Source organism: Shigella sp. SIG6, assembly GCF_053555815.1.
This window is the reverse complement of record NZ_JBQZXC010000001.1, coordinates 1-57,671: the sequence shown is the minus strand read 5'-3', so window position 1 is coordinate 57,671 and position 57,671 is coordinate 1. Positions and strand designations below refer to the sequence as shown.

Sequence of the window (57,671 nt, the reverse complement as noted above, 5' to 3'; positions counted from 1 at the left end):
ACGAGGTTTTACGGCGCACCGGATAAAGGACTGACGGATGCCCGTTCGCATCCGTCAGTATTGCAGGACGGATTATTCCGCGTCCGGCTCTTCAGACTTGTATTTAGCGGCAGTTTCTTTGATCAGCTGCTGCAGTTCGCCACGCTGATACATTTCGATCACGATATCACAACCGCCGACCAGCTCGCCGTCAACCCACAGTTGCGGGAAGGTCGGCCAGTTAGCATATTTCGGCAGTTCCGCACGAATGTCCGGATTCTGCAGAATATCAACATAGGCAAAACGTTCGCCACATGCGGCAAGCGCCTGGACTGCCTGGGCAGAGAAACCGCAGCTCGGCAGTTTCGGTGAACCTTTCATGTACAGCAGGATCGGGTTTTCAGCAATCTGGCGTTGGATTTTTTCGATAGTGGTGCTCATTGTCTTGCTTCCTCAAACTTCTTTACGGCAGTAATCTGACATTGTAGCGGGTCAGTGCGGCATCGGAAAATAACATTTTCATCACGCTTTTGCTATTTTATCACTTTGCTCTATTTGTTGCATTTCAAATATTCGTTTCTTCTCTGATGCGCGGCAAACTGGCGTATTTATAACCATTTTTAGCTTTCACTGCTGCATTTTTTTGCGCTCGCCAACGAAACGTATTTTTTAACAATAAAAGCTATTAACTTTCTCTTCTTCTATGCATTAGAATCATCAAGTTTTGTAAATCAGACGCAGGCATGATAGACCTGCCTTAACAGAGGGACGCTCAGTGGCGCGGATAAACCGTATTTCGATCACGCTCTGTGCTTTACTTTTTACCACCCTGCCTTTAACGCCTATGGCCCATGCTTCAAAGCAAGCCAGGGAGAGTTCTGCTACCACTCATATCACCAAAAAAGCAGATAAAAAGAAAAGCACGGCAACCACCAAAAAGACCCAGAAAGCCAGCCAGAAAACAGCGAAAAAAGCCGCCAGTAAAAGTACGACCAAAAGCAAAACCGCTTCTTCCGTTAAAAAATCTTCCATTACCGCTTCTAAAAACGCCAAAACTCGCAGCAAACACGCCGTCAATAAAACGGCCTCAGCCAGCTTTACCGAAAAGTGTACCAAACGTAAGGGCTATAAATCGCATTGTGTGAAAGTCAAAAATGCCGCGTCAGGAACCCTTGTCGACGCGCACAAAGCGAAGGTGCAAAAAGCCACGAAAGTGGCAATGAATAAACTGATGCAGCAAATTGGTAAGCCATATCGTTGGGGCGGCAGCTCACCGCGTACCGGTTTTGATTGCAGCGGCCTGGTTTATTACGCTTATAAAGATTTGGTGAAAATTCGTATTCCGCGTACGGCGAATGAAATGTATCACCTGCGTGATGCAGGACCTATCGAACGTAGTGAGCTGAAAAACGGCGACCTGGTCTTTTTCCGTACTCAGGGACGCGGTACAGCCGATCATGTCGGCGTGTATGTCGGCAACGGCAAATTTATTCAGTCACCGCGCACAGGTCAGGAAATTCAAATCACTTCTCTCAGTGAAGACTACTGGCAGCGCCACTATGTTGGCGCTCGTCGGGTAATGACCCCAAAAACACTTCGCTAAAACTTTACCCTGTTGTTACGGCAACAGGGTAAGTTCATCTTTTGTCTCACCTTTTAATTTGCTACCCTATCCATACGCACAATAAGGCTATTGTACGTATGCAAATTAATAATAAAGGAGAGTAGCAATGTCATTCGAATTACCTGCACTACCATATGCTAAAGATGCTCTGGCACCGCACATTTCTGCGGAAACTATCGAGTATCACTACGGCAAGCATCATCAGACTTATGTCACTAACCTGAACAACCTGATTAAAGGTACCGCGTTTGAAGGTAAATCACTGGAAGAGATTATTCGCAGCTCTGAAGGTGGCGTATTCAACAACGCAGCTCAGGTCTGGAACCATACTTTCTACTGGAACTGCCTGGCACCGAACGCCGGTGGCGAACCGACTGGAAAAGTCGCTGAAGCTATCGCCGCATCTTTTGGCAGCTTTGCCGATTTCAAAGCGCAGTTTACTGATGCAGCGATCAAAAACTTTGGTTCTGGCTGGACCTGGCTGGTGAAAAACAGCGATGGCAAACTGGCTATCGTTTCAACCTCTAACGCGGGTACTCCGCTGACCACCGATGCGACTCCGCTGCTGACCGTTGATGTCTGGGAACACGCTTATTACATCGACTATCGCAATGCACGTCCTGGCTATCTGGAGCACTTCTGGGCGCTGGTGAACTGGGAATTCGTAGCGAAAAATCTCGCTGCATAATAACTGATGGCAAATGCAGCATTGCCTGATGCGCTTCGCTTACCATGCCAACGCGGATGAGGCGTTAACAGCGCATGCGGCAAGATAAATCGCACGTTGTCAGCAACTGTAACGCAGAAGGTTATCCTTCTGCGTTTTTGTTTAATTAGCTGTTAGCAACGCAAACTGTTTCAGGTTGTTTTCTGGCTGACATAAACACCAGCAATAATGCCAGTCCCGCGACAATCGCCCCCGTCACCGGCACAAAGCTGTATCCCAGCCCAGCGGAAATTACCGCACCACCAGCAGCTGCTCCCAGCGCATTTCCAAGATTAAAGGCACCAATATTGACTGATGAAGACAGACCTGGCGCTTCACTGGCGACATGCATCACGCGCATCTGTAACGGAGGTACAACCGCAAAGGTTGCTGCGCCCCACACCACCATGCTAATAGCTGCGCCGAACTCATTGCGGGCCAGGAACGGGATTGCCAGCATAATCACCATCAGCAGCAACAAAAAGCCTTTCAACGTGCCGTTAACTGAACGATCTGCCAGTTTGCCGCCGAGATAGTTACCGATAGAGAATCCGACACCAATCAGCACCAGCATTGCCGTGACGAACACCGGTGTTGCGTGGGTAATACTTTGCAGTACCGGAGAGATATAGGTGTAGAGGGTAAACATTGCACCAGCTCCCAGTACCGTCGTCAGCAATGCAGACAGCACCTGCGGACGCATTAATACCGCCAGCTCTTTTTTCACTTCAGGTCGTGCCCCTGTACCACCTTTAGGTAATGAGAAGAACAGACTTACCATTGAAATCACTCTCAGCCCCGCCGTTGCCAGAAATGACATCCGCCAGCCGATGGTTTCACCCAACCAGGTCGCCGCCGGCACGCCACCGATATTTGCCAGGGTTAACCCCATAAACATAGTGGCAACTGCGCTGGCCTGTTTATGTTTTGGCACCACGCTTGCGGCCACGACTGAACCCAAACCAAAAAATGCTCCGTGATTCAGGCTGGTCAAAATACGTGAAAGCATCAGGGTCATATAATCCGGCGCGATGGCGGAAAGAACGTTGCCTAGCGTGAAAATTGCCATCAGGAAAATCAACGCACTGCGGCGGGCACGATGAGAAAGTAGAAGCGTCATCAGCGGCGCGCCCACCATTACGCCAACTGCATAGGCACTGATTAACATTCCGGCAGCGGGAATCGAGACATCCACACCGCGCGCAATGACGGGCAACAAGCCCATTGGCGAGAACTCCGTTGTCCCGATACCAAACGCGCCAATCGCCAGCGCCAGCGCCAGCAACGGATAGTTAATTTTCATGCCTTATCTCCACCTCTTCGCGTCATTACGCGATATTAATTAAAGTGGCGAAAGCATGACAGCAATCACAAAAAAATGAAAATAACAAAAAGAGAAAACACTTTTGCCATTTTGCTAACAAACAGGAAGGAGATGCGAGGGAGAACGCGCTCCCTCGAGAGGAAATCAGTGCAGCGCGGCAGTCAAACCCACGGCTACGATCAAACCGAGGACGATAATCGTTGTTACCAGTGAAAATTTAAGGTCGGTGCTCATCAAGTTTTCTCCTTTTTTATTACCACACAAAAAGTGATATTACGCATTTTTACACACTGTGATGAAAAAATCTCCCGTCATTTATAATGATAAGTGTTTTTACCACTTCCCCTTTTCGTCAAGATCGGCCAAAATTCCACGCTTACACTATTTGCGTACTGGCCATTGACCCCTTCCTGACGCTCCGTGTCGTTTTTCCGGCGTACCGCAACACTTTTGTTGTGCGTAAGGTGTGTAAAGGCAAACGTTTACCTTGCGATTTTGCAGGAGCTGAAGTTAGGGTCTGGAGTGAAATGGAATGGCAACAATAAAAGATGTAGCGAAACGAGCAAACGTTTCCACTACAACTGTGTCACACGTGATCAACAAAACACGTTTCGTCGCTGAAGAAACGCGCAACGCCGTGTGGGCAGCGATTAAAGAATTACACTACTCCCCTAGCGCGGTGGCGCGTAGCCTGAAGGTTAACCACACCAAGTCTATCGGTTTGCTGGCGACCAGCAGCGAAGCGGCCTATTTTGCCGAGATCATTGAAGCAGTTGAAAAAAATTGCTTCCAGAAAGGTTACACCCTGATTCTGGGTAATGCGTGGAACAATCTTGAGAAACAGCGGGCTTATCTGTCGATGATGGCGCAAAAACGCGTCGATGGTCTGCTGGTGATGTGTTCTGAGTACCCAGAGCCGTTGCTGGCGATGCTGGAAGAGTATCGCCATATCCCAATGGTGGTGATGGACTGGGGTGAAGCAAAAGCTGACTTCACCGATGCGGTCATTGATAACGCGTTCGAAGGCGGCTACATGGCCGGGCGTTATCTGATTGAACGCGGTCACCGCGAAATCGGCGTCATCCCCGGCCCGCTGGAACGTAACACCGGCGCAGGCCGCCTTGCCGGTTTTATGAAGGCGATGGAAGAAGCGATGATCAAGGTGCCGGAAAGCTGGATTGTGCAGGGTGACTTTGAACCTGAATCCGGTTATCGCGCCATGCAGCAAATCCTGTCGCAGCCGCATCGCCCTACTGCCGTCTTCTGTGGTGGCGATATCATGGCAATGGGCGCACTTTGTGCTGCTGATGAAATGGGCCTGCGCGTCCCGCAGGATGTTTCGCTGATCGGTTATGATAACGTGCGCAACGCGCGCTATTTTACGCCGGCGCTGACCACGATCCATCAGCCAAAAGATTCGCTGGGTGAAACAGCGTTCAACATGCTGTTGGATCGTATCGTCAACAAACGTGAAGAACCGCAGTCCATTGAAGTGCATCCGCGTTTGATTGAACGCCGCTCCGTGGCTGACGGCCCGTTCCGCGACTATCGTCGTTAATCACCCGTTGCGGGAGTCTCTTCCGGCTCCCGCAGCCACTCCTTATTCAGCGTCTCACTATCGCCGAGATACTCAAGCAGCCAGGTTAACGCAGGCGACATATCATTTTGCTGCCATGTCAGACAACATGCCGAATCCGGGAAGGGGTTTTCCAGTTCAAGTGCTACCCACTTCCCCTCATTAAGCCACGGTTTGGCGAAATGTGTTGGCACCATCCCTATGCATAATCCTGCCGAGATACAGGTTGCCGATGATTCCCAGTCAGGTACGACAAGTCTTTTTTGGTTATCCAGCAACCAGGTAATACGTTTAGGTAGCGTTCGCGAGGTGTCTTCGCGCACCAACGACGGCCAGTTGCGCAACGTATCATCACTGAACGGGCCATCCATCAACGCCAGCGGGTGGTGACTGGCAACAACGCAACTCCAGCTTAGCATCCCCATATCCCGGAAGGCATAACGACCGCCTACCGGAATCGCGCGTGTTGCGCCAATTGCCAGTTCCACGCGCCCGTCGGAAAGCGCATCCCAGACACCGTTGAACACTTCCTGAAAGACAAGAAGTTCGACATCATCAAAATGGCGATAAAAATCAACGATCATCTGCCGTGTACGTTCTGGCCTGACAATATTATCCACTGCGATAGCTAACTGACCGCGCCAGCCGTTCGCTATCTGCTGACATTGCTGGCGGGTGATCTGCATTTTTTTGACAACAGAGCGCCCTTCTTTGAGAAACCACGCTCCAGCAGCGGTCAGCTCCACATCACGGTGCCGTCGCTCAAAGAGCGGTACCGCCAGCCACTCTTCCAGCTGACGCACGGTATAGCTGACCGCAGAAGGAACGCGATGCAGCTCCTGTGCCGCAGCGCTAAAACTACCATTACGCGCTACCGCATCAACAACTTCGAGTGAATATTCTGACCACATAGTCTGCCTGCAAAATTTTTGAAACCAGTCATCAAATATTACCGTTTCACAACACTAATTTCACTCCCTACACTTTGCGGCGGTGTTTAATTGAGAGATTTAGAGAATATACATGCAACCTAGGAAAAGATTTTTAGTCTGGCTGGCGGGTTTGAGCGTACTCGGTTTTCTGGCAACCGATATGTATCTGCCTGCTTTCGCCGCCATACAGGCCGACCTGCAAACGCCTGCGTCTGCTGTCAGTGCCAGCCTTAGTCTGTTCCTTGCCGGTTTTGCCGCAGCCCAGCTTCTGTGGGGGCCACTCTCCGACCGTTATGGTCGTAAACCGGTGTTATTAATCGGCCTGACAATTTTTGCGTTAGGTAGTCTGGGGATGCTGTGGGTAGAAAACGCCGCCACGCTGCTGGTATTGCGTTTTGTACAGGCTGTGGGGGTCTGCGCCGCGGCGGTTATCTGGCAAGCATTAGTGACAGATTATTATCCTTCACAGAAAGTCAACCGTATTTTTGCGACCATCATGCCGCTGGTGGGTCTGTCTCCGGCACTGGCTCCCCTGTTAGGAAGCTGGCTGCTGGTCCATTTTTCCTGGCAGGCGATTTTTGCCACCCTGTTTGCCATTACCGTGGTGCTGATTCTGCCTATTTTCTGGCTCAAACCCACGACGAAGGCCCGTAACAATAGTCAGGATGGTCTGACCTTTACCGACCTGCTACGTTCTAAAACCTATCGCGGCAACGTGCTGATATACGCAGCCTGTTCAGCCAGTTTTTTTGCATGGCTGACCGGTTCACCGTTCATCCTTAGTGAAATGGGCTACAGCCCGGCAGTTATTGGTTTAAGTTATGTCCCGCAAACTATCGCGTTTCTGATTGGTGGTTATGGCTGTCGCGCCGCACTGCAGAAATGGCAAGGCAAGCAGTTATTACCGTGGTTGCTGGTGCTGTTTGCTGTCAGCGTCATTGCGACCTGGGCTGCGGGCTTCATTAGCCATGTGTCGCTGGTCGAAATCCTGATCCCATTCTGTGTGATGGCGATTGCCAATGGCGCGATCTACCCTATTGTTGTCGCCCAGGCGCTGCGTCCCTTCCCACATGCAACCGGTCGCGCCGCAGCGTTGCAGAACACTCTGCAACTGGGTCTGTGCTTCCTCGCAAGTCTGGTAGTTTCCTGGCTTATTAGTATCAGCACGCCATTGCTCACCACCACCAGCGTGATGTTATCAACAGTAGTGCTGGTCGCTCTGGGTTACATGATGCAACGTTGTGAAGAAGTTGACTGCCCGAATCATGGCAATGCCGAAGTCGCTCATAGCGAATCACACTGATCTATATCGATATACTTATACTTAGGCTGCTAACAAAATTTTGTTGTATGATTGAAATTAGCGGCCTATACTAATTTCGAGTTGTTAAAGCTACGATAAATATTATGTTTTTACGGGGACAGGATCGTTCCCGACTCACTATGGATGGTCATTTCGGCAAGGGTTCCTCCTTTCCCTCTGTTCTACGTCGGATTATAGACTCGCGGTTTTTTCTGCGAGATTTCTCACAAAGCCCAAAAAGCGTCTACGCTGTTTTAAGGTTCTGATCACCGACCAGTGATGGAGAAACTATGAGTTCATCGTGTATAGAAGAAGTCAGTGTACCGGATGACAACTGGTACCGTATCGCCAACGAATTACTTAGCCGTGCCGGTATAGCCATTAACGGTTCTGCCCCGGCGGATATTCGTGTGAAAAACCCCGATTTTTTTAAACGCGTTCTGCAGGAAGGCTCTTTGGGGTTAGGCGAAAGTTATATGGATGGCTGGTGGGAATGTGACCGACTGGATATGTTTTTTAGCAAAGTCTTACGCGCAGGTCTCGAGAACCAACTCCCCCATCATTTCAAAGACACGCTGCGTATTGCCGGCGCTCGTCTCTTCAATCTGCAGAGTAAAAAACGTGCCTGGATAGTCGGCAAGGAGCATTACGATTTGGGTAATGACTTGTTCAGCCGCATGCTTGATCCCTTCATGCAATATTCCTGCGCTTACTGGAAAGATGCCGATAATCTGGAATCTGCCCAGCAGGCGAAGCTCAAAATGATTTGTGAAAAATTGCAGTTAAAACCAGGGATGCGCGTACTGGATATTGGCTGCGGCTGGGGCGGACTGGCGCACTACATGGCATCTAACTATGACGTAAGCGTGGTCGGCGTCACCATTTCTGCCGAACAGCAAAAAATGGCTCAGGAACGCTGTAAAGGCCTGGATGTCACCATTTTGCTGCAAGATTATCGTGACCTGAACGACCAGTTTGATCGTATTGTTTCTGTGGGGATGTTCGAGCACGTCGGACCGAAAAATTACGATACCTATTTTGCGGTGGTGGATCGTAATTTGAAACCGGAAGGTATATTCCTGCTCCATACTATCGGTTCGAAAAAAACCGATCTGAATGTTGATCCCTGGATTAATAAATATATTTTTCCGAACGGTTGCCTGCCCTCTGTACGCCAGATTGCTCAATCCAGCGAACCCCACTTTGTGATGGAAGACTGGCATAACTTCGGTGCTGATTACGATACTACGTTGATGGCGTGGTATGAACGATTCCTCGCCGCATGGCCAGAAATTGCGGATAACTACAGTGAACGCTTTAAACGGATGTTTACCTATTATCTGAATGCCTGCGCAGGTGCTTTCCGCGCCCGTGATATTCAGCTCTGGCAGGTGGTGTTCTCACGCGGTGTTGAAAACGGCCTTCGAGTCGCTCGCTAAAGGCTATTCTATCGCCCCCTCTTCGGGGGCGAGTTCAGATCAGGCTTCTGTACCTGGTTGATTCATGGCATTTTCTCGTGCCGCCAGCACACGTTCTACCGTATCTACCACTGCCTGAGTTTGTGGATCGATTTCAATGTTGACGCGTGCGCCAAGTTTTTTCTTCCCAAGAGTCGTGCGTTCCAGTGTTTCCGGAATTAAATGGACGCAAAAACGCGTTGGCGTGACTTCGCCGACGGTCAGGCTAATACCGTCGATGCCAATAAATCCTTTGTACAGGATATATTTCATCAACTGACTATCCTGGACTTTAAACCAGATCTGGCGATTATTTTCCGAGGTTAATATTTTCGCCACTTCAGCGATGGTCATAATATGACCTGACATTAAGTGTCCGCCAATTTCATCACTGAATTTCGCCGCACGCTCAACGTTTACCCAATCCCCCACTTTTAAATCGCCAAGATTGGTAATGCGTAACGTTTCTTTCATCAGGTCAAAACTGACATGGTTGCCGTTAATTTCCGTCACGGTCAGGCAGCAACCGTTATGCGCCACGGAAGCACCGGTTTCCAGGCCGTCCAGCATGTGGTCGGGTAACTCCACCACATGCGTACGAAAATTTGGTTTCTCGTCAATCGACACCAGTTTTGCGGTGCCCTGTACAATCCCCGTAAACATACTTACAACTCCTGAAATCAGTTAAGACATTCTGTTCAGCACAATAGCAGGTGGAAAACGCCCTTACCAGTGAAGGGGTAAGAATGGCTATTTTTTCACTGGAGAATTAATAAATCCTCGCTACAATAGACTGAATTTCCCCTGCTTCTTCTTTTTGCTGCCCATTCAGGCGGCTTTTTAGTCTCTCATATAACTACAAATAAAAGGTGTTCACGTGCAGAAGTATATCAGTGAAGCGCGTCTGTTATTAGCATTAGCAATCCCGGTGATTCTCGCGCAAATCGCCCAAACTGCGATGGGTTTTGTCGATACCGTGATGGCGGGCGGCTATAGTGCCACCGACATGGCGGCGGTCGCTATCGGTACTTCTATCTGGCTTCCGGCGATCCTCTTTGGTCACGGACTGCTGCTGGCATTAACGCCGGTTATCGCGCAATTAAATGGTTCCGGTCGACGTGAGCGCATTGCGCATCAGGTGCGACAAGGTTTCTGGCTGGCAGGTTTTGTTTCCGTTCTCATTATGCTGGTGCTGTGGAATGCAGGTTACATTATCCGCTCCATGGAAAACATCGATCCGGCTCTGGCGGACAAAGCCGTGGGTTATCTGCGTGCGTTGTTGTGGGGCGCGCCGGGATATCTGTTCTTCCAGGTTGCCCGTAACCAATGTGAAGGTCTGGCAAAAACCAAGCCGGGTATGGTAATGGGCTTTATCGGCCTGCTGGTGAACATCCCGGTGAACTATATCTTTATTTATGGTCATTTCGGTATGCCTGAGCTCGGTGGCGTTGGTTGTGGCGTGGCTACTGCGGCGGTGTATTGGGTCATGTTCCTTGCCATGGTTTCTTACATTAAACGCGCCCGCTCCATGCGCGATATTCGTAACGAAAAAGGCACCGCTAAGCCCGATCCTGCGGTTATGAAACGACTGATTCAACTCGGTTTGCCGATTGCGCTGGCACTGTTCTTTGAAGTGACACTGTTTGCCGTCGTGGCTCTGTTAGTGTCTCCGCTCGGTATTGTTGATGTCGCAGGACACCAGATTGCCCTGAACTTTAGTTCACTGATGTTTGTGCTTCCAATGTCGCTGGCGGCAGCGGTAACTATCCGCGTAGGTTATCGTCTGGGTCAGGGCTCAACGCTGGATGCGCAAACCGCTGCGCGGACCGGGCTTATGGTGGGTGTCTGTATGGCAACCCTGACGGCCATTTTCACGGTTTCACTGCGGGAGCAAATCGCCCTGTTGTACAACGACAATCCCGAGGTTGTAACGCTGGCTGCGCATTTGATGTTGCTGGCGGCGGTATATCAGATTTCTGACTCAATCCAGGTGATTGGCAGTGGGATTTTGCGTGGTTATAAAGATACGCGTTCCATTTTCTATATCACCTTTACAGCTTACTGGGTGCTGGGCTTGCCAAGCGGCTATATTCTGGCACTGACCGATCTGGTCGTTGAACCTATGGGGCCAGCAGGCTTCTGGATAGGCTTTATTATCGGCCTGACATCGGCAGCCATTATGATGATGCTGCGTATGCGGTTCCTGCAACGAATGCCGTCAGCCATCATTCTGCAACGAGCGTCCCGCTAATAAAGACAAGGCGCAACCTTCACGGGTTGCGCCTGTGTTTTTACGCAGGCTGGAGCGTTGCGCCAATCCCGTCTTCGTCTGGCTGTAATTTCAGAGCGTTACACAGAGTTTGCCGACTGGCATCTGTTATCTCAACGCGTATATCCCCGTTAACTTCCCCTTTCACATTGATGAAGTCAGGTGAAATTTCTTTCGCACTGGTTTGCAGGCAAATCGCTCCCTCTCCGCGCAGGCGTTTCACTTTCAGTTGCACATGCGTTGCCGCACCAGTGATCAGCCACAGTTTTCCGCCATTCAGATTGATGTTACCAACAATGAAAGTGACGCTGTCACCTTTTACCGTACTGCCGTCGAGAATCAACACACCGCCCTGCTGTACAGTAATCGTTGATTGTTGCAGCTCTGCGCCATAACCAATAATCATTGAAGCGCCGTCCAGTAATGCAACACTCCCGGTCAGTTCAACCGGTGCGCGATCTTCCTCTACGACAAAATTTTCGTCCGCGCTGGTGGGTGACAACAGGATCACTGTTCCACCTTGTATTACCGCATTTTCCAGCGTACCGGCATGCACTTCAGCCCGCCCCCCCACATTCACCGACAGGTTTTGCGTCTTACCGGAACTGTAGAGCTGAAGGCCATCCGTCCCCAGACGATAAATGGATCCATTCTCAACAATAGTGTCAGAGTCTTCACCACCGAGATTATTCATGGTGCCACCAGCAAGCAACGTATCACTGGCTTTCCCGGCCAGCATAAAAACGCCGCCCTGATTAATCTCACAATTGCTGGCTTCTCCACTTGGATACACCAACAATTCACCACCTTCATCTACCACGACCGCTGAGGTTGTCCCATTAACCAACAGGCCGCCCTCTTGATCGAGAATGATTTTTTCCGCGCGATGTCCTTCCAGTACACGCAGGTTACCGCCATTTTCCAGCAACAAACCGCAGGCATAACCCTGATCAACGCTGAATTCACCTTCGGGATGGCGGCCATTAACCGTAGCGAGCGTAGAGAGACTAATTGCGCCTCCCTCGGACTGAACAATATCTGTGGCAATGGCACCGTCGCTGACCGATAGCGTGCCATTGTTACCGTACTGTGTGCATTTGGCGATCCCACCGGTTGCCACTTTCAACCAGCCAGCCCCCGTGACCACGGTATTTTCGGCTCTTCCGCCAGCTTCAACAATCAACTCGCCTTCAGTAAGTTGCGTCGCGCCAATGACCTCGCCGGTCTTAACAATTTGCACATTCCCGTCGCTCATCAAGTTTTTCGCATCAGATCCCATGATTTATTCCTTTGCTGCATCTGTGTGCCTTTATTGCTACCTAAGTGTAAAGACTACGGAGGATTTATCCACGACAGATTTGAGATGGTGGCAAACAACTCTGTTTAAACTCTGATACACGAATTATTGGGTTGTATCAGATGTAAATGCGATCCTGAATAAAAATCGCCCTTGCAAATCAACAAAATATAGCCAATTTGCTTAAAAGCTCTGCAAACGGTCGAAATAGCGCAGAAAATTACGTTTTGCCTCTTGCCACCTTTCCACTCTGCCGCTAATATTCGTCCCCGTTGTCACCTACAACGTTGCGTTCATAGCTCAGTTGGTTAGAGCACCACCTTGACATGGTGGGGGTCGTTGGTTCGAGTCCAATTGAACGCACCATCCTGCGTCCGTAGCTCAGTTGGTTAGAGCACCACCTTGACATGGTGGGGGTCGGTGGTTCGAGTCCACTCGGACGCACCAGATTTTCTTAATCTGGTCTTTTCCTTTTTCCCTCTGTTTCTTCTCTGTATCCAATACGTTAAAAGATTTACACTGTCTTCGTATGCGTTATCAGAAGGAGAATCGCTATGGCAACTTTGTTACAACTTCATTTTGCTTTTAATGGCCCATTTGGCGACGCAATGGCTGAGCAGCTTAAACCACTTGCTGAGTCGATTAATCAGGAACCTGGTTTTCTGTGGAAGGTATGGACAGAAAGTGAAAAGAACCACGAAGCCGGTGGGATCTACCTTTTCACTGATGAAAAAAGCGCCCTTGCCTATCTGGAAAAACATACTGCCCGACTGAAAAATCTCGGCGTTGAGGAAGTTGTCGCCAAAGTTTTCGATGTCAATGAGCCACTTAGTCAAATCAATCAGGCAAAACTCGCCTGACAGAATTTAATCAAGGGCGGTTAGCGCCCTTTTCATCCCTGTCTGAAATTTCTCAAATTCTAAAAATCTCAACCAAACTTATCTGATAACACTAAATTCGAAAGAATGCGTACAGGTAAGTAACAATGAAAAAAATTGCTATTGTGGGTGCCGGGCCTACGGGGATCTACACCTTATTCTCGCTTCTACAGCAACAAACTCCACTTTCTATTTCTATCTTCGAGCAGGCTGACGAGGCCGGAGTCGGGATGCCATACAGTGATGAGGAAAACTCAAAAATGATGCTGGCAAATATTGCCAGTATTGAAATACCGCCGATTAATTGTACGTATCTCGAATGGCTACAAAAGCAAGAAGCCAGCCATCTCCAGCGTTATGGCGTTAAAAAAGAAACCTTGCACGATCGTCAGTTTTTACCGCGAATTCTGCTGGGCGAATATTTCCGCGATCAATTTTTACGATTAGTAGACCAGGCACGACAGCAAAAATTTGCAGTGGCTGTTTATGAATCATGCCAGGTTACCGATCTGCAAATTACAAATGCTGGCGTCATGCTCGCTACAAATCAGGATTTACCCAGCGAGACGTTTGATTTAGCGGTGATTGCCACGGGTCACGTCTGGCCTGATGAAGAAGAAGCAACCAGAACGTATTTTCCCAGCCCGTGGTCAGGCCTGATGGAAGCAAAGGTCGATGCGTGTAACGTGGGTATTATGGGAACATCCTTGAGCGGACTGGATACGGCAATGGCAGTGGCTATTCAGCATGGTTCGTTCATTGAAGATGATAAACAACACGTCGTTTTTCACCGCGATAACGCAAGTGAAAAGCTAAATATTACGTTGATGTCGCGCACGGGTATTTTACCCGAAGCCGATTTCTATTGCCCTATTCCCTACGAGCCCTTACACATCGTCACCGATCAGGCATTAAATGCTGAGATTCAAAAAGGTGAAGAGGGCCTTTTGGATCGGGTATTTAGATTGATAGTAGAGGAAATCAAGTTTGCTGATCCAGACTGGAGCCAACGCATAGCCTTAGAGAGCCTGAATGTCGATTCCTTTGCTCAAGCCTGGTTTGCCGAGCGCAAACAACGCGACCCATTTGACTGGGCAGAAAAAATCTCCAGGAAGTCGAACGCAATAAACGAGAAAAACATACTGTTCCCTAGCGTTATGTCATTCTGCGCCTGCATGAAGCCATACAGGAAATTGTTCCTCATCTGAATGAACACGACCATAAACGGTTCAGTAAAGGCCTTGCCAGGGTTTTCATCGATAATTATGCGGCAATCCCTTCAGAGTCTATTCGTCGACTACTGGCCTTACGTGAAGCGGGGATCATTCATATTCTCGCCCTCGGTGAAGACTACGAAATGGAAATTAATGAGTCGCGCACCGTCCTGAAAACGGAAGACAACAGCTACTCGTTTGACGTTTTTATTGATGCCTGCGGACAGCGTCCGCTTAAAGTGAAAGATATTCCTTTCCCTGGGCTACGCGAGCAATTACAGAAAACAGGGGATGAAATCCCTGATGTTGGCGAAGATTATACGTTACAGCAACCCGAAGATATTCGTGGACGCGTAGCGTTCGGCGCGTTGCCCTGGTTGATGCACGACCAGCCTTTCGTTCAGGGACTTACGGCATGTGCAGAAATTGGTGAGGCGATGGCTCGGGCGGTCGTAAAGCCTGCATCCCGTGCTCGTCGGCGTCTTTCGTTTGATTAAAGGTAAAGCTATCAGCACTCAACAAACTGATGCTGTTCATTAAGACGATAGCGGACTCCGGTTCGAATATTGTTTTCACCTTCAATGGCGACGGCGAAGCGAACTCTTTCGCCGTCATGATATGCCAGTGCGGCGCTTCCCCCGAGAATAATTGAGTCGACCACGCCCGTGCTCACTACCGTTGAATTTTCACCGCTGGCAATGATGTGTACATTGTCGCCGCTGTTGGCAATTCTGGCGTTTGCGCCAAAGCTGGCGATTTGCACCAGGTCACCATTACTGGCGACATGACACCGTTCACCCAATGTACAAACGCGTACTCGCATTCCGGTATTCGCAATCCGACTACTATCTCCAGCGCTGCTTATCCGCGAAGAATTACCGGTTACAGCAACCCGTGCGCGTTCACCGGAGCTGCCAATGTGACTGTTAAAGCCGACACTTCCAATCCGCACGCTATAACCCATACTGGCAATTTGCGCGGCATACCCAGCGGTTGCGATTCGGGCGTTATCCTCACAACAGCCGATGCGAGCATGATCGTCGCTGCGGGCAAACTGACTGCAAAATGGTATCTCTCCGGGGTCTGTGGCCAGTTTTTGCATAGAGGAAACTTCCTGATGCGCGAAGTTTTCATCCGCCAGCCATTTTTTCCACGCATACTCAACCAGACTCTCCGCCCAGTCCGTATATCCTTCCTCAATCAGTGCATGACGAATATCGGCATAACTACCGCCGCGTGGGAAATGGCGCAGGAACCAGCGATACATCACCGCTCCGATACGCCATTCTCGCAGGTCTGCTCGTGTAATGATCATTCGTTAGTGCCGGTGATAGCCATCGACCATGCTTTTAAAGGTTTCGTGTGGCGTACGCCCCGTGGTGCAAAGATAAAGATGACCGAAGATAAAAAAGAGGCTTATAAATGCCAGAGCAAAATGCGCCTGCAATAACCAGTATCTTACGCCAGGAAACACATCTCCCACGGCTTGCGGATAGAGACACAACAGCCCCGTCAATAGTAACAACGGCAGCAATCCATACATGACACCAACATAGGCGACCTGCTGTAAGGGATTAAATTTAGACTGTGTTGTTGCCGGGAAAGGATGTTCTTCCCCCTGCATAATGCCAAACAAATAAAATCGCGTTTGTTTTGCCGCTCGTTCCAGCCACCCCTGACGACGAATGCGATAGTGGTGACCATTATCCCCAACGGCATTGATCAGCACAAAGCCGAGCCAGCATGCCAGTAACAAAAATCCGCAAACTTCATGCACCGCAACCAGACTTTTAACCGCAGTTGCGCCCACCATCGCAAAGTGATTTATCAGCCCACTTGCCAGCAACAATACAAAGAGTAACGCATTCGACCAGTGCCATAATCTGACCGCTTTGCTGTAAAGATAAACCTTCTCACCATGATCGGTGGCTGATTTCTTCACGCCACGAGCACGAAGCAAGGCGTGCAGCCCCAGCACCAACCACATCCCAACCAGCAATACTCCGGCAATGATCAACCACACCGGCCAAAATTCGGGAGTGAACTGTGGCACATAGTTCGCTAACTGGCTCTGAAACTGTTCAGCATGTTGCGACGGGTTCATACATTTTCCTTTTTAATCAAATGTTGACCGAACCGGCGATACAGATGCGGTTTTCCGGCACCAGGTAGCTGATATTGATAGTATTTATTATCCTGCAACCACGCCTGAATTTCTGGGCTATCTTCGCGACCAAAGATCAATGCGTGTTCCGGACAGGCGCTGACGCAAATGGGCGGAAAGCCTTTTGCCAGTCGGGACTCAGCGCAGAAATCACATTTATCTGCCACTTTAGTGACAGGGTTAAGGTAGCGAACCTAGTACGGACAAGCGCCAATGCAATAACTGCAGCCGATGCACTGCGGTTTTTCTACCCGCACGATCCCCTGCTCATCACGCCACGATGCCCCCGTCGGGCATACGTCGATGCACGGAGCATCTTCGCAGTGCTGACATGACTGGCGAAAAAAGTGATACTGCGTTTCGTTGTCGTTATCGGTGACTGGAATGTGTGCTATCGATAAACGGCTTCCCTGAGCGGGGACGTGGTTAGTTTTACGGCATGCGCGGGCGCAAATATTACAGCCATTGCACCGTGACTCGTCATGAATCATGGCATACCGAACTTCCTTTTCTTGCCTCGTGTTCGCTAACAGAGAAGACGCAGAACCAGTAAAAAAGATTACTGTTCCCATCCCCAGAACAAATTTGCGTCGAGTGAAGGACATCTGATTATCCCCTAATGCAGTGGCTGCAACTGTCCACCCTATCCATGACACCTCCCTGAAATTTCAGGGATTCTGAAACTGCTCTACCTCAAACCATTCGCATAAGCCATAAGCCATAAGCCATAAGCCTTGCCATAGGTCATAAATCGCTCGCTAAACAAGTACAACACCGCCGTCGATGACTCCACCTGCCGTATATCGGCATATTCAGGTGCAACATCCATCGCGGCGATCGCGGCTTCAATCTGCGCTTCCTGGAAGTAATATGGCGCTTGCATCAGCATGGCGACTTTGTAAGGACGAGGATACGTCTGGCACTCAAAACGAACGGCGTGTGCAATGGCGCGACAAATGTCCTGCTCCACAACTTGCAAAGACATCGCCGCGTAGTTTTCACTCATGGCCTGCGTTGAGTAATAGTAATCATCCTGACTTCCCGTCATACAAGCGATATCCGCGTAGTCTCCGTTCTGCTTAATGCTTTCCAGCAAAACTGACAGTTCCTCTTCTGCAACCGAATAGGGTGGCGAGAGAAACACGGTGCGCGCCACCAGCTGCCCAGCCGCAGAATGCTGGCGAATGAACTCAGCCAGGATTTCAGCAGGTTCTGGTTCGGTTACCGTATCAACGGGGTGACGCATCCCCTGCAACCATTGCCGCTTCGCCTCGTCAACTTCGCTGACTTTCGCTAACGGCAATTCATCCTGATGGTTCATCTTACCCATTCCTTACGCAGGCAGTAGATTGTGTGCTGCCAGATCGGCGGCAATATCTTCCAGCCCCAGACGCTGCAATGTTTCGCGGGTTGGACAACCAAGCTGTGGGTCCCAGCCCATTTCTTTGTAGAACATCGTGAGCGAAGCATGCATATCGTCACGATCCATTTTGTCAGTACCTTCAGTAAAGACCGGGATCTGCGGATCCTTGTCGAAAACCCAGGAACAGATAAGATCGTGTTCATTACGCATATCTTTGGTTTGCATCGGTTTTACCGTGTAGGCACGATGCAACGTAAAGATACGCTCTGCAGCTAAATCTAATTTTTCCTGAGTCATCTCTTCGCCGGTGATCGCTTTGAAGAATTTGGCTTCAAGCGCCAGATCGCCCCGGTAATTACGGCTTTTCAGCGGCGAAACGGTCATTGGCCAGACCCAGTTGCACAGGGTGACGGCGTTATGCAAACAGACCCGCAACAGCGACCACTTTGCATATTTAATTTTTGCGTCATTGATTGGCGTGTAGTTTTTGGTTTCATCGTAAGCATCTTCAGAACCAAAAAGTTCTTTCGCCACTTCACGTTGCAGTTTCAATGGCAAGCCGGAACCAATAAAGTTGATATGGGTATGCGTCATGCAGTCACGGTTGAACATACAGTTAACAATGGAACCGACCTGCGCTGACGCTTCATTGGCATGGTGAACCGGATAGCCAAACGGCGACCAGAGTTTATTTTTCGCGTAGCCCCAGTACTCTTTACCCAAATTCCAGCGTTCTGCGATGGCATATGAACCATCAGCCAGGTGACTCAGCTCACCCACACGATGCGCCAGACGGTAGTAAAAATCTTTAATGAAGTTAACGTCACCCGCTTCCAGTTGATCCCAGCGAATTTCTGCATACTCTTCAGCTGGCAGAACACGCTTGAACACACCTTTGCTGTAACAATAAGTAAAGTCGCGATGCAACTGCCTGTAGTTACACCATAGGCCGTAGTCATCGAACAAATTCAGACCAACCAGGTTACCAATCACACGACCATCGTCTTTATCTTCAAAATCTTTCGGCCCGTTCGGGAAGATGGTGGTATGGACAAAGTTTGCTACACAAGTGTTACCACCTGTGCTGGGCACGCCAAACTCTTTCACCCGAGGAATATTCATTTGGGTCATACAACGGATCGGGCAAGAGTGGCAGCCGCTCATTTTTACTGTGTATTTCTCTGCCGCCGGTCCTAAGTCAAAAACGGATTTATAGGTACGAAAGCCGACCGTATTCTGATTGCCTGGCGGAATTTCACCCGTTTCAATCGGACCACCTTCAGCCGCGCCCCAAAACAGCCCTTTACGTGCTGTCCAGCGTGACTTGGGATCTGAATACTCTGCCCACGATTGTGGCGTACTTGGCACGACATGGTTGTTATTCGCACCAATAAGTTCAGTCATCATGTAATCATTGAGACGCTTCATCTCCTGACGATCGGCAATGTTGACCCCTTTCGTCCCTTCAACCGCAATCGCTTTCAGGTTTTTCGAACCCATTATTGCGCCAGTTCCCGCACCGCCGCTGTGGTTACGGCTATTCAACATGCCAGAGAGAGGAATAAGGTTTTCCCCAGCCTGACCAATAGCCGCCACACAGGTTTCCGGACTGGTCAATCGACAAATTTCTTCCGTCGTTGCGCGCGTCCCTTTTCCCCATAAGAAATCGGCTTTTTCCAGGCTAACTTTGTCATCTTTAATCTTCAGCCATACCGGTGATTTCGCCTTCCCTTCGATAATAATGACGTCGTATCCAGCGAATTTCATTTGCGCTGCAAAAAAGCCACCCATATGGGCATCGACGACTAAATTTCCTTTGGTAAAAGTAGAAAGTGAGGTGATATTTACGCGAGAACTACAGGGGGCACCAGATCCAGTTAATGGGCCGGTAGCAAAGACTAATTTATTCGCTTCATCGAAAGGTTTCGTGCCTAGCGGTACTTCGTCATACATAATTTTGTAGCCGAAGCCCATGCCACCGACAAAACTTTTAAACTTACTGGAATCTTCGAGGGTAATATTTCCTGTCGTGAGATTGACTCTTAATATATTACCTGTCCAACCGTTAGCCATGATTTTTTCCTTTGCAAGATTCACACAGTAATATCTTTCCACTCGATAATTTTTAACGCCCCTGTTGGGCAGGCGTTTGCGCATTCACCGCATAACATACATTTCGAGGATTTTTTACTTTCGGTATTTACGGTGGCCATCATCCACGGGCATGCCGTAGTACAGGCGCTACAGCCAATACAACGTTTATGATCGACGGTAATACAGCCTTCTTTCTGCTGCCAGGTAATCGCACCAATCGGGCAGACGTTCATGCATTGCGGCTCTTTGCATTGACGGCAGGTGTCCGCGGTATAGTTGAGATCGCCATACAGGCCGCCGCCAGAGCCAACCCCGTTGTCTCCAAAGAAATAATTGCGATGGATTTTGATACGGGAGAAGAATGTCCCTACTGTGCCGCTATCAATATCTTCCTGTTTGCAACCCAAAAGTGACAGTAACGCAGGGGCAATTGTTAGACCAGCAAGGCCTTTTCCTGATATACGCAAGAATTCTAATCGCGTTAAGCCAATATCTAATAGTGGACGATCAACCGGGTTCATTTATTTCGCATCCTCTTCGCAAACACAGTGCTGACAATTCAGCAGCCTGATATTAAGCATTCAACTAATACGCTGCTGACTCTGTCCCCAACACCAGATATTTTCCCTAACCCGATAGTGTATGAGAAAAGATTTAACGCCGATAAACTAATCCTTTATGGTTAGGAGAAAAAATAATGTGATTATTCTGAGCCCTTAACATTGATCGTTATCAATTAAAATTACAAAGCAAGAAATTATAAGCGAACTGATATTTATTATCATTTGAAATAAATTTAACTTAAGCGACAATCATTTGTGACGTTCATTGCAGAAAATAAAAATAACATTATCGCTATAAATTAAAATACATACCGAAATTCGTATAATTTCAGCAGTTGTTATTTAGAATGATTAACTGGACCGCAACTGAAGCAAGAATATCAGGATGAAGCTTACCGCCTCATCCTGAATGGTCATTTTACCAGTGCGTTAATGACGGTTTCCATCGCCTGCTTTTCCAGCTCACTGCGCTGAATGCGTTTATTGGCTAATGCTGTACGTAATACGCCTGCGATAACAATATGCTTTGGTTCCTGCCCCAGATCGCGCATTTCCAGCACAACTTTACCGACAACTCTGCACATTTCTCGGTACAGTTCATCCTCTTTTGTCCGATTTCCCATTCTTTATACCTATTTATCATGCCAACTATCAGCATATATCAATCTAACCAATTAAACAAAAATCAAACAAAATCAGACAAATAACGCGATAAATTATTTTAACTGTAGCAATTGAGCGATGATATATTTATACACCGGATGAACTTTCACTTATCCTCACACTGACAACTTCGGCACCAGACGTTGCGCAAACAGCGAAGTTTTTGCGTAACCTTTTCCCTGGAACGTTAAATCTTTGATAACAATTTATTGTCTAACAAGTTGTATATTTTTTGAAACGCTGTTTTTGTTTTCCTTTTGGATTAATTTCAGCGTATAATGCGCGCCAATTGACTCTTGAATGGTTTCAGCACTTTGGACTGTAGAACTCAACGACTCAAAAACAGGCACTCACGTTGGGCTGAGACACAAGCACACATTCCTCTGCACGCTTTTTCGATGTCACCTATCCTTAGAGCGAGGCACCACCACTTTCGTAATACCGGATTCGCTTTCCGGCAGTGCGCCCAGAAAGCAAGTTTCTCCCATCCTTCTCAACTTAAAGACTAAGACTGTCATGAAAAAGACCAAAATTGTTTGCACCATCGGACCGAAAACCGAATCTGAAGAGATGTTAGCTAAAATGCTGGACGCTGGCATGAACGTTATGCGTCTGAACTTCTCTCATGGTGACTATGCAGAACACGGTCAGCGCATTCAGAATCTGCGCAACGTGATGAGCAAAACTGGTAAAACCGCCGCTATCCTGCTTGATACCAAAGGTCCGGAAATCCGCACCATGAAACTGGAAGGCGGTAACGATGTTTCTCTGAAAGCTGGTCAGACCTTTACTTTCACCACTGATAAATCTGTTATCGGCAACAGCGAAATGGTTGCGGTAACGTATGAAGGTTTCACTACTGACCTGTCTGTTGGCAACACCGTACTGGTTGACGATGGTCTGATCGGTATGGAAGTTACCGCCATTGAAGGTAACAAAGTTATCTGTAAAGTGCTGAACAACGGTGACCTGGGCGAAAACAAAGGTGTGAACCTGCCTAGCGTTTCCATTGCTCTGCCAGCACTGGCTGAAAAAGACAAACAGGACCTGATCTTTGGTTGCGAAAAAGGCGTAGACTTTGTTGCTGCTTCCTTTATTCGTAAGCGTTCTGACGTTATCGAAATCCGTGAGCACCTGAAAGCGCACGGCGGCGAAAACATCCACATCATCTCCAAAATCGAAAACCAGGAAGGCCTCAACAACTTCGACGAAATCCTCGAAGCCTCTGACGGCATCATGGTTGCGCGTGGCGACCTGGGTGTAGAAATCCCGGTAGAAGAAGTTATCTTCGCCCAGAAGATGATGATCGAAAAATGTATCCGTGCACGTAAAGTCGTTATCACTGCGACCCAGATGCTGGATTCCATGATCAAAAACCCACGCCCGACTCGCGCAGAAGCCGGTGACGTTGCAAACGCCATCCTCGACGGTACTGACGCAGTGATGCTGTCTGGTGAATCCGCAAAAGGTAAATACCCGCTGGAAGCGGTTTCTATCATGGCGACCATCTGCGAACGTACCGACCGCGTGATGAACAGCCGTCTCGAGTTCAACAATGACAACCGTAAACTGCGCATCACCGAAGCGGTATGCCGTGGTGCCGTTGAAACTGCTGAAAAACTGGATGCTCCGCTGATCGTGGTTGCTACCCAGGGCGGTAAATCTGCTCGCGCAGTACGTAAATACTTCCCGGATGCCACCATCCTGGCACTGACCACCAACGAAAAAACGGCTCATCAGTTGGTACTGAGCAAAGGCGTTGTGCCGCAGCTGGTTAAAGAGATCACTTCTACTGATGATTTCTACCGTCTGGGTAAAGAACTGGCTCTGCAGAGCGGTCTGGCACACAAAGGTGACGTCGTAGTTATGGTTTCTGGTGCACTGGTACCGAGCGGCACTACTAACACCGCATCTGTTCACGTCCTGTAATATTGCTTTTGTGAATTAATTTGTATATCGAAGCGCCCTGATGGGCGCTTTTTTTATTTAATCGATAACCAGAAGCAATAAAAAATCAAATCGGATTTCACTATATAATCTCACTTTATTTAAGATGAATCCGATGGAAGCATCCTGTTTTCTCTCAATTTTTTTATCTAAAACCCAGCGTTCGATGCTTCTTTGAGCGAACGATCAAAAATAAGTGCCTTCCCATCAAAAAAATATTCTCAACATAAAAAACTTTGTGTAATACTTGTAACGCTACATGGAGATTAACTCAATCTAGAGGGTATTAATAATGAAAGCTACTAAACTGGTACTGGGCGCGGTAATCCTGGGTTCTACTCTGCTGGCAGGTTGCTCCAGCAACGCTAAAATCGATCAGCTGTCTTCTGACGTTCAGACTCTGAACGCTAAAGTTGACCAGCTGAGCAACGACGTGAACGCAATGCGTTCCGACGTTCAGGCTGCTAAAGATGACGCAGCTCGTGCTAACCAGCGTCTGGACAACATGGCTACTAAATACCGCAAGTAATAGTACCTGTGAAGTGAAAAATGGCGCACATTGTGCGCCATTTTTTTTGTCTGCTATTTACCACTACTGCGTCGCGCGTAACATATTCCCTTGCTCTGGTTCACCATTCTGCGCTGACTCTACTGAAGGCGCATTGCTGGCTGCGGGAGTTGCTCCACTGCTCACCGAAACCGGATACCCTGCCCGACGATACAACGCTTTATCGACTAACTTCTGATCTACAGCCTTATTGTCTTTAAATTGCGTAAAGCCTGCTGGCAGTGTGTATGGCATTGTCTGAACGTTTTGCTGTTCTTCTGCTGATAGTGGTCGATGTACTTCAACATAACGCATCCCGTTAGGTTCCACGGAATATTTCACCGGTTCGTTGATCACTTTCACCGGCGTTCCCGTCCGCACGCTGGAGAACAAGGCTTTAATATCCGGTGCATTCATGCGAATACACCCTGAACTGACGCGCAAACCAACGCTGTCCGGCGCACTGGTGCCATGAATGAGGTATTCGCCATTACCATGCGCGAGGCGCAGTGCGTAACGTCCTAGCGGGTTATTTGGTCCGGCAGGAACGACTGGCGGTAATTTAATGCCACGCTCCAGCGAACGCTGACGAATGCCTGCCGTAGGCGTCCAGGTTGGGTTAGGGATTTTCTGCCCAACACGCGTTTCCATCACCGGCGTTTCCAGCCCCTGCAATCCAATACCTATTGGATAAACCTGCACAATATTTTCTCCCGGCGGATAATAATAAAGGCGCAGCTCTGCAAGGTTAACGATAATCCCCTGACGCGGTGCATCAGGTAATAACAGTTGTGAAGGAATAGTTATCGTCGTACCAGGTTTTGGCACCGGGGCGATAGTGTTATTGGCTTCAAGGATCAACATTGCCGCAGTATCAAAACGTCGGGCAATAGCCTGAAGGTTTTTATCCCCTTCTTGCACCGTATACGTTTGATTTTGCCCAACCAGTCGGCTTCCGGTTGGTGGTAGCGGATAATCAACCGCCCAGGCAGCCTGGATGGCGCTAAAAGCGCCGATAAGCGTGAGTGTAAGCAAAGATGCGCGTTTCATTGTAAACCTCCTGTATTTGCCGGAGACTCACGCTGAAACGTCGGATGGTGCTTATGTTCACCTGAAACCAAAACACTCCTGTGCAGGTCAGTGTAAACATTGACCATCCGGCAATGTGAGCCAACCGGATGAAAGCTGTCCCTTTAGTTTAGCTAAGTGCAGCGGCTTTGGCGCGAATTGCGCGAATCATCGCTTCCAGACCTTGTGAACGAGATGGGGTGAGATGTTGGGTGAGCGCCATTTTTTCAAACCACGGACGCACATCGAAATTGACAATATCCTGCGGCGTCATCTGATCGTAGAGAATAAAGACGACCGCAATAAGCCCTTTCACAATCGCCGCATCGCTGTCGCCCTGCAATTCAATAATTCCCTGCGCATTCTGGCGCATGACAATCCACACCTGACTCTGGCAGCCCTGAATGCTATTTTGTGGGCTTCGGTCTTCGGCGCGTAATTCTGGCAGACGCTGGCCCAGCTCAATAATGTAGAGATATTTCTCTTCCCAGTTGGCGCAGCGTAAAAAATTACGCAGCAATTTTTCTTTATCCGGCAATAAAGCCATAGTGCCTCCCTGTTATCCCAGCAGACGGTGAATACGTTGCAGGCCGGTCACCAGACGATCCACTTCTTCATGGGTGTTATACATGGCCAGCGACGCCCGACACATCGCAGGGACGTTGTAATAGGCCATTAATGGCATAGCGCAGTGATGTCCGGTACGCACAGCAATGCCGTAATTATCGAGAAAACTGCCAACATCATAGGCGTGGTGTTTACCGAGATTAAAAGCAATAACGCCAAGCCTGTTTTGTTGGCCATAGAGAGTGAGATCCGGTACAGATTCCAGCTGTGATAGCGCATAATGCATCAGATTCTGTTCATACTCGGCTATGCTATTAAGCCCCAGCGCCGAAACATACTCCAGCGCCGCGCCAAGACCAATGATGCCCCCGGTATTGGGTGTACCGGCTTCAAACCGCCATGGTGCTTTGGTCCAGGTAGTGCCTTCACTCAGGCTGACGGTGGCGATCATAGAACCGCCCCCTTCCCACGGCGGCATCTCCTGCAACAAGGCTTCTTTCACATAAAGAATGCCAATTCCGGTGGGGCCATACAGTTTATGCCCGGAGAACACGTAAAAGTCGCAATCCAGCGCCTGAACATCCACCGGATGATGCATCACCGCCTGAGCGCCATCCACCAGCACTTTTGCGCCATGCTGGTGCGCAAGCGTGATCATTTCCGCCAGTGGATTTTCTGTGCCAAGCACGTTGGAGACATGAGTAATTGCCAGCAGGCGAGTTTTCTCATCAAACAGCGTAGGCAGCGTCTCCAGTTGCAGCGTACCGTCGGGGTTGAGAGGGATCACACGCAGCTCTGCGCCAACGCGTGCGCAAAGCATCTGCCAGGGGACAATGTTAGCGTGGTGCTCCATCTGACTGATGATGATGTTATCGCCCGCCCGCACATTGCTGTTGCCCCAGCTATTGGCGACCAGATTGATCCCTTCCGTCGTGCCGCGGACGAACACCAGCTCTTCCGCCGAACGGGCATTAATAAACAGCGATGCCCGCTTGCGCACGTTCTCCATTTTCTCGGTCGCCTGGGCGCTTAAGGTATGAATACCGCGATGCACCGCCGCGTAGCCATGACGATAAAACTCGGCCTCGGCGTCAATCACCTGGCTCGGTTTCTGTGCACTGGCGGCGCTGTCGAGATAAGCCAGCGGCAAACCGTTTACCTCACGCGAAAGCACCGGAAAGTCGGCCCGCACTTTGTCGACGGAAAAAGTCATCTTGCACCTCCTGGCAGCCGTTGACCGATTCGGGCCAGCACCTGCTGTTTAAGCCCCTCATCACGCAGTGCTTCCGTCAGTTCGGCAGCAAAGGCGTAAATGATCATCTGCTGGGCATCCTGCTGATTGATCCCGCGCGAGCGCAGATAGAACATCTGTTCATCATCAATACGCCCCACCGTCGCGCCGTGGCTGCATTTCACATCATCTGCATAGATTTCCAGCTGCGGTTTTGTATCCACTTCCGCCAGTTTGCCCATCAGCAGATTATTGTTGGTCATCTGACCATCCGTTTTGATGGCGTGCTGCGCGACGTTGATCAAACCGTTAAATACCGCGCGGCCTTTGTCGCTGACGATAGTTTTGTGCAACTGTCGGCTGTTACAAAAACCTTTATTGTGTTCCAGCCAGGTACGGGTATCACACACCTCGTTTTTCACCGGCATCGCTAGGCTATTGATCCGCAGCGTGCTGTTTTCGCCATTGAGTTGCGTACTGGTGTTGTGTCGTAACACTGCGCCACCCAGCAGGAAACTATGGCTAAATGCGGTGGCATCGTCAGCCAGCAACAAATCGTTATGGGCAAAGTGGTGACTGACCGGGTTTTCAAACGCCAGCTTGATATGCTGCAAGTGGGCGTTCGCTGCGACATTGATAGTGAACCGTGCCCCGGTAAAATGACGAGCACCATTAAGGCTGACAAAATGTTCGATCACCGTTGCTTCGGCACCTTCCGCCAGATCCAGATGATGCCGGTAATGGGCAGTGTTCACCTCTTCACCTGCCACGCCCTGGGTGATATGCATTAACAGCAATGGCTTTGCCGGCCGTTGACCGCGCTTCACGGCGATATGCGTCACGCTTTGTGCCAGGCTTTCCGTCAAATGCAGAAACACTTCCGCCTGAATAGCGTCGGGTAACCCCTGACGGTCGTCGTTAATGCTCACTTCATATCCGCTGCCTTCAATTGCATCGCTCAGCGCGGGCACGTAACGTCCATCGACAAACACCAGCCGCACGGCGTCTAACGTTAACGCTAAGGCATCACGCTGCTGTGGGGATATATCTCCCGCAATGCTGACAAACTGACTATTGGTCAGCCCTTCCAGCGGCGTATATTTCCAGTTTTCATGTTTACGTGTCGGCAGTCCGGTACGCAGCAATTGTTGTAAATGCTGCTGTGCTTGCGGTGAGCGTTTTGTCCCTTCAGCTTCAAACAAGTGATGCCACTGTTGCAGCGCATTACTGCTGTTCGGTAAGCCAGCCATAACCCTGCTCCTCCAGTTGTTTGACCAACGTGAAATCGCCGGATTTCACAATTCGTCCCTGATATAGCACATGAACGTAATCAGGCTTGATGTAGTCGAGAATGCGTTGGTAGTGCGTAACAATGATGAATGAGCGCTTGCCATCACGCAGCGAGTTCACGCCATCGGCGACCACTTTTAATGCGTCAATATCCAGCCCGGAGTCCGACTCATCAAGAATGCATAACTCCGGTTCCAGCACCGCCATTTGCAAAATATCGTTGCGCTTTTTCTCGCCGCCGGAAAAACCAACGTTTACCGAACGGGTTAATAAATCTTCCGGCATCTTCAGGAGAGCGATTTTCTCTTCCATCAAATCCTGAAAATCAAAGCGGTCGAGCGTTTCCTGGCCGCGATAGCTGCGCACTGCATTAAGTGCCGTTTGCAGGAAAAACTGGTTACTGACGCCTGGAATCTCCACCGGATACTGGAAGGCCATAAAGATGCCTTCGCCTGCACGATCTTCCGGCGACAGTGCAAGCAAATCTTTGCCTTTGAACTCAACCGTGCCGCCCGTCACTTCATAATCTTCGCGCCCGGCAAGCGTTGCCGATAAGGTACTTTTGCCCGAACCGTTTGGCCCCATAATGGCGTGAACTTCGCCGGGACGAACGTCGAGGCTTAATCCACGCAGGATAGCTTTATCTTCCACGCTGACGTGTAAATCTTTAATACTTAACATATTTATTCCTTATCCGACGCTGTGTTCAAGACTGATGGTGAGGAGTTTTTGTGCTTCAACGGCAAATTCCAGCGGCAGTTCTGAGAACACGTCTTTGCAGAAACCGTTAACAATCATCGAGATGGCGTCTTCTTCGCTGATCCCGCGTTGCAGGCAGTAAAACAGTTGATCTTCACCAATACGTGATGTCGTTGCCTCGTGCTCCAGTTGTGCGCTGTTATTGCGACATTCGACATACGGGAAGGTATGCGCCCCACAATTAGCGCCAATCAGCATTGAGTCGCACTGAGTGAAATTGCGCGCATTGGTTGCCGTCGGCATGATTTTCACTAAGCCGCGATAACTGTTCTGACTATGTCCGGCAGAGATCCCTTTCGAGATAATGGTCGATTTGGTGTTTTTACCGATGTGGATCATCTTGGTGCCGGTATCCGCTTGCTGATGACCGCTGGTCAGCGCCACTGAGTAAAACTCACCAATGGAGTTATCGCCGCGCAAAATGCAGCTGGGATATTTCCACGTAATCGCTGACCCGGTTTCTGATTGCGTCCATGACATTTTGCTGTTTTCGCCTTCGCACAAAGCACGCTTGGTGACGAAGTTGAGAATACCGCCGGTGTTGTTATCGCCAGGGAACCAGTTTTGTACCGTGGAATATTTCACCTCGGCGTTTTTATGGATGATGACTTCCACCACTGCCGCGTGCAACTGATAGCTGTCACGCACCGGAGCGGAACAGCCTTCAATGTAACTGACGTAGCTGTCTTCGTCGGCCACCAGAATTGTGCGCTCAAACTGCCCGGTTTTTTCCGCGTTAATGCGAAAATAGGTGGAAAGTTCCATCGGGCAGCGCACGCCTTTAGGCACATAAATAAACGTACCGTCAGAGGCTACCGCCGCATTAAGTGCTGCAAAGAAGTTGTCATTCCCCGGCACCACGGTGCCGAGATATTTACGCACCAGTTCCGGGTGATCGTGGATCGCCTCACCAAAGGAACAGAAAATAATTCCCTGCTCCGCCAGTTTTTCGCGATAAGTGGTGGCAACCGAAACAGAGTCGAAAATGGCATCCACCGCCACCTCTTTGCCTTCCCGCACGGGAACGCCCAACTGCTCAAACGCCGCCTCCACCTCTTTACTTAAAAAGGCGTTCGCGCCAGTTTGCTGCACCGCGCCAAGTTCAGACGCGCAAGTGTCGTCACAATTACCGCACGATGGTGCTGAGTAGTAGCTGTAATCCTGATAATTCAGCTTGTCGTAGTGCGCTTTCAACCAGTGCGGTTCTTCCATCTCCAGCCATGCGCGATAGGCGTTTAGACGAAACTCCAGCATCCACTCCGGCTCATTACGCTTCGCCGAAATTGCGCGTACCACCTCTTCGTTTATCCCCTTTGCCAGCTCATCGGTGGCTAACTGGGTGAAGAATCCTTCTTTATAATTCAGCGGGCCGCCGGTCCAGGTTTTGACATCGTCAGTTGCTTCAGTATTACGAGACATAGTACCGCCTATACCCCAAAGCTTTCGCCACAGCCACATTCATTCTGGGCTTTAGGGTTGTGAAATTTGAATATCTGATTAAGTCCTTCACGAACGAAATCGACTTCCGTGCCATCAATAAACGGCATCGATTGCAGCGGGACAAACAGCTTCGCGCCGTCGTGTTCAAACAGCAGATCGTCTTTGTCCGGCTCGCTAACACTGTCGAGCACATAGCCAAAGCCCGCGCAGCCCGTTTGCTTCACACCTAAGCGCACGCCGACCATACCTGGCTGCTTTGCCACCAGCTCGCGGATGTGTATCGCCGCTGCGGGTGTCAGCGTTAAGCCTTGCCAGGCGAAATCCTGTGGGTTAAAGGTTCCTGAATGCATGTCCATCTATTTACCTCACTTCATCGCTTTCAGCGTATAACAGCATGTTAGTGATAATGATTATCAGTTCAACCCAGCAAACGCAGGGGCTTTACCGTAAAACATGCTTTTTGCCTGCTTTTAATAAGCATAGCCCCTGATGTGTGGGTTAACAGGCACGCTAAGAATTAGGTATCTCATTGTTAGATAATGGTTATTATCTAAGGAGCATTAAGGCTGTGATGAAAAAGAAAAAGTTGTATTGAAAATGACTATTTAAGAGATAGGTAAAAAAGTGCAGCGTTCAGAAATAAGAAAACCCTTAAGTCTGTGCGACACAGGCTTAAGGGTTTCTACCCCATCCGGCGCTTATCTCCGGCACTCTCAGTGGCTTAGCTCTTGAAGGGGCGATAAGAATAATCTCATAAAGCTAACCCGCCGTTTTAACACAAACTGCGATTAGTATTATTTTTGAACAATATCAGGCGGTAGATAAGCAGTATTAAGAAGGTCATCGAACCTAGACGGAGGTTAATCCAGGTCGATTTGGCGAACTTGCGGCATTAAGTCAGGATCAATGCACGCCCAGACGCCAGGCAAAGTAGATTTCTTCTTTTAATTCAGCAGAAGAGAGAGTAAGCAGGTCAGCAAATTCAAGTTCTAGTTGTTTCAGACGTTTGAGATATTGGGCAGGTGAAAGATTGCTCTGGTCACGGCGTAAAAATTCAATGGCCAGCTGGGTGGGATCAAGTTGAGTAGACATAGCATCCTCGCTTTTAGACAAGACCTGCACAGTATACCACCGTTTACTGTGCAGATAATGACCAAAAGCAATATGCGTCACACTTTCCTGGTGACAACGTCACAAAATGGCGGTCGTCAATCGTGACGAACAGCACAAACGCCCTTTCTCATCGAAGATTTCAATCTGCCAGACCTGGTGACGCGAACCGAGATGCAACGGTTTACATATGCCGCGCACCCGCCCTTCTCGTGCCGAGCGGACGTGATTAGCATTGATTTCCAGACCAACCACTTTTTGCTCACCTTCGGTACATAAATAACCGGCAACGGAACCGATACTTTCGGCCAGTACCACGGATGCTCCTCCATGCAGCAACCCGAAAGGCTGCTTTGTCCGCGAGTCTACTGGCATTGTCGCTTCAAGGGTGTCATCACCAATATGTTCAAAGCGAATATCCAGGAACCCCACCATGTTTCCTTCACCCATAGCATTCAGTGCTTCCAGAGTGATTTTCCGTTTCCATATCATTTAATAATCTCCAGTAAAGCCTGCACAGGATGGCGTACCCCCGTGCCTTCAACCCGTTTTACCTGGCTACGGCAGGAATATCCGGTCGCCAGACAGCGGTTACGCGGCAGTCGCTGCATAGCCTGATGCCAGGATAACTCATAGATCCCGAGCGAATTTTCATGGTTTTTCGCTTCATGTCCGTAAGTCCCTGCCATGCCGCAGCAACCCACGCTGACATTTTCCAGTTTCGCGCCAAAACGGGCAAATATCGCGGCCCATTGTGCTGGCGCGCCCGGCAAAGCGGTAACCTCGGTACAGTGACCAAAGAAATACCATGATTCACCGCTGACTGTAGCCACTGGATGTGACTCAAGTGCGCTTGCCAGCCATTCATTCGCAAGTAAGACGTTAAACTCGCCACGTTCCTCGCCCAGCGCCAGTTTATATTCATCGCGATAACAAAGTACCAGCGCCGGATCGACGCCCACCATTGGCATCCCAAGCTTAGCCATACGGTTGAGGAAATCCGCCGTCTTTTTCGCCGTCTTCGCAAAACGATTAAGAAAGCCTTTGATATGCTGGGCTTTGCCATTTGGCGAAAATGGCAGTAACACAGGCTGGAAACCTAATTTTTCAACCAGACGGACAAAATCCGCCACCACTTGCGCATCGTAATAGCTGGTAAAGGGGTCCTGCACCACCAACACCGTGCGCGCTTTCTGCTCTGCATTGAGAGCTTCAAGCTGTTCCAGCGTCATGTTTGCCGAGCGATGCCCCACCATTTGTTGTTGTAGCGAGGGGACCGACAGCAGTGGCAAATCAACCATGCCGATATGTTTTTCCGAGAGTTTGCGCACCAGCGGCTGGTTAATGAAGAAGTTAAAGGTTTTCGGCGCGCGTGCCATCAGCGGTGCGTAGCTCTCGACCGTAGCAACGAGGTGGTCGCGAAGCGGGCGTAAATAACGGGTGTGATAGAGCTGCAGAAAACGAGAGCGAAACTCCGGCACATCAATTTTGATGGGGCACTGGGTCGAACAAGCTTTACAGGCCAGACAGCCCGACATCGCCTCTTTGACTTCGTGTGAGAAGTCATATTCGCCTTTATTCGCATGCCAGCTATTGCGCGTGCGGGCAATTAACGTCCGCAAACTGACGCCGGATTCAGGCAGTTCTTGTTCCAGTTTGAGTGGGTCAACGCCGCGATCCGCCAACAAGCGCAGCCATTCACGCACCAGCGTTGCGCGCCCTTTCGGTGAATGAATCCGGTTCTGGGTGATCTTCATCGACGGACACATCGGACTACGGGCATCAAAGTTGAAGCATAAACCGTTGCCGTTACACTCCATCGCACCGCGCCACTGCTGGCGTACCGCAATGGGGATCTGCCGATCGAATGTACCGCGCTTCACCGCGTCCACTTTCATCATCGGCGCATCGAGACCTTCTGGCGGGCAAATCTTCCCTGGGTTGAGTCGGTTATGCGGGTCAAATGCCGCTTTCACTTTGCGCAGTTCTGCAAAAAGTTCCTCACCGAAAAACGCCGGGCTGTATTCAGCGCGAAAACCTTTGCCGTGCTCGCCCCACAACAAACCACCGTATTTCGCAGTCAGCGCCACCACGTCATCAGAGATTTGCTTCATCAAAATCTCTTGTTGCGGATCGCACATATCCAGTGCCGGACGGACGTGCAAGACACCTGCGTCGACGTGACCGAACATACCGTAGCTTAAGCCGTGGCTGTCGAGCAGCGCGCGAAATTCAGCAATATAATCGGCCAGATGTTCCGGCGGTACGCAGGTATCCTCAGCAAACGGAATTGGCTTAGCGGCACCTTTGGCATTGCCAAGCAGACCAACGGCTTTTTTGCGCATCGCATAGATACGTTCAACCCCCGCCAGCTCGCGGCACACCTGCCAGCCAATCACACCTGCCTGTTGGCTGGCAATCAGCTCATCAAGCCGCACACAGAGTGCATTAACTCGCTCGTCAATCAGCGCCTCATCATCACCAGCAAATTCCACAATGTTCAGTCCGAGCATCTCTTTGTCAGGCACATCGGTAATCAACTCGCTGACGGAATGCCAGACAATATCTTCCCGCGCCAGATTCAGCACTTTTGAGTCCACCGTCTCTACCGAAAGCGCCCGCGCCTCAACCATAAACGGCGCGTTACGCAGCGCAGAGTCAAAAGAGTCATATTTGACATTCACCAGACGGCGCACTTTAGGCAAGCGCGTAATATCCAGCCGCGCTTCGGTAATAAAGGCCAGCGTCCCTTCTGAACCCGTCAGAATGCGCGTCAGGTCGAACTCGGTCATCTCATCGTTAAAGACATGACGCAGATCGTAACCGGTAAGAAAGCGGTTAAGTTTGGGGAAGTTGTCGATGATTAACTGGCGTTGCTGACGGCAACGTTGATAAACCGTGTTATAAATTCGCCCGATTGTGGTATTGGATTTACCCAGCGTTTCCGCCAGCTCGACGGGTAAAGGTTGCGTATCGAGAATATCGCCCCCCAACAACACCGCGCGTACGCCAAGTACGTGATCTGACGTTTTGCCATAGACCAGCGATCCCTGACCGGATGCATCGGTATTGATCATCCCACCGAGCGTTGCCCGGTTGCTGGTCGAAAGTTCCGGCGCAAAAAAGTAGCCGAACGGTTTCAGGTACTGATTGAGTTGGTCTTTTATCACCCCGGCCTCAACGCGCACCCAGCCCTCTTCAGGATTAATTTCGATGATGCGGTTCATATGGCGGGACATATCAACAATAATCCCCTGGTTGAGCGCCTGACCGTTAGTGCCGGTGCCGCCGCCGCGGGGGGTAAAGATCAGCGATGAATAGCGTTCCTGCGCGGCAAGACGGGCGATCAGCGCCACATCTGCGGTTGAACGCGGAAATACCACCGCATCGGGGAGAAGTTGGTAAATACTGTTGTCGGTCGACATTGTCAGACGATCGGCATAACTTGTCGCCGCATCGCCGGTAAAACCTTGTTGCTCCAGCTCTTGCAAAAAATTAAGCACCAGTTGAACGACGCCGGGTGCCTGGGAAATCTGTGGAATCATTATATTGACCCTTTCCTGCGGTCTGTGATGTAGGTCGATACACTATTCTTTCAGGCGGCTGCAATAGCGCACTGAAAGGTGATGTTTATTTACTCTATGGATTTCGAGTTGCAGGAAGGCGGCAAGCGAGTGAACTCCAGGAGCTTACAATAGTAAGTGACTGGGGTGAACGAACGTAGCCGCAGCACATGCAACTTGAAATACGACGAGTAAATCGTTTGCGTGTTGCCTGAGTTGTTGTACCACATTTTTTTCTAACACGCCCATCAGAATTAAGGGCAGAATCGGCCTGTTAAAAACCGCTGAAATTGCTCATCATTATGCAGGTGAGTTTCGCGTGTTCACGTCGCGTCGACGATTTGACGCACAAAAAAGGTGAAAAGTAGTTATGGTAAATGTTCGTCAGCCCAGGGATGTCGCACAAATTCTGCTTTCGGTGCTGTTTTTAGCCATCATGATTGTGGCATGTCTGTGGATTGTTCAACCCTTTATTCTCGGCTTTGCATGGGCCGGTACGGTGGTTATCGCCACCTGGCCGGTATTGTTACGTTTGCAAAAGATCATGTTTGGCCGCCGCTCTCTCGCCGTTCTGGTGATGACGCTGTTATTAGTGATGGTGTTTATCATCCCTATTGCTTTGCTGGTTAACAGTATCGTCGACGGCAGCGGCCCGCTAATTAAAGCCATTTCCAGCGGCGACATGACGTTACCCGATCTGGCGTGGCTTAATACCATTCCGGTGATTGGCGCGAAGCTGTATGCAGGCTGGCACAACTTGCTGGATATGGGGGGTACGGCGATCATGGCGAAAGTCCGCCCTTATATTGGCACCACCACCACCTGGTTCGTTGGGCAGGCGGCGCATATCGGGCGCTTTATGGTGCATTGTGCGCTGATGCTTCTCTTCTGTGCCCTGCTGTACTGGCGCGGTGAACAGGTGGCACAAGGCATTCGCCATTTTGCAACCCGTCTGGCAGGCGTTCGCGGAGATGCCGCCGTGCTGCTGGCGGCACAGGCTATCCGCGCGGTGGCGCTGGGTGTGGTGGTGACGGCGTTAGTACAGGCAGTGCTTGGCGGTATCGGCCTCGCCGTATCCGGCGTACCTTATGCAACGTTGCTAACGGTGTTAATGATCCTCTCCTGCCTTGTCCAGCTTGGCCCGTTGCCGGTACTGATTCCGGCGATTATCTGGCTCTACTGGACCGGCGATACCACCTGGGGAACGGTATTGTTAGTGTGGAGCGGTGTGGTTGGCACGCTGGATAACGTCATCCGCCCAATGTTAATTCGCATGGGTGCCGATTTACCGCTGATCCTGATCCTCTCTGGCGTTATTGGTGGTTTGATTGCTTTCGGGATGATCGGTCTGTTTATTGGTCCGGTTCTGTTAGCCGTTTCCTGGCGTCTGTTTGCCGCGTGGGTGGAAGAAGTCCCGCCGCCGACGGACCAACCGGAAGAAATTCTCGAAGAACTTGGCGAAATCGAGAAACCGAATAAGTAATTTCTCATCAGGCGGCTCTGCCGCCTGATTGTTAATCACCGCTAATTGATATTTGCTTGCTCTTCCCCATATTTTCCTGCTTACCGCCATTCAGCTGGTAGTACCTGTCGCAAATTCTTTACAGTTTTTAAACTAATGAGACGAATCTGATCGACGCAAAAAGTCCGTATGCCTACTATTAGCTCACGGTTATAAATCAACATATTGATTTATAAGCATGGAAATCCCCTGAGTGAAACAACGAATTGCTGTGTGTAGTCTTTGCCCATCTCCCACGATGGGCTTTTTTTTAACATTTTTCCGCTTCGCTACCTCGCCCCTCACTCTTTCCAATAATGTTGCACAAGATACTGTGACTCTCTTCAAGCCGTCAGCAGGCTGATAATGTTATTTATATTTTATTGTTTATTTCATGCAGCCATTACACGATGAACGCTTATGAACTCCAGGCACTCCGCCATATTTTTGCCATGACTATTGATGAATGCGCGACCTGGATTGCCCAGACCGGTGACAGTGAAAGCTGGCGTCAGTGGGAAAATGGCAAATGCGCCATTCCTGATTGTGTAGTCGAGCAACTGTTGGCTATGCGTCAGCAACGAAAAAAACATCTTCATGCCATCATAGAGAAAATAAATAACCGCATCGGCAACAACACCATGCGTTTTTTCCCCGACTTAACCGCGTTTCAACAAGTCTACCCTGATGGCAATTTTATTGACTGGAAGATCTATCAATCGGTAGCCGCTGAATTATATGCACACGATCTGGAGCGACTTTGTTAATTTTTCCACAGAAAGGAATTGTCGTTGTTACAACAATAATGAATGGATACTGACACAACATCGCTACACTTTTTAAAGCACCTTTGCTAAGTAGAACCTATGAAAAATCCCTATTACCCTACCGCACTTGGGTTGTATTTTAATTACCTGGTGCATGGTATGGGCGTCATTTTGATGAGCCTGAATATGGCCTCGCTGGAGACACTTTGGCAGACTAATGCCGCGGGTGTCTCGATAGTTATCTCATCGCTGGGCATTGGTCGATTAAGTGTCTTGCTTTTTGCAGGATTATTATCCGATCGCTTTGGTCGCCGCCCTTTTATCATGCTCGGGATGTGCTGCTATATGGCCTTCTTTTTTGGCATCCTGCAGACCAATAACATCATTATCGCTTATGTTTTTGGCTTTCTGGCGGGAATGGCAAACAGTTTTCTCGATGCAGGCACTTATCCCAGTTTGATGGAAGCTTTTCCACGCTCACCTGGGACAGCCAATATTTTAATTAAAGCATTTGTTTCCAGCGGACAATTTTTATTACCGCTAATCATTAGCCTGTTAGTGTGGGCTGAACTGTGGTTCGGTTGGTCCTTTATGATTGCTGCAGGCATTATGTTTATTAACGCTCTGTTTTTATACCGTTGTACGTTCCCACCCCATCCGGGTCGTCGCTTACCTGTCATAAAGAAAACCACCAGCTCTACGGAACATCGCTGTTCAATTATCGATTTAGCCAGTTATACCTTATATGGCTATATCTCAATGGCAACGTTTTATCTGGTTAGCCAGTGGCTGGCACAGTACGGACAATTTGTTGCAGGCATGTCATACACTATGTCGATCAAACTACTCAGTATCTACACCGTGGGTTCGCTGCTTTGTGTATTTATTACCGCTCCACTCATTCGTAATACCGTTCGCCCAACAACATTACTGATGCTGTACACCTTTATCTCATTTATTGCTCTGTTTACCGTCTGCCTGCATCCCACATTTTATGTGGTGATAATATTTGCTTTTGTCATTGGTTTTACCTCTGCTGGAGGTGTTGTGCAAATTGGCCTGACGTTAATGGCTGAACGTTTCCCTTACGCTAAAGGTAAAGCTACAGGGATCTATTACAGTGCGGGCAGTATTGCGACCTTTACTATTCCGTTGATTACGGCTCATCTGTCCCAAAGAAGTATTGCCGATATTATGTGGTTCGATACCGCCATCGCTGCCATCGGTTTTTTACTGGCACTGTTTATCGGCTTACGCAGCCGCAAAAAAACGCGGCATCACTCGCTAAAGGAAAATGTCGCTCCGGGTGGGTAATGCAATATTCTTTTCAGGTCATGCAAGATCTTACGGATAAATAACTCTTTCTGCGCTAACTAAGGAAAATCGCGATCAAAAACAAACTATGACATGCAATATTCCTGGAAACATAAACTTTATGCCATGTACCCAGGGAAAATCATCTTCAGTATAGTAATTATGTAAACCGTCGGAGAACAATACGTACGGTAACGAAATTATCTTTCAGCACGCCATTTATCCTGGCTGTTCTTTGTATTTACTTCAGCTATTTCCTGCACGGCATTAGTGTTATTACGCTTGCCCAAAATATGACATCTCTGGCAGAAAAGTTTTCCACTGACAACGCGGGCATTGCCTATTTAATTTCCGGTATCGGTTTGGGGCGATTGATCAGTATTTTATTCTTCGGTGTGATCTCCGATAAGTTTGGTCGTCGGGCGGTGATATTAATGGCAGTAATAATGTATCTGCTATTCTTCTTTGGTATTCCCGCTTGCCCGAATTTAACTCTCGCCTACGGTCTGGCAGTGTGCGTAGGTATCGCTAACTCAGCGCTGGATACGGGTGGCTACCCCGCGCTCATGGAATGCTTTCCGAAAGCCTCTGGTTCGGCGGTCATACTGGTTAAAGCGATGGTGTCATTTGGGCAAATGTTCTACCCAATGCTGGTGAGCTATATGTTGCTCAATAATATCTGGTACGGCTATGGGCTGATTATTCCGGGTATTCTGTTTGTACTGATCACGCTGATGCTGTTGAAAAGCAAATTCCCCAGCCAGTTGGTGGACGCCAGCGTAGCTAATGAATTACCGCAAATGAACAGCAAACCGTTAGTCTGGCTGGAAGGTGTTTCATCAGTACTGTTCGGTGTAGCCGCATTCTCGACCTTTTATGTGATTGTGGTGTGGATGCCCAAATATGCGATGGCTTTTGCTGGTATGTCAGAAGCTGAGGCATTAAAAACCATCTCTTATTACAGTATGGGCTCGTTGGTCTGTGTCTTTATTTTTGCCGCACTACTGAAAAAAATGGTCCGGCCCATCTGGGCTAATGTATTTAACTCTGCGCTGGCAACAATAACAGCTGCCATTATCTACCTGTACCCTTCTCCACTGGTGTGTAATGCCGGCGCCTTTGTTATCGGTTTCTCAGCAGCTGGCGGCATTTTACAGCTCGGTGTTTCGGTCATGTCAGAGTTTTTCCCCAAAAGCAAAGCCAAAGTCACCAGTATTTATATGATGATGGGTGGACTGGCTAACTTTGTTATTCCGCTGATTACCGGTTATCTGTCGAACATCGGCCTGCAATATATCATTGTTCTCGATTTTACTTTCGCGCTGCTGGCCCTGATTACCGCAATTATTGTTTTTAGCCGCTATTACCGCGTTTTTATTATTCCTGAGAATGATGTGCGGTTTGGCGAACGCAAATTTAGCACCCGGTTAAACACAATTAAGCATAGAGGTTAAAGGAGTTAATTATGGATGTTACCGCAAAATACGAATTGATTGGATTGATGGCTTATCCTATCCGCCACAGTTTATCGCCTGAAATGCAGAATAAAGCCTTAGAAAAAGCGGGATTGCCATTTACCTATATGGCCTTCGAAGTGGATAACGATAGCTTTCCCGGAGCAATTGAAGGATTAAAAGCCCTCAAAATGCGCGGAACTGGTGTGTGAATATGTTGATGAATTAACGCCAGCAGCCAAACTGGTGGGTGCCATCAACACCATCGTTAATGATGATGGCTATCTGCGTGGCTATAACACCGACGGCACGGGCCATATTCGCGCCATTAAAGAGAGCGGTTTTGATATCAAAGGCAAAACGATGGTGCTGTTAGGGGCCGGAGGTGCCTCAACGGTGATTGGCGCGCAGGGGGCAATTGAAGGTTTAAAAGAAATTAAACTCTTTAACCGTCGGGATGAGTTCTTCGATAAAGCCCTCGCCTTCGCGCAGCGGGTTAACGAAAACACCGATTGTGTCGTCACGGTTACCGATCTCGCCGATCAGCAAGTCTTTGCTGAAGCCCTGGCTTCCGCCGACATTTTAACCAATGGCACAAAAGTAGGTATGAAACCCCTTGAGAATGAATCATTGGTTAATGATATCAGTCTGTTACATCCGGGACTGCTGGTCACTGAATGCGTGTATAACCCGCATATGACGAAGTTATTGCAGCAGGCACAACAAGCTGGTTGCAAAACGATTGATGGATACGGCATGTTGTTGTGGCAAGGGGCTGAACAGTTCACGTTATGGACTGGCAAAGATTTCCCTCTGGAATATGTTAAACAGGTCATGGGGTTCGGTGCCTGACAGGCTGACCGCGTGCAGAAAGGGTAAAAAATGAAAACCGTAACTGTAAAAGATCTCGTCATTGGTGCGGGCGCACCTAAAATCATCGTCTCGCTGATGGCGAAAGATATCGCCCGCGTGAAATCCGAAGCTCTCGCCTATCGTGAAGCGGACTTTGATATTCTGGAATGGCGTGTGGACCACTTTGCCGACCTCTCCAATGTGGAGTCTGTCATGGCGGCGGCAAAAATTCTCCGTGAAACCATGCCAGAAAAACCGCTGCTGTTTACCTTCCGCAGTGCCAAAGAAGGCGGCGAGCAGGCGATTTCCACCGAGGCTTATATTGCTCTCAATCGTGCAGCCATCGACAGCGGCCTGGTTGATATGATCGATCTGGAGTTATTTACCGGCGATGATCAGGTCAAAGAAACCGTCGCCTACGCCCACGCGCATGATGTGAAAGTTGTCATGTCCAACCATGACTTCCATAAAACGCCGGAAGCCGAAGAAATCATTGCCCGTCTGCGCAAAATGCAGTCCTTCGACGCCGATATTCCTAAGATTGCGCTGATGCCGCAAAGTACCAGCGATGTGCTGACGTTGCTTGCCGCGACCCTGGAGATGCAGGAGCAGTATGCCGATCGTCCAATCATCACGATGTCGATGGCAAAAACTGGCGTAATTTCTCGTCTGGCTGGTGAAGTATTTGGCTCGGCGGCAACTTTTGGTGCGGTAAAAAAAGCCTCTGCGCCAGGGCAAATCTCGGTAAATGATTTGCGCACGGTATTAACTATTTTACATCAGGCATAAGCAATAATATTTCGGCGGAAATACCCTCCCCCGCCGAAATAAAAAAAGTATTTTTAACCGTATTTTATAAAAATATTTCGTGAGTCTCTGTGCGCTAATTCTCCATCTGGCGTAGGGAAAATCACACCTGAATCAGGAATTAACAATGAAACCTGTAAAACCACCTCGTATTAATGGACGAGTGCCGGTCCTGTCGGCACAGGAAGCGGTGAATTATATTCCCGACGAAGCAACACTTTGTGTGTTAGGCGCTGGCGGCGGTATTCTGGAAGCCACCACGTTAATTATTGCTCTTGCTGATAAATATAAACAGACTCAAACGCCACGTAATTTATCGATTATTAGTCCAACAGGGCTTGGCGATCGCGCCGACCGCGGTATTAGTCCGCTGGCGCAAGAAGGTCTGGTGAAATGGGCATTATGCGGTCACTGGGGACAATCGCCGCGTATTTCTGATCTCGCAGAACAAAATAAAATTATTGCTTATAACTATCCACAAGGTGTACTTACACAAACCTTACGCGCCGCCGCAGCCCACCAGCCTGGTATTATTAGTGATATTGGCATCGGGACATTTGTCGATCCACGCCAGCAAGGCGGCAAACTGAATGAAGTCACTAAAGAAGACCTGATTAAACTGGTCGAGTTTGATAACAAAGAATATCTCTATTACAAAGCGATTGCGCCAGATATCGCCTTCATTCGCGCTACCACCTGCGACAGCGAAGGCTACGCCACTTTTGAAGATGAGGTGATGTATCTCGACGCATTGGTTATTGCCCAGGCAGTGCACAATAACGGCGGTATTGTGATGATGCAGGTGCAGAAAATGGTTAAGAAAGCCACGCTGCATCCTAAATCTGTCCGTATTCCGGGTTATCTGGTGGATATTGTGGTGGTCGATCCGGATCAAACCCAACTGTATGGCGGTGCACCGGTTAACCGCTTTATTTCTGGTGACTTCACCCTTGATGACAGTACCAAACTTAGCCTGCCCCTAAACCAACGTAAATTAGTTGCGCGGCGCGCATTATTCGAAATGCGTAAAGGCGCGGTGGGGAATGTCGGCGTCGGTATTGCTGACGGCATTGGCCTGGTCGCTCGGGAAGAAGGTTGTGCTGATGACTTTATTCTGACGGTAGAAACAGGTCCGATTGGCGGAATTACTTCACAGGGTATCGCCTTCGGCGCGAACGTGAATACCCGCGCCATTCTGGATATGACGTCCCAGTTTGATTTTTATCACGGTGGTGGTCTGGATGTTTGTTATTTGAGTTTTGCTGAAGTCGACCAGCACGGTAACGTCGGCGTGCATAAATTCAATGGCAAAATCATGGGTACCGGTGGATTTATTGATATCAGTGCCACCTCGAAGAAAATTATTTTCTGCGGCACGTTAACTGCGGGCAGTTTAAAAACAGAAATTACCGACGGCAAATTAAATATCGTCCAGGAAGGACGGGTGAAGAAATTTATTCGGGAACTACCGGAAATTACTTTCAGCGGAAAAATCGCGCTCGAACGGGGACTGGATGTTCGTTACATCACCGAACGTGCTGTATTCACGCTGAAAGAAGACGGCCTGCATTTAATCGAAATCGCTCCTGGCGTCGATTTACAAAAAGATATTCTCGACAAAATGGATTTCACCCCAGTGATTTCGCCAGAACTCAAACTGATGGACGAAAGATTATTTATCGATGCGGCGATGGGTTTTGTCCTGCCTGAAGCGGCTCATTGACAGGAGTATCACGATGGATTTTTCTTTAACTGAAGAACAAGAACTGCTGCTGGCCAGTATTCGCGAGTTGATTACGACTAACTTTCCGGAAGAGTATTCCCGCACCTGCGATCAAAACGGGACATACCCGCGTGAGTTTATGCGGGCACTGGCGGATAACGGTATTTCCATGCTTGGTGTGCCGGAAGAGTTCGGCGGTATCCCTGCGGATTACGTTACCCAGATGCTGGCGCTGATGGAAGTGTCAAAATGCGGTGCTCCGGCATTTTTGATTACCAACGGTCAATGTATTCACAGTATGCGCCGTTTCGGTTCTGCAGAGCAGCTACGTAAAACGGCAGAAAGCACACTGGAAACGGGTGATCCCGCCTATGCCCTGGCGTTGACGGAGCCAGGCGCAGGCTCAGACAACAACAGTGCCACTACCACTTACACGCGTAAAAACGGCAAGGTTTACATCAACGGACAGAAAACCTTTATTACCGGTGCGAAAGAGTACCCGTATATGCTGGTGTTGGCGCGCGATCCGCAACCGAAAGATCCCAAAAAAGCCTTCACCCTGTGGTGGGTCGACTCCAGTAAGCCAGGCATTAAGATTAACCCGCTGCATAAAATCGGCTGGCATATGCTCAGCACCTGCGAAGTCTATCTCGACAACGTGGAAGTTGAAGAGAGCGACATGGTGGGCGAAGAAGGAATGGGTTTCCTCAATGTGATGTACAACTTTGAGATGGAGCGCCTGATCAACGCCGCGCGCAGCACCGGCTTTGCCGAGTGTGCCTTTGAAGATGCCGCTCGCTATGCCAACCAGCGTATCGCTTTTGGTAAACCCATTGGGCATAACCAGATGATCCAGGCAAAACTGGCGCTGATGGCGATTAAGATCGACAACATGCGCAACATGGTGCTGAAAGTGGCATGGCAAGCCGATCAGCATCAATCACTGCGCACCAGCGCGGCGCTGGCAAAACTGTACTGTGCACGTACCGCAATGGAAGTCATTGATGATGCGATTCAAATCATGGGCGGTCTGGGCTATACCGATGAGGCGCGCGTCTCCCGCTTCTGGCGTGATGTCCGTTGTGAACGTATCGGCGGCGGTACAGACGAAATTATGATTTACGTAGCAGGTCGGCAGATCCTGAAAGACTATCAGAACAAATAATCTGCAGGCGGCGCAGCTTTTTAACAAAGTGCGCCGCCAGATTTATCCGGCAAGACTTACCGGTTGAGGAAATTCAGATAAGATTTCTTGTTCCGCAAAACAATTTTTAAATTGCCTACGGTAATCGCTGGGCGAACAACCGACATGGCGCAAAAACAGTTTGGCAAAGTGATCGACATTTTCATAACCCACACGCCAGGAGATCTCTGCCTGTGATAATTCAGTATTAGTGAGTGACCATTTTGCTTCCGTCATACGCCGTTGAATAACATAGTTAATAGGGGAAATACGATACTCTTTGGTAAATTCATGGCAAATATAACTGACGCTGGCACGAAATTTTTTCGATAACTGTTCTAAAGTGATTTTTTCGCGATAATTATTATTCAGATAGAAAAGAATATCTTTTATCAGAACATCTTTTTTAATATACCCCTGCTCCGAACGATAAGCATTTTTAAAGTTTTCGTAGTAAAGAATTGCTAATGTATAGGCAAATGCATCCCATAACGAAGATGTTTGGCTATTTTTACTTTGCGGCAAAATCACACTTAGCTCATTAAATAAGGTTTTTATGACTTCTTTTCCCTGCCCCGCGGCAATTACCGGACAAGAATGCGGTTGCAGTAACTGATTTTCCTCAGCCCCCTGAAACTGAAAGCCGTACAGCGCACAGGTACACGTCGTTGCCGGATCGTTAACGTCAGAGGCCACCGCATGCAGCCTGCCGCGTTCTATCACCACAATGTCATCCGCATGTGCGACATATAACGAAGAATCGATGGTAAACCTTGCAACCCCTTTCTTGACGTAAATCAGCTCGGTTTCATTGTCATGAACGTGATGTCCAGACTCCCATTTTGGATCATCGCTAAATGCAAAACGTGAAAGCCGTGGCGTTTTACCGGCGACAAACAGCGTTTCACTGGCATTATCAAAACAGCGTTGATACATGACAACCTCCCTATTCCATGAGCAAGCAAAAACAATATATGCCGGATAAAATACGGCGTGTATTGCGGTTATACAACCGCGTTTAGCGAGAGCTAAACAAGATTATTTACACTGAATGCAAGATTGTACGGTCATGGAATAACTATATTGCCGCAAATTGCACTTTTGTTTTAGCAATCGCATTTTTTTTGCAAGATTGTTGGCAAGGAAAACAGCTTGCTCCGTCGAAACCCCCGCACCGCTATCGCACACTATTTTCAGGCCATTTTTACCTTCCATCGGAGATGGTTCCGTATGCGACTCACAGGAGAAATCATGAAAATAATAACCTGCTTTAAGCTGGTGCCTGAAGAACAGGACATTGTTGTCACTCCAGAATACACCCTGAATTTCGACAATGCCGACGCCAAAATCAGCCAGTTCGATCTCAATGCCATTGAAGCTGCAAGCCAGCTCGCAACAGATGACGATGAGATAGCCGCGCTGACCGTTGGCGGCTCATTGTTGCAGAACTCGAAAGTGCGCAAAGACGTGCTATCCCGCGGGCCGCACAGCCTGTATTTGGTGCAGGATGCGCAACTTGAACATGCACTGCCTCTCGATACCGCAAAAGCGCTGGCGGCAGCAATTGAAAAGATCGGCTTCGATTTACTGATCTTTGGTGAAGGTTCCGGCGACCTTTATGCCCAGCAGGTTGGCTTGCTGGTCGGAGAAATTCTGCAACTTCCGGTGATTAATGCAGTGAGTGCTATTCAGCGTCAGGGCAATACACTGGTGATTGAACGCACGCTTGAAGATGATGTTGAAGTTATTGAACTCTCTGTTCCAGCCGTGCTCTGCGTCACCTCCGATATTAACGTGCCACGCATTCCTTCGATGAAAGCCATTCTCGGCGCGGGTAAAAAACCGGTAAATCAGTGGCAGGCAAGTGATATTGACTGGAGCCAGAGCGCGCCACTTGCTGAACTGGTCGGCATTCGCGTACCGCCGCAAACAGAACGTAAGCACATCATTCTCGATAACGATTCGCCGGAGGCCATTGCCGAGCTGGCGGAACATCTGAAGAAAGCCCTGAACTGAAGCCTACGGAGAAGAAACGATGAATCAATTAAACAGCGTCTGGGTCTTTAGCGATAATCCTGAACGTTATGCTGAACTGTTTGGCGGCGCTCAGCAATGGGGCCAACAGGTGTATGCCATTGTACAAAATACCGACCAGGCGCAGGCAGTTATGCCTTATGGTCCAAAATGTATTTATGTTCTTGAGCAAAACGACGCGCTGCAACGCACTGAAAATTACGCCGAAAGCATTGCTGCCCTGCTGAAAGATAAACACCCCGCTATGTTGCTGTTGGCCGCGACGAAACGTGGTAAAGCTCTGGCAGCACGGTTAAGTGTGCAACTGAATGCGGCGCTGGTGAACGATGCCACGGCGGTGGATATTGTCGATGGTCACATTTGCGCCGAACACCGGATGTATGGCGGGTTAGCGTTCGCTCAGGAAAAGATCAACACCCCGCTGGCGATCATTACCCTTGCACCCGGTGTTCAGGAACCGTGCACCAGTGATACCTCTCATCAGTGCCCGACAGAAACGGTACCTTATGTTGCTCCGCGTCATGAAATTCTCTGTCGCGAACGCCGTGCGAAAGCCGCAAGCAGCGTGGACCTGAGCAAAGCAAAACGTGTGGTTGGCGTCGGTCGTGGTCTGGCGGCGCAGGATGACCTGAAAATGGTCCACGAACTGGCGGCGGTGCTGAATGCTGAAGTCGGCTGTTCACGTCCAATTGCCGAAGGCGAGAACTGGATGGAGCGTGAACGTTATATCGGTGTCTCCGGCGTGTTGCTGAAATCCGATCTCTACCTGACGCTGGGGATCTCCGGGCAGATCCAACATATGGTTGGCGGCAACGGCGTAAAAGTGATTGTCGCCATCAATAAAGATAAAAATGCGCCAATCTTCAACTATGCCGACTACGGTCTGGTGGGCGATATCTACAAAGTCGTCCCTGCCCTGATTAGCCAGTTGAGCCGCTAATTCCCCTTTCAACCACATCTCCCGCTGTAAACGCAGCGGGAAGGGAGCATAACGCATGTCGGATGACAAATTTGATGCCATTGTGGTCGGTGCGGGCGTTGCTGGTAGCGTTGCCCCACTGGTCATGGCACGAGCCGGGCTGGATGTCCTGGTGATAGAACGCGGCGACAGTGCCGGATGTAAAAACATGACCGGCGGGCGTCTTTATGCCCACACACTTGAAGCAATCATTCCAGGCTTTGCAGTATCAGCGCCGGTAGAACGCAAGGTCACACGCGAGAAAATCTCCTTCTTAACCGAAGAAAGCGCCGTTACCCTCGATTTTCACCGCGAGCAACCAGATGTTCCGCAACACGCATCTTATACCGTATTGCGTAATCGTCTGGACCCGTGGTTGATGGAACAAGCCGAGCAGGCGGGCGCGCAGTTTATCCCAGGCGTTCGCGTCGACGCGCTGGTTCGTGAAGGAAACAAGGTCACTGGCGTGCAGGCTGGGGATGATATTCTCGAAGCGAATGTGGTGATTCTGGCTGATGGCGTTAACTCGATGCTTGGCCGCTCGCTGGGAATGGTTCCCGCTTCCGATCCGCATCATTACGCTGTTGGTGTTAAAGAGGTTATTGGCCTCACACCAGAACAGATCAACGATCGCTTTAATATTACGGGCGAGGAAGGTGCCGCCTGGCTGTTTGCCGGTTCCCCTTCTGACGGCCTGATGGGCGGGGGATTTCTCTATACCAACAAGGATTCCATATCCTTGGGGCTGGTTTGTGGATTGGGTGATATCGCCCATGCGCAAAAAAGCGTGCCGCAAATGCTGGAAGATTTTAAACAACACCCCGCCATTCGCCCGCTGATTAGCGGCGGCAAACTGCTTGAATATTCCGCGCATATGGTGCCGGAAGGCGGTCTGGCAATGGTGCCGCAACTGGTTAACGAGGGCGTGATGATCGTTGGTGACGCCGCAGGCTTCTGCCTGAATTTGGGTTTTACGGTCCGCGGCATGGATTTAGCCATTGCATCGGCTCAGGCTGCCGCCACAACGGTGATCGCCGCCAAAGAACGCGCGGATTTCTCCGCCAACAGTCTGGCGCAATACAAACGTGAGCTGGAACAAAGCTGCGTCATGCGTGATATGCAGCATTTTCGCAAGATCCCGGCGCTGATGGAAAACCCGCGCCTGTTTAGCCAATACCCACGAATGGTAGCCGACATCATGAACGAGATGTTCACCATTGACGGCAAACCAAACCAGCCGGTACGCAAAATGATCATGGGACACGCGAAGAAAATTGGGCTGATCAACTTGCTGAAAGATGGCATTAAGGGAGCAACCGCGCTATGAGCCAGAACGCTACGGTTAACGTCGACATCAAATTAGGCGTCAATAAATTCCATGTTGATGAGGGCCACCCGCATATCATTCTGACGGAAAATCCCGATATCAATGAATTCCGTAAATTAATGAAAGCCTGCCCTGCCGGACTTTATAAGCAGGATGACGTAGGAAACATTCATTTTGATCCCGCCGGTTGTCTGGAGTGCGGCACCTGTCGGGTGCTGTGCGGTAACACTATTCTCGAACAGTGGCAATATCCCGCAGGCACCTTCGGTATTGATTTTCGCTACGGCTAATCATGCATCCCACAGGCCCGCAACTCGGGCCTGATGTTCTGTTTCGAGAGTCCAAAATGAAAGTGACATTAACGTTTAACGAACAACGTCGTGCGGCGTATCGTCAGCAAGGGCTATGGGGCGATGCTTCACTGGCCGATTACTGGCAGCAGACCGCTCGTGCGATGCCAGACAAAATTGCCGTGGTCGATAATCATGGTGCATCGTACACCTATAGCGCGCTCGATCACGCCGCGAGCTGTCTGGCAAACTGGATGTTAGCGAAGGGTATTGAATCAGGCGATCGCATCGCATTTCAACTGCCTGGCTGGTGTGAATTTACCGTTATCTATCTTGCCTGCCTGAAAATCGGTGCGGTTTCCGTGCCGCTGTTGCCTTCCTAGCGGGAAGCAGAACTGGTGTGGGTGCTCAATAAGTGTCAGGCAAAAATGTTCTTTGCACCGACGTTGTTTAAACAAACGCGTCCGGTAGATTTAATCCTGCCGCTGCAAAATCAGCTTCCACAACTACAACAAATTGTCGGCGTGGACAAACTGGCTCCCGCCACCTCTTCCCTCTCATTAAGTCAGATTATCGCCGACAATATCCCACTGACCACGGCGATAACGACCCACGGCGATGAATTAGCTGCGGTGCTGTTTACCTCCGGAACTGAGGGTCTGCCAAAGGGCGTGATGCTAACGCATAACAATATTCTCGCCAGTGAGCGGGCTTATTGCGCGCGGCTGAATCTGACCTGGCTGGATGTCTTTATGATGCCTGCGCCACTTGGTCACGCAACGGGCTTTCTGCATGGCGTAACGGCACCATTCTTAATTGGCGCTCGCAGCGTGTTGTTAGATATTTTCACTCCTGATGCGTGTCTCGCGCTGCTTGAGCAGCAGCGTTGCACCTGTATGCTAGGCGCAACGCCGTTTGTCTATGATCTTTTGAATTTACTAGAGAAACAACCCGCAGACCTTTCAGCGCTGCGCTTCTTTCTTTGCGGCGGTACCACAATCCCCAAAAAAGTGGCGCGCGAATGCCAGCAGCGCAGCATTAAATTATTAAGTGTTTATGGTTCCACAGAAAGTTCGCCGCATGCGGTGGTGAATCTCGATAATTCTTTGTCGCGCTTTATGCATACCGATGGTTACGCTGCCGCAGGTGTAGAGATTAAAGTGGTCGATGACGCACGCAAGACCTTACCGCCAGGTTGCGAAGGTGAAGAAGCATCGCGTGGCCCCAATGTGTTTATGGGGTATTTTGATGAACCTGAATTAACCGCCCGTGCGCTGGATGAAGAAGGCTGGTATTACAGCGGCGATCTCTGCCGTATGGATGAGGCTGGCTATATAAAAATTACCGGACGCAAAAAAGATATTATTGTCCGCGGCGGCGAAAATATTAGCAGCCGTGAAGTGGAAGATATTTTATTGCAGCATCCTAAAATTCACGATGCCTGTGTGGTTGCAATGCCCGATGAACGTTTAGGTGAACGATCATGCGCTTATGTCGTGCTGAAAGCGCCGCATCATTCATTATCGCTGGAAGAGATGGTGGCTTTTTTTAGCCGTAAACGGGTCGCAAAATATAAATATCCTGAACATATCGCGGTAATCGAAAAACTACCGCGTACTGCCTCAGATAAAATACAAAAGTTTTTGTTAAGAAAAGATATTATACGGCGATTAACGCAGGATGTCTGTGAAGAGATTGAATAAGTTTCATCTTCGGGGATCACATAACCCCGGCGACTGAACGCCGCCGGGGATTTATTTTATTTCTTCAGTTCAGCCAGGCTTAACCAGGTTTGCACCACGGTGTCCGGGTTCAGAGACAGGCTATCGATCCCCTCTTCCATCAACCATGCGGCAAAGTCTTCGTGGTCGGACGGACCCTGACCGCAAATCCCGACATATTTGCCCTGTTTCTTCGCGGCACGGATAGCCATCGACAGCAGTGCTTTCACCGCATCGTTGCGCTCATCGAACAATTCAGACACCACGCCGGAGTCACGGTCCAGACCGAGCGCCAGCTGCGTCATATCGTTTGAGCCAATTGAGAAGCCGTCGAAATATTCGAGGAACTGCTCGGCCAGCAAGGCGTTGGACGGGATTTCACACATCATGATGATTTTCAGCCCGTTCTCGCCACGTTTCAGCCCCTGACGCGCCAGTTCTTCAACCACCGCTTTCGCCTGATCTACGGTACGCACGAACGGGATCATGATCTCAACGTTGGTCAGCCCCATGTCGTTGCGCACACGTTTCACTGCTTCACACTCCAGTGCGAAGCAGTCGCGGAAGCTGTCGGAAACATAGCGGCCCGCGCCACGGAAGCCGAGCATCGGGTTCTCTTCATCTGGCTCGTAACGCTCACCACCGACCAGGTTGGCATATTCGTTCGATTTAAAATCAGAGAGACGGACAATGACGCGCTTCGGATAAAACGCGGCACCCAGCGTCGCGATCCCTTCAGTCAGACGACCAACGTAAAATTCACGCGGAGAATCAAAACCTTTCATCATCTCGCGGATTTCGTTTTGCAACTGCGGTTCCTGATCGTCAAACTCAAGCAGTGCGCGTGGGTGGACGCCAATCATACGGTTGATGATAAATTCCAGACGCGCAAGGCCCACGCCTTCGCTCGGCAGGCAGGCGAAGTCGAAAGCACGGTCCGGGTTACCGACGTTCATCATCACTTTCAACGGCAGATCCGGCATCGTTTCTACGCTGGAGCTTTTCACGCTAAATTCCAGCAACTCCGCATAGACGTAACCGGTATCACCTTCGGCACAAGAAACAGTGACGTTCTCACCGTCTTTCATCCGTTCTGTTGCATCTCCACAGCCCACTACCGCCGGAATGCCCAGTTCACGAGCGATGATCGCCGCGTGACAGGTACGACCGCCACGGTTGGTGACGATGGCAGATGCTTTCTTCATGATCGGTTCCCAGTCCGGGTCGGTCATGTCAGTAACCAGCACGTCGCCAGGTTCGATGCGGTTCATTTCGCTGATGTCATGGATGACTTTCACCGGACCCGCGCCGATGCGATGACCGATAGCACGGCCTTCGGCGATAATCTTACCCTGTGAATGCAGCGTATAACGCTCCATGACCTGACCGCGTGAGCGCACGGTTTCCGGACGCGCCTGCACAATGAACAGTTTGCCGGTGTGGCCATCTTTCGCCCACTCAATATCCATTGGGCGACCGTAGTGTTTCTCAATTTGTACGGCCTGTTTTGCCAGTTCCTGCACTTCTTCGTTGGTCAGCGAGAAGATGTCACGCTGTTCCTGCGGTACGTCTTCGATTTTAACCTGCTTGCCGTGCTCCTGGGTCGGCGCGTAAACCATGCGGATTTTTTTCGACCCCATGGTGCGGCGCACGATAGCCGGGCGATTCGCCGCCAGTGTCGGTTTATGCACGTAAAACTCATCCGGGTTAACCGCACCCTGCACGACCATTTCCCCAAGGCCCCATGCGGAAGTGATAAACACCACCTGGTCAAAGCCGGATTCGGTATCAATGGAAAACATCACGCCAGAAGATGCGAGGTCGGAGCGCACCATCCGCTGAACACCGGCGGAGAGCGCCACGCCACGGTGATCGTAACCCTGGTGCACACGATAAGAGATGGCGCGATCGTTAAACAGAGAAGCAAATACATGTTTCACTGCCACGAGAACGGCGTCAAAACCCTGAACGTTGAGGAAGGTTTCCTGCTGACCGGCAAAGGAAGCGTCCGGCATGTCTTCTGCGGTGGCGGAGGAGCGTACCGCAAAAGAGGCGTTTTCGTCATCGGCGGAAAGCTGTGCATAGGCTTCGCGTATGGCGTTTTCCAGCTCAGGCTGGAAGGGAGTGTCGATAATCCACTGGCGGATTTGCGCGCCCGCTTTCGCAAGCTGAGTAACATCGTCAATATCCGTTTTATCCAGCAGTTCATAAATGCGCTGGTTTACGCCGCTTTGGTCCAGAAACTGGTTAAACGCGTCGGCGGTTGTGGCGAAACCATTCGGAACGGAAACACCCATTCCGGAAAGATTAGTAATCATTTCACCCAGGGAGGCATTTTTGCCCCCAACCCTGTCTACATCATTCATGCCGAGTTGGTTATACCAAAGCACCAGCGGTGACGAGCCATTGTTGGACATCGAACAATCCTTTTGTGATAAATGAACGGTTTGAGAAACACATTTCTGCGCATTTATCTTTGCATATTTAACCGGATGAAAAAAACGGTGAATCGTTCAAGCAAATATATTTTTTTACTTTTTAAGACTGATCCCAGCGTTGCGCAAACCTGCTCTATTCGACAATTTCCACATAAACCATCGGTATAAACGAAACCATAAAAATGAAATGCTGTTTTCATAAAAAATAAAATGAAGGTTCATTTTATAAGCCGGACATTACGTCCTACGCTTCTGTGCGTTTTTAATTTATGCTTTCATAGAATTATGTCTGCTTCACGGGAAGAACAAAATGGATAATGCTGTTGATCGCCACGTTTTTTATATTTCTGATGGTACGGCAATAACTGCGGAGGTATTAGGACACGCAGTAATGTCACAATTTCCCGTCACTATCAGCAGCATCACGCTGCCGTTTGTCGAAAATGAGAGCCGTGCACGGGCAGTGAAGGATCAGATTGACGCAATTTATCACCAGACAGGCGTGCGTCCGCTGGTCTTCTACTCCATCGTGTTGCCGGAGATTCGCGCCATCATCTTGCAAAGTGAAGGCTTTTGCCAGGATATCGTTCAGGCGCTGGTTGCCCCGCTACAACAAGAGATGAAACTGGATCCAACGCCGATTGCTCATCGTACCCATGGCCTTAACCCTAATAATCTCAATAAATATGATGCGCGCATTGCGGCGATTGATTACACCCTCGCCCACGATGACGGCATTTCGTTGCGCAATCTGGATCAGGCTCAGGTGATCCTGCTCGGTGTTTCTCGCTGTGGTAAAACCCCCACCAGTCTGTATCTGGCAATGCAATTTGGTATCCGCGCGGCAAACTACCCCTTTATTGCCGACGATATGGATAATCTGGTGCTACCCGCGTCGCTCAAACCGCTTCAGCATAAATTGTTCGGCCTGACTATCGACCCGGAACGTCTGGCGGCGATTCGCGAGGAACGTCGGGAGAACAGTCGCTATGCCTCGCTTCGTCAGTGCAGGATGGAAGTCGCGGAAGTGGAAGCCTTGTACCGTAAAAATCAGATCCCGTGGATTAACAGTACCAATTATTCGGTAGAAGAGATTGCCACCAAGATCCTCGATATCATGGGCCTTAGTCGCCGAATGTACTAGAGAACTAGTGCATTGGTTTGTTTTTTTGTTATCATGCTAACCACCCGGCGAGGTGTGACACACCTCGCACTTGAAATCAGCTGCGATTGGTTTATCGTGATGCGCATCACTTTCCGGTAGTCCTGCCGTAGAAGCAACAAATTTCTGAGACTTGTAATGAACAGAACTGACGAACTCCGTACTGCGCGTATTGAGAGCCTGGTAACGCCCGCCGAACTCGCGCTACGGTATCCCGTAACGCCTGGCGTCGCCACCCATGTCACCGACTCCCGCCGCAGAATTGAAAAAATACTGAATGGTGAAGATAAGCGACTGTTGGTCATTATTGGCCCCTGCTCGATCCACGATCTCACCGCTGCAATGGAGTACGCCACCCGTCTGCAGTCGCTGCGCAACCAGTACCAGTCACGGCTGGAAATCGTAATGCGCACCTATTTTGAAAAACCACGAACTGTTGTCGGCTGGAAAGGGCTAATCTCCGATCCGGATTTAAACGGCAGCTATCGGGTAAATCACGGTCTGGAGCTGGCGCGCAAATTACTTTTACAGGTAAATGAGCTGGGTGTCCCTACCGCGACTGAGTTCCTCGATATGGTGACAGGTCAGTTTATTGCTGATTTAATCAGTTGGGGCGCGATTGGCGCTCGTACTACCGAAAGTCAGATCCACCGCGAAATGGCTTCAGCACTCTCCTGTCCGGTAGGTTTTAAAAATGGTACCGATGGCAACACGCGGATTGCCGTGGATGCTATCCGCGCAGCCCGCGCCAGCCATATGTTCCTCTCGCCAGACAAAAATGGTCAGATGACCATCTATCAGACCAGCGGCAACCCGTATGGCCACATTATTATGCGTGGCGGCAAAAAACCGAATTATCATGCCGATGATATCGCCGCAGCCTGCGATACGCTGCACGAGTTTGATTTACCTGAACATCTGGTGGTGGATTTCAGCCACGGTAACTGCCAGAAGCAGCACCGTCGCCAGTTAGAAGTTTGTGAGGATATTTGTCAGCAAATCCGCAATGGCTCTACGGAGATTGCTGGAATTATGGCGGAAAGTTTCCTGCGCGAAGGAACGCAAAAAATCGTCGGCGGTCAGCCGCTCACTTACGGTCAATCCATTACCGACCCGTGTCTGGGCTGGGAAGATACCGAACGCCTGGTCGAAAAACTCGCCTCTGCGGTAGATACCCGCTTCTGAATGCGTGCCCATTCCTGATGGGATGGGCATTTCTGCGCAACTTGTTGTCTTCTCAACACATTACTGCTTGCTCTGGCCTGCCATAATATTGATAATAAGAATCATTGTTATATCAATTATTATTAATTTTTATGCGTTATACGGATAGCAGAAAACTCACGCCTGAAACGGATGCCAATCACAAGACCGCTTCCCCGCAGCCCATCCGGCGAATTACCAGCCAGACACTGTTAGGTCCGGATGGCAAACTGATTATCGATCATGACGGGCAAGAATATCTGCTCCGTAAAACTCAGGCTGGCAAGCTGCTGTTAACTAAGTAGCCTTTAACTCGAGCAGCTGACTTCCAGCCGTTTACCCCAGTCAGGTGGACGACTGACATAGTCATCATCTCTGTCGCTGAAAGGATTTCGCAACGCCTCATGCAGGCGGTGCAATTCCATCATATCACCCTTTTCTGCCGCTTCAATCGCCCGTTGCGCCAACCAGTTGCGCAATACCAGAGCTGGGTTAACGCTTTGCATCAGTTGCTGACGCTCACTATCGCTAACCTCGTCTTGTTGCAAACGCCCCCGATAACGGGCAAACCAGTCATCAAATGCCGCACGATCAATAAACTCATCACGTAGCGGTGACGCCGCGCTGTGCTGCTCGGTCAGACTCAGCATGCGGAATGTGCGGGTATAATCGCTGCGCTCTCGCGCCATCAGACTGAATAATTCATTCAGTAGCGCGTTATCCTCTTTTTGCTCCGTCATGAAGCCTAGTTTCTGCCGCATCCGTTGTCCATAATGCGTCAACAAAACCTGCTGATAGCTGTCCAGGGCCTCATTCAGGGCATCTACGGCAACAAATGGTGACAATGTCTGCGCCAGACGCTGTAAATTCCACAACGCGACAGCAGGTTGATTATCAAAGCTATAACGCCCTTGATGATCCGAGTGATTACAAATAAAACCGGGTTCGTAATCATCAAGAAAACCAAACGGCCCGTAATCAAGCGTCAGTCCCAGCAGCGACATGTTGTCGGTATTCATCACCCCATGTGCAAAGCCGACCGTCTGCCATTGGGCAATTAACGACGCGGTACGTGCGACAACATCGTTAAACCAGAGACGGTATTTGTCCTCATCGTCTTCAAGATGTGACCAGTAATGACGAATGGCAAAGTCAGCCAACTGACGAACCTTTTCCGGCTCGCGGCGATAGTAAAAATGTTCGAAATGACCAAAGCGCAGATGACTTGGTGCCACACGCATCAGCATCGCGCCTGGCTCCACCGTTTCCCGATACACTGGCGAATCGCTGGTGACGATACTTAACGCGCGGGTCGTCGGAATGCCCAGATAATGCATCGCCTCACTGGCGAGACTTTCTCGTATCGTCGAACGTAAAACCGCCCGTCCATCACCCATTCGCGAATAAGGCGTCAGGCCAGCACCTTTCAGATGCCAGTCCATTGTAGTGCCATCAGCAAGCAGTTGTTCGCCAAGTAAAATGCCGCGCCCATCACCCAGTTGGCCCGCCCAGACGCCGAACTGATGACCACTGTAAACCTGTGCCAGTGGTGACATACCAGGCAGTAGGGTTTCGCCGCCCCAGACACCTGCGGCATTTTTAAACAGCGACGATGGAATACTCAGCGTGTTAGCGAGTTCGGTATTATGCCAAATCAGCCGGGCATTATTTAAAGGCGTAGGGGAAAGTGCTGTATAGGTTTCTGGCAATTCATCGCGCCAGCGGGTAATAAAAGACAGGGTCATAGATCCTATCTGTTTGATAGTGTAGACGGTTACTCTCGTCTTAAACACCAGCAAACAGGAAGGTTATCGCTGAACCAACGTCGTTATCTGATTTATAGGAACGGCAGGCCACAGGCATCCCTGGAGAGCATGGAAATCGAAGGGGGTAATCTGTGCCAATATTTCTGGCGTATCAATGCCCCCCGCGATGATGCAATTGCAACAAGGGGAAATTTGCGCCTGGATCGCACGAATAAACGGTTCGAAGGAGCGATGCGTGATTTG

At 49.6% G+C, this 57,671-nt stretch carries 48 protein-coding genes, 2 tRNA genes, 1 other RNA gene and 6 pseudogenes; 30 read left to right on the top strand and 27 right to left on the bottom strand.

What is annotated here, in order from left to right; genetic code table 11:
• Nucleotides 1-72: 72 nt before the first annotated feature.
• The gene (gene grxD / locus ACUU1M_RS00285; protein WP_000108172.1) at nucleotides 73-420 is read right to left on the bottom strand and encodes a monothiol glutaredoxin 4; all 348 of its coding nucleotides are present in this window, start codon (nucleotides 418-420) and stop codon (nucleotides 73-75) included.
• Nucleotides 421-754: 334 nt separating this feature from the next.
• Here grxD and mepH point away from each other — a divergent pair, with 334 nt between their 5' ends.
• Complete coding sequence (gene mepH, locus ACUU1M_RS00280) at nucleotides 755-1,582, top strand: peptidoglycan DD-endopeptidase MepH (protein WP_000101185.1); 828 nt, start codon at nucleotides 755-757, stop codon at nucleotides 1,580-1,582.
• 127 nt (nucleotides 1,583-1,709) lie between these two features.
• Nucleotides 1,710-2,291, top strand: a complete 582-nt coding sequence (gene sodB / locus ACUU1M_RS00275) for a superoxide dismutase [Fe] (RefSeq protein ID WP_000007283.1) — start codon at nucleotides 1,710-1,712, stop codon at nucleotides 2,289-2,291.
• Nucleotides 2,292-2,436: 145 nt separating this feature from the next.
• Here the strand turns inward: sodB and ACUU1M_RS00270 are convergent, their stop codons facing one another.
• Together ACUU1M_RS00270 and cydH are read right to left on the bottom strand one after the other, a co-directional pair.
• Nucleotides 2,437-3,612: an MFS transporter gene (locus tag ACUU1M_RS00270; protein ID WP_152028863.1), complete on the bottom strand. Its 1,176-nt coding sequence runs from the start codon at nucleotides 3,610-3,612 to the stop codon at nucleotides 2,437-2,439.
• A gap of 165 nt (nucleotides 3,613-3,777) precedes the next feature.
• Nucleotides 3,778-3,867 carry a cytochrome bd-I accessory subunit CydH gene (gene cydH, locus ACUU1M_RS00265; protein WP_000102278.1) on the bottom strand — a complete coding sequence of 30 codons (90 nt, stop codon included), beginning with the start codon at nucleotides 3,865-3,867 and terminating at the stop codon, nucleotides 3,778-3,780.
• A 298-nt stretch (nucleotides 3,868-4,165) separates the two neighbouring features.
• Between cydH and purR the strand changes: the two genes are divergently transcribed.
• Complete coding sequence (purR, locus tag ACUU1M_RS00260) at nucleotides 4,166-5,191, top strand: HTH-type transcriptional repressor PurR (protein ID WP_000190982.1); 1,026 nt, start codon at nucleotides 4,166-4,168, stop codon at nucleotides 5,189-5,191.
• On the opposite strand, the gene punR is transcribed toward purR, so the two are convergent.
• Nucleotides 5,188-6,120: a DNA-binding transcriptional activator PunR gene (gene punR, locus ACUU1M_RS00255; protein WP_000269493.1), complete on the bottom strand. Its 933-nt coding sequence runs from the start codon at nucleotides 6,118-6,120 to the stop codon at nucleotides 5,188-5,190. The two genes, purR and punR, sit on opposite strands and share 4 nt — an antisense overlap.
• A gap of 112 nt (nucleotides 6,121-6,232) precedes the next feature.
• Here punR and punC point away from each other — a divergent pair, with 112 nt between their 5' ends.
• A complete protein-coding gene (gene punC / locus ACUU1M_RS00250) occupies nucleotides 6,233-7,444 on the top strand; it encodes a purine nucleoside transporter PunC (protein ID WP_152028862.1) in 1,212 nt (403 codons plus the stop codon).
• A gap of 290 nt (nucleotides 7,445-7,734) precedes the next feature.
• Complete coding sequence (gene cfa / locus ACUU1M_RS00245; RefSeq protein WP_000098906.1) at nucleotides 7,735-8,883, top strand: cyclopropane fatty acyl phospholipid synthase; 1,149 nt, start codon at nucleotides 7,735-7,737, stop codon at nucleotides 8,881-8,883.
• 39 nt (nucleotides 8,884-8,922) lie between these two features.
• On the opposite strand, the gene ribE is transcribed toward cfa, so the two are convergent.
• The gene (gene ribE, locus ACUU1M_RS00240) at nucleotides 8,923-9,564 is read right to left on the bottom strand and encodes a riboflavin synthase (protein WP_097726097.1); all 642 of its coding nucleotides are present in this window, start codon (nucleotides 9,562-9,564) and stop codon (nucleotides 8,923-8,925) included.
• 214 nt (nucleotides 9,565-9,778) lie between these two features.
• On the opposite strand from ribE, the gene mdtK reads away from it, so the two are divergent.
• Nucleotides 9,779-11,152: a multidrug efflux MATE transporter MdtK gene (gene mdtK / locus ACUU1M_RS00235; RefSeq protein WP_001174943.1), complete on the top strand. Its 1,374-nt coding sequence runs from the start codon at nucleotides 9,779-9,781 to the stop codon at nucleotides 11,150-11,152.
• A 40-nt stretch (nucleotides 11,153-11,192) separates the two neighbouring features.
• On the opposite strand, the gene ACUU1M_RS00230 is transcribed toward mdtK, so the two are convergent.
• Entirely contained in the window at nucleotides 11,193-12,449 is a 1,257-nt protein-coding gene (locus ACUU1M_RS00230) for an AIDA repeat-containing protein (protein WP_000534300.1), read from the bottom strand.
• Nucleotides 12,450-12,756: 307 nt separating this feature from the next.
• Between ACUU1M_RS00230 and ACUU1M_RS00225 the strand changes: the two genes are divergently transcribed.
• The 4 genes and pseudogenes from ACUU1M_RS00225 to ACUU1M_RS00210 all read left to right on the top strand — a co-directional run bounded on the left by ACUU1M_RS00225 (nucleotide 12,757) and on the right by ACUU1M_RS00210 (nucleotide 15,056).
• Nucleotides 12,757-12,833 (top strand) — tRNA-Val (locus ACUU1M_RS00225).
• 4 nt (nucleotides 12,834-12,837) lie between these two features.
• A tRNA-Val gene (locus ACUU1M_RS00220) sits at nucleotides 12,838-12,914 on the top strand.
• A 107-nt stretch (nucleotides 12,915-13,021) separates the two neighbouring features.
• Nucleotides 13,022-13,327: a monooxygenase gene (locus ACUU1M_RS00215; RefSeq protein WP_000212657.1), complete on the top strand. Its 306-nt coding sequence runs from the start codon at nucleotides 13,022-13,024 to the stop codon at nucleotides 13,325-13,327.
• Nucleotides 13,328-13,452: 125 nt separating this feature from the next.
• A pseudogene (locus tag ACUU1M_RS00210) lies at nucleotides 13,453-15,056 on the top strand (FAD-NAD(P)-binding protein).
• A gap of 11 nt (nucleotides 15,057-15,067) precedes the next feature.
• On the opposite strand, the gene ydhT reads toward ACUU1M_RS00210, so the two are convergent.
• From ydhT to fumD, 7 genes and pseudogenes are all read right to left on the bottom strand, one after another.
• On the bottom strand, nucleotides 15,068-15,874 hold the full coding sequence (ydhT, locus tag ACUU1M_RS00205) for a protein YdhT (protein ID WP_000587594.1): 807 nt from the start codon (nucleotides 15,872-15,874) through the stop codon (nucleotides 15,068-15,070).
• 3 nt (nucleotides 15,875-15,877) lie between these two features.
• Nucleotides 15,878-16,663 carry a thiosulfate reductase cytochrome B subunit gene (gene phsC, locus ACUU1M_RS00200; protein ID WP_001069986.1) on the bottom strand — a complete coding sequence of 262 codons (786 nt, stop codon included), beginning with the start codon at nucleotides 16,661-16,663 and terminating at the stop codon, nucleotides 15,878-15,880.
• Nucleotides 16,660-17,328: pseudogene (locus ACUU1M_RS00195) on the bottom strand (4Fe-4S dicluster domain-containing protein). Before ACUU1M_RS00195 ends, phsC begins: the two are co-directional and overlap by 4 nt.
• 63 nt (nucleotides 17,329-17,391) lie before the next feature.
• Nucleotides 17,392-18,044: pseudogene (locus tag ACUU1M_RS00190) on the bottom strand (YdhW family putative oxidoreductase system protein).
• Between the two features lie 12 nt (nucleotides 18,045-18,056).
• Entirely contained in the window at nucleotides 18,057-20,159 is a 2,103-nt protein-coding gene (locus tag ACUU1M_RS00185) for an aldehyde ferredoxin oxidoreductase (protein WP_001273490.1), read from the bottom strand.
• A 20-nt stretch (nucleotides 20,160-20,179) separates the two neighbouring features.
• A complete protein-coding gene (locus ACUU1M_RS00180; RefSeq protein ID WP_001070241.1) occupies nucleotides 20,180-20,701 on the bottom strand; it encodes a ferredoxin-like protein in 522 nt (173 codons plus the stop codon).
• Between the two features lie 455 nt (nucleotides 20,702-21,156).
• Complete coding sequence (gene fumD / locus ACUU1M_RS00175) at nucleotides 21,157-21,366, bottom strand: fumarate hydratase FumD (protein ID WP_000528342.1); 210 nt, start codon at nucleotides 21,364-21,366, stop codon at nucleotides 21,157-21,159.
• Between the two features lie 354 nt (nucleotides 21,367-21,720).
• Between fumD and ynhH the strand changes: the two genes are divergently transcribed.
• From ynhH to lpp, 3 genes are all read left to right on the top strand, one after another.
• Nucleotides 21,721-21,915 carry a protein YnhH gene (gene ynhH / locus ACUU1M_RS00170; RefSeq protein WP_240806354.1) on the top strand — a complete coding sequence of 65 codons (195 nt, stop codon included), beginning with the start codon at nucleotides 21,721-21,723 and terminating at the stop codon, nucleotides 21,913-21,915.
• Nucleotides 21,916-21,922: 7 nt separating this feature from the next.
• Nucleotides 21,923-23,335, top strand: coding sequence for a pyruvate kinase PykF (gene pykF / locus ACUU1M_RS00165; protein ID WP_005075133.1), 1,413 nt, complete (start codon nucleotides 21,923-21,925; stop codon nucleotides 23,333-23,335).
• A gap of 310 nt (nucleotides 23,336-23,645) precedes the next feature.
• A complete protein-coding gene (gene lpp, locus ACUU1M_RS00160) occupies nucleotides 23,646-23,882 on the top strand; it encodes a murein lipoprotein Lpp (protein ID WP_000648420.1) in 237 nt (78 codons plus the stop codon).
• Between the two features lie 63 nt (nucleotides 23,883-23,945).
• On the opposite strand, the gene ldtE is transcribed toward lpp, so the two are convergent.
• The 10 genes from ldtE to ydiJ form a co-directional block, all read right to left on the bottom strand.
• Nucleotides 23,946-24,950: a L,D-transpeptidase LdtE gene (gene ldtE, locus ACUU1M_RS00155; RefSeq protein ID WP_000817104.1), complete on the bottom strand. Its 1,005-nt coding sequence runs from the start codon at nucleotides 24,948-24,950 to the stop codon at nucleotides 23,946-23,948.
• A gap of 148 nt (nucleotides 24,951-25,098) precedes the next feature.
• The gene (gene sufE, locus ACUU1M_RS00150; protein ID WP_001196517.1) at nucleotides 25,099-25,515 is read right to left on the bottom strand and encodes a cysteine desulfuration protein SufE; all 417 of its coding nucleotides are present in this window, start codon (nucleotides 25,513-25,515) and stop codon (nucleotides 25,099-25,101) included.
• A 12-nt stretch (nucleotides 25,516-25,527) separates the two neighbouring features.
• The gene (gene sufS, locus ACUU1M_RS00145; RefSeq protein WP_000144579.1) at nucleotides 25,528-26,748 is read right to left on the bottom strand and encodes a cysteine desulfurase SufS; all 1,221 of its coding nucleotides are present in this window, start codon (nucleotides 26,746-26,748) and stop codon (nucleotides 25,528-25,530) included.
• Nucleotides 26,745-28,016, bottom strand: coding sequence for a Fe-S cluster assembly protein SufD (sufD, locus tag ACUU1M_RS00140; RefSeq protein ID WP_000907989.1), 1,272 nt, complete (start codon nucleotides 28,014-28,016; stop codon nucleotides 26,745-26,747). Before sufD ends, sufS begins: the two co-directional genes overlap by 4 nt.
• Nucleotides 27,991-28,737, bottom strand: coding sequence for a Fe-S cluster assembly ATPase SufC (gene sufC, locus ACUU1M_RS00135; protein WP_000948872.1), 747 nt, complete (start codon nucleotides 28,735-28,737; stop codon nucleotides 27,991-27,993). The genes sufD and sufC overlap by 26 nt, the downstream gene beginning before the upstream one ends.
• A gap of 9 nt (nucleotides 28,738-28,746) precedes the next feature.
• The gene (sufB, locus tag ACUU1M_RS00130; RefSeq protein ID WP_005075135.1) at nucleotides 28,747-30,234 is read right to left on the bottom strand and encodes a Fe-S cluster assembly protein SufB; all 1,488 of its coding nucleotides are present in this window, start codon (nucleotides 30,232-30,234) and stop codon (nucleotides 28,747-28,749) included.
• 8 nt (nucleotides 30,235-30,242) lie between these two features.
• Nucleotides 30,243-30,611 (bottom strand): Fe-S cluster assembly scaffold SufA, encoded by a 369-nt coding sequence (sufA, locus tag ACUU1M_RS00125; protein WP_000367163.1) that lies wholly within the window; start codon nucleotides 30,609-30,611, stop codon nucleotides 30,243-30,245.
• A gap of 547 nt (nucleotides 30,612-31,158) precedes the next feature.
• Complete coding sequence (locus ACUU1M_RS00120; RefSeq protein ID WP_001296104.1) at nucleotides 31,159-31,347, bottom strand: YdiH family protein; 189 nt, start codon at nucleotides 31,345-31,347, stop codon at nucleotides 31,159-31,161.
• A gap of 99 nt (nucleotides 31,348-31,446) precedes the next feature.
• Nucleotides 31,447-31,857: a 1,4-dihydroxy-2-naphthoyl-CoA hydrolase gene (gene menI / locus ACUU1M_RS00115; RefSeq protein ID WP_000637981.1), complete on the bottom strand. Its 411-nt coding sequence runs from the start codon at nucleotides 31,855-31,857 to the stop codon at nucleotides 31,447-31,449.
• On the bottom strand, nucleotides 31,854-34,910 hold the full coding sequence (ydiJ, locus tag ACUU1M_RS00110; RefSeq protein WP_000612934.1) for a D-2-hydroxyglutarate dehydrogenase YdiJ: 3,057 nt from the start codon (nucleotides 34,908-34,910) through the stop codon (nucleotides 31,854-31,856). Before ydiJ ends, menI begins: the two co-directional genes overlap by 4 nt.
• Before the next feature lie 388 nt (nucleotides 34,911-35,298).
• Between ydiJ and ydiK the strand changes: the two genes are divergently transcribed.
• From ydiK to ACUU1M_RS00065, 9 genes and pseudogenes are all read left to right on the top strand, one after another.
• Nucleotides 35,299-36,411, top strand: a complete 1,113-nt coding sequence (gene ydiK, locus ACUU1M_RS00105) for an AI-2E family transporter YdiK (protein ID WP_000248626.1) — start codon at nucleotides 35,299-35,301, stop codon at nucleotides 36,409-36,411.
• Nucleotides 36,412-36,596: 185 nt separating this feature from the next.
• Nucleotides 36,597-36,704: antisense sRNA RprA (rprA, locus tag ACUU1M_RS00100), an RNA gene on the top strand.
• A gap of 135 nt (nucleotides 36,705-36,839) precedes the next feature.
• Entirely contained in the window at nucleotides 36,840-37,196 is a 357-nt protein-coding gene (locus tag ACUU1M_RS00095) for a YdiL family protein (protein WP_001301287.1), read from the top strand.
• A 99-nt stretch (nucleotides 37,197-37,295) separates the two neighbouring features.
• Nucleotides 37,296-38,510, top strand: a complete 1,215-nt coding sequence (locus ACUU1M_RS00090) for an MFS transporter (RefSeq protein ID WP_000795599.1) — start codon at nucleotides 37,296-37,298, stop codon at nucleotides 38,508-38,510.
• A 182-nt stretch (nucleotides 38,511-38,692) separates the two neighbouring features.
• On the top strand, nucleotides 38,693-39,964 hold the full coding sequence (locus ACUU1M_RS00085; RefSeq protein WP_032157081.1) for an MFS transporter: 1,272 nt from the start codon (nucleotides 38,693-38,695) through the stop codon (nucleotides 39,962-39,964).
• An 11-nt stretch (nucleotides 39,965-39,975) separates the two neighbouring features.
• Nucleotides 39,976-40,816, top strand: a pseudogene (gene ydiB / locus ACUU1M_RS00080) (quinate/shikimate dehydrogenase).
• Between the two features lie 30 nt (nucleotides 40,817-40,846).
• Entirely contained in the window at nucleotides 40,847-41,605 is a 759-nt protein-coding gene (aroD, locus tag ACUU1M_RS00075; RefSeq protein ID WP_000860162.1) for a type I 3-dehydroquinate dehydratase, read from the top strand.
• 145 nt (nucleotides 41,606-41,750) lie between these two features.
• A complete protein-coding gene (locus ACUU1M_RS00070; protein ID WP_000805633.1) occupies nucleotides 41,751-43,346 on the top strand; it encodes an acyl CoA:acetate/3-ketoacid CoA transferase in 1,596 nt (531 codons plus the stop codon).
• Nucleotides 43,347-43,359: 13 nt separating this feature from the next.
• Nucleotides 43,360-44,511 carry an acyl-CoA dehydrogenase gene (locus ACUU1M_RS00065; RefSeq protein ID WP_000347865.1) on the top strand — a complete coding sequence of 384 codons (1,152 nt, stop codon included), beginning with the start codon at nucleotides 43,360-43,362 and terminating at the stop codon, nucleotides 44,509-44,511.
• A 42-nt stretch (nucleotides 44,512-44,553) separates the two neighbouring features.
• On the opposite strand, the gene ACUU1M_RS00060 is transcribed toward ACUU1M_RS00065, so the two are convergent.
• The gene (locus tag ACUU1M_RS00060) at nucleotides 44,554-45,465 is read right to left on the bottom strand and encodes an AraC family transcriptional regulator (RefSeq protein ID WP_000284798.1); all 912 of its coding nucleotides are present in this window, start codon (nucleotides 45,463-45,465) and stop codon (nucleotides 44,554-44,556) included.
• Nucleotides 45,466-45,780: 315 nt separating this feature from the next.
• On the opposite strand from ACUU1M_RS00060, the gene ACUU1M_RS00055 reads away from it, so the two are divergent.
• The 5 genes and pseudogenes from ACUU1M_RS00055 (at nucleotide 45,781) to fadK (ending at nucleotide 50,841) form a co-directional block, all read left to right on the top strand.
• On the top strand, nucleotides 45,781-46,545 hold the full coding sequence (locus ACUU1M_RS00055; RefSeq protein ID WP_000692136.1) for an electron transfer flavoprotein: 765 nt from the start codon (nucleotides 45,781-45,783) through the stop codon (nucleotides 46,543-46,545).
• Nucleotides 46,546-46,564: 19 nt separating this feature from the next.
• A complete protein-coding gene (locus ACUU1M_RS00050; RefSeq protein WP_001072709.1) occupies nucleotides 46,565-47,503 on the top strand; it encodes an electron transfer flavoprotein subunit alpha in 939 nt (312 codons plus the stop codon).
• 55 nt (nucleotides 47,504-47,558) lie between these two features.
• Nucleotides 47,559-48,848 (top strand): FAD-dependent oxidoreductase, encoded by a 1,290-nt coding sequence (locus ACUU1M_RS00045; RefSeq protein ID WP_001278544.1) that lies wholly within the window; start codon nucleotides 47,559-47,561, stop codon nucleotides 48,846-48,848.
• Nucleotides 48,845-49,138, top strand: coding sequence for a ferredoxin family protein (locus ACUU1M_RS00040; protein ID WP_000081083.1), 294 nt, complete (start codon nucleotides 48,845-48,847; stop codon nucleotides 49,136-49,138). Before ACUU1M_RS00045 ends, ACUU1M_RS00040 begins: the two co-directional genes overlap by 4 nt.
• A gap of 56 nt (nucleotides 49,139-49,194) precedes the next feature.
• A pseudogene (fadK, locus tag ACUU1M_RS00035) lies at nucleotides 49,195-50,841 on the top strand (medium-chain fatty-acid--CoA ligase).
• Nucleotides 50,842-50,897: 56 nt separating this feature from the next.
• Here the strand turns inward: fadK and ppsA are convergent.
• A complete protein-coding gene (ppsA, locus tag ACUU1M_RS00030) occupies nucleotides 50,898-53,276 on the bottom strand; it encodes a phosphoenolpyruvate synthase (RefSeq protein ID WP_000069384.1) in 2,379 nt (792 codons plus the stop codon).
• Between the two features lie 331 nt (nucleotides 53,277-53,607).
• Between ppsA and ppsR the strand changes: the two genes are divergently transcribed.
• The 3 genes from ppsR (at nucleotide 53,608) to hemP (ending at nucleotide 55,967) form a co-directional block, all read left to right on the top strand.
• Entirely contained in the window at nucleotides 53,608-54,441 is an 834-nt protein-coding gene (gene ppsR / locus ACUU1M_RS00025) for a posphoenolpyruvate synthetase regulatory kinase/phosphorylase PpsR (RefSeq protein ID WP_000368046.1), read from the top strand.
• Nucleotides 54,442-54,597: 156 nt separating this feature from the next.
• Entirely contained in the window at nucleotides 54,598-55,644 is a 1,047-nt protein-coding gene (gene aroH / locus ACUU1M_RS00020; protein ID WP_001082231.1) for a 3-deoxy-7-phosphoheptulonate synthase AroH, read from the top strand.
• Nucleotides 55,645-55,775: 131 nt separating this feature from the next.
• Entirely contained in the window at nucleotides 55,776-55,967 is a 192-nt protein-coding gene (gene hemP / locus ACUU1M_RS00015; RefSeq protein WP_001270810.1) for a hemin uptake protein HemP, read from the top strand.
• A gap of 3 nt (nucleotides 55,968-55,970) precedes the next feature.
• Here hemP and selO read toward each other — a convergent pair whose 3' ends face one another.
• Entirely contained in the window at nucleotides 55,971-57,407 is a 1,437-nt protein-coding gene (gene selO / locus ACUU1M_RS00010) for a protein adenylyltransferase SelO (protein ID WP_000175623.1), read from the bottom strand.
• 63 nt (nucleotides 57,408-57,470) lie between these two features.
• Nucleotides 57,471-57,671: pseudogene (ydiV, locus tag ACUU1M_RS00005) on the bottom strand (anti-FlhDC factor); the annotation flags it as partial.

Coding starts and splice junctions, on each gene's coding strand:
- grxD (WP_000108172.1), bottom strand. CDS start 420: ATGAGCACCACTATCGAAAAAATCCAACGCCAGATTGCTGAAAACCCG.
- sodB (WP_000007283.1), top strand. CDS start 1,710: ATGTCATTCGAATTACCTGCACTACCATATGCTAAAGATGCTCTGGCA.
- ACUU1M_RS00270 (WP_152028863.1), bottom strand. CDS start 3,612: ATGAAAATTAACTATCCGTTGCTGGCGCTGGCGCTGGCGATTGGCGCG.
- cydH (WP_000102278.1), bottom strand. CDS start 3,867: ATGAGCACCGACCTTAAATTTTCACTGGTAACAACGATTATCGTCCTC.
- purR (WP_000190982.1), top strand. CDS start 4,166: ATGGCAACAATAAAAGATGTAGCGAAACGAGCAAACGTTTCCACTACA.
- punR (WP_000269493.1), bottom strand. CDS start 6,120: ATGTGGTCAGAATATTCACTCGAAGTTGTTGATGCGGTAGCGCGTAAT.
- punC (WP_152028862.1), top strand. CDS start 6,233: ATGCAACCTAGGAAAAGATTTTTAGTCTGGCTGGCGGGTTTGAGCGTA.
- cfa (WP_000098906.1), top strand. CDS start 7,735: ATGAGTTCATCGTGTATAGAAGAAGTCAGTGTACCGGATGACAACTGG.
- ribE (WP_097726097.1), bottom strand. CDS start 9,564: ATGTTTACGGGGATTGTACAGGGCACCGCAAAACTGGTGTCGATTGAC.
- ACUU1M_RS00230 (WP_000534300.1), bottom strand. CDS start 12,449: ATGGGATCTGATGCGAAAAACTTGATGAGCGACGGGAATGTGCAAATT.
- ACUU1M_RS00215 (WP_000212657.1), top strand. CDS start 13,022: ATGGCAACTTTGTTACAACTTCATTTTGCTTTTAATGGCCCATTTGGC.
- ydhT (WP_000587594.1), bottom strand. CDS start 15,874: ATGATCATTACACGAGCAGACCTGCGAGAATGGCGTATCGGAGCGGTG.
- phsC (WP_001069986.1), bottom strand. CDS start 16,663: ATGAACCCGTCGCAACATGCTGAACAGTTTCAGAGCCAGTTAGCGAAC.
- ACUU1M_RS00185 (WP_001273490.1), bottom strand. CDS start 20,159: ATGGCTAACGGTTGGACAGGTAATATATTAAGAGTCAATCTCACGACA.
- ACUU1M_RS00180 (WP_001070241.1), bottom strand. CDS start 20,701: ATGAACCCGGTTGATCGTCCACTATTAGATATTGGCTTAACGCGATTA.
- fumD (WP_000528342.1), bottom strand. CDS start 21,366: ATGGGAAATCGGACAAAAGAGGATGAACTGTACCGAGAAATGTGCAGA.
- pykF (WP_005075133.1), top strand. CDS start 21,923: ATGAAAAAGACCAAAATTGTTTGCACCATCGGACCGAAAACCGAATCT.
- lpp (WP_000648420.1), top strand. CDS start 23,646: ATGAAAGCTACTAAACTGGTACTGGGCGCGGTAATCCTGGGTTCTACT.
- ldtE (WP_000817104.1), bottom strand. CDS start 24,950: ATGAAACGCGCATCTTTGCTTACACTCACGCTTATCGGCGCTTTTAGC.
- sufE (WP_001196517.1), bottom strand. CDS start 25,515: ATGGCTTTATTGCCGGATAAAGAAAAATTGCTGCGTAATTTTTTACGC.
- sufS (WP_000144579.1), bottom strand. CDS start 26,748: ATGACTTTTTCCGTCGACAAAGTGCGGGCCGACTTTCCGGTGCTTTCG.
- sufD (WP_000907989.1), bottom strand. CDS start 28,016: ATGGCTGGCTTACCGAACAGCAGTAATGCGCTGCAACAGTGGCATCAC.
- sufC (WP_000948872.1), bottom strand. CDS start 28,737: ATGTTAAGTATTAAAGATTTACACGTCAGCGTGGAAGATAAAGCTATC.
- sufB (WP_005075135.1), bottom strand. CDS start 30,234: ATGTCTCGTAATACTGAAGCAACTGACGATGTCAAAACCTGGACCGGC.
- sufA (WP_000367163.1), bottom strand. CDS start 30,611: ATGGACATGCATTCAGGAACCTTTAACCCACAGGATTTCGCCTGGCAA.
- ACUU1M_RS00120 (WP_001296104.1), bottom strand. CDS start 31,347: ATGTCTACTCAACTTGATCCCACCCAGCTGGCCATTGAATTTTTACGC.
- menI (WP_000637981.1), bottom strand. CDS start 31,857: ATGATATGGAAACGGAAAATCACTCTGGAAGCACTGAATGCTATGGGT.
- ydiJ (WP_000612934.1), bottom strand. CDS start 34,910: ATGATTCCACAGATTTCCCAGGCACCCGGCGTCGTTCAACTGGTGCTT.
- ydiK (WP_000248626.1), top strand. CDS start 35,299: ATGGTAAATGTTCGTCAGCCCAGGGATGTCGCACAAATTCTGCTTTCG.
- ACUU1M_RS00095 (WP_001301287.1), top strand. CDS start 36,840: ATGAACGCTTATGAACTCCAGGCACTCCGCCATATTTTTGCCATGACT.
- ACUU1M_RS00090 (WP_000795599.1), top strand. CDS start 37,296: ATGAAAAATCCCTATTACCCTACCGCACTTGGGTTGTATTTTAATTAC.
- aroD (WP_000860162.1), top strand. CDS start 40,847: ATGAAAACCGTAACTGTAAAAGATCTCGTCATTGGTGCGGGCGCACCT.
- ACUU1M_RS00070 (WP_000805633.1), top strand. CDS start 41,751: ATGAAACCTGTAAAACCACCTCGTATTAATGGACGAGTGCCGGTCCTG.
- ACUU1M_RS00065 (WP_000347865.1), top strand. CDS start 43,360: ATGGATTTTTCTTTAACTGAAGAACAAGAACTGCTGCTGGCCAGTATT.
- ACUU1M_RS00060 (WP_000284798.1), bottom strand. CDS start 45,465: ATGTATCAACGCTGTTTTGATAATGCCAGTGAAACGCTGTTTGTCGCC.
- ACUU1M_RS00055 (WP_000692136.1), top strand. CDS start 45,781: ATGAAAATAATAACCTGCTTTAAGCTGGTGCCTGAAGAACAGGACATT.
- ACUU1M_RS00050 (WP_001072709.1), top strand. CDS start 46,565: ATGAATCAATTAAACAGCGTCTGGGTCTTTAGCGATAATCCTGAACGT.
- ACUU1M_RS00045 (WP_001278544.1), top strand. CDS start 47,559: ATGTCGGATGACAAATTTGATGCCATTGTGGTCGGTGCGGGCGTTGCT.
- ACUU1M_RS00040 (WP_000081083.1), top strand. CDS start 48,845: ATGAGCCAGAACGCTACGGTTAACGTCGACATCAAATTAGGCGTCAAT.
- ppsA (WP_000069384.1), bottom strand. CDS start 53,276: ATGTCCAACAATGGCTCGTCACCGCTGGTGCTTTGGTATAACCAACTC.
- ppsR (WP_000368046.1), top strand. CDS start 53,608: ATGGATAATGCTGTTGATCGCCACGTTTTTTATATTTCTGATGGTACG.
- aroH (WP_001082231.1), top strand. CDS start 54,598: ATGAACAGAACTGACGAACTCCGTACTGCGCGTATTGAGAGCCTGGTA.
- hemP (WP_001270810.1), top strand. CDS start 55,776: ATGCGTTATACGGATAGCAGAAAACTCACGCCTGAAACGGATGCCAAT.
- selO (WP_000175623.1), bottom strand. CDS start 57,407: ATGACCCTGTCTTTTATTACCCGCTGGCGCGATGAATTGCCAGAAACC.